Origin of the sequence: Streptomyces odontomachicola (genome assembly GCF_039605595.1) — a bacterium.
Classification (GTDB): Bacteria; Actinomycetota; Actinomycetes; order Streptomycetales; family Streptomycetaceae; genus Streptomyces.
On record NZ_JBCFOK010000019.1, the window covers coordinates 112848 to 169877 of the forward strand.

The 57030-nt window shown below is 73.1% G+C and carries 47 protein-coding genes and 1 pseudogene (2 of these 48 running past the window's edge); 15 read left to right on the forward strand and 33 right to left on the reverse strand.

The genetic code is table 11. From position 1 onward, the window contains the following. Both ABEE00_RS29900 and ABEE00_RS29905 read right to left on the reverse strand, forming a co-directional pair. Positions 1 to 278, reverse strand: partial view of an RDD family protein gene (locus ABEE00_RS29900; RefSeq protein ID WP_345748855.1) — the 5' portion only. Its footprint begins 418 nt before the window's first position; 278 of the gene's 696 nt are visible here — the first part of the coding sequence; its start codon is at positions 276 to 278; its stop codon lies beyond the left edge, outside the window. A 136-nt stretch (positions 279 to 414) separates the two neighbouring features. Further along, positions 415 to 1881, reverse strand: a complete 1467-nt coding sequence (locus ABEE00_RS29905) for an RDD family protein (protein WP_345748856.1) — start codon at positions 1879 to 1881, stop codon at positions 415 to 417. Between the two features lie 382 nt (positions 1882 to 2263). Between ABEE00_RS29905 and ABEE00_RS29910 the strand changes: the two genes are divergently transcribed. Both ABEE00_RS29910 and ABEE00_RS29915 read left to right on the forward strand, forming a co-directional pair. Further along, a complete protein-coding gene (locus ABEE00_RS29910) occupies positions 2264 to 2755 on the forward strand; it encodes an SsgA family sporulation/cell division regulator (protein ID WP_345748924.1) in 492 nt (163 codons plus the stop codon). Between the two features lie 33 nt (positions 2756 to 2788). Further along, on the forward strand, positions 2789 to 3271 hold the full coding sequence (locus ABEE00_RS29915) for a hypothetical protein (protein ID WP_345748857.1): 483 nt from the start codon (positions 2789 to 2791) through the stop codon (positions 3269 to 3271). Positions 3272 to 3302: 31 nt separating this feature from the next. Here ABEE00_RS29915 and ABEE00_RS29920 read toward each other — a convergent pair whose 3' ends face one another. Continuing rightward, the gene (locus tag ABEE00_RS29920; protein WP_345748858.1) at positions 3303 to 4670 is read right to left on the reverse strand and encodes an FAD-binding oxidoreductase; all 1368 of its coding nucleotides are present in this window, start codon (positions 4668 to 4670) and stop codon (positions 3303 to 3305) included. Positions 4671 to 4818: 148 nt separating this feature from the next. Here ABEE00_RS29920 and surE point away from each other — a divergent pair, with 148 nt between their 5' ends. After that, positions 4819 to 5859, forward strand: a complete 1041-nt coding sequence (gene surE, locus ABEE00_RS29925) for a 5'/3'-nucleotidase SurE (protein ID WP_345748859.1) — start codon at positions 4819 to 4821, stop codon at positions 5857 to 5859. 386 nt (positions 5860 to 6245) lie between these two features. On the opposite strand, the gene hppD is transcribed toward surE, so the two are convergent. After that, complete coding sequence (gene hppD / locus ABEE00_RS29930; RefSeq protein ID WP_345748860.1) at positions 6246 to 7388, reverse strand: 4-hydroxyphenylpyruvate dioxygenase; 1143 nt, start codon at positions 7386 to 7388, stop codon at positions 6246 to 6248. A gap of 134 nt (positions 7389 to 7522) precedes the next feature. Here hppD and ABEE00_RS29935 point away from each other — a divergent pair. The 5 genes and pseudogenes from ABEE00_RS29935 to ABEE00_RS29955 form a co-directional block, all read left to right on the forward strand. After that, positions 7523 to 7987 (forward strand): annotated as a pseudogene (locus ABEE00_RS29935) (Lrp/AsnC family transcriptional regulator); the annotation flags it as partial. Positions 7988 to 8205: 218 nt separating this feature from the next. Further along, complete coding sequence (locus tag ABEE00_RS29940; RefSeq protein WP_345748861.1) at positions 8206 to 8853, forward strand: ABC transporter permease; 648 nt, start codon at positions 8206 to 8208, stop codon at positions 8851 to 8853. Positions 8854 to 8977: 124 nt separating this feature from the next. Continuing rightward, positions 8978 to 10171, forward strand: coding sequence for a betaine/proline/choline family ABC transporter ATP-binding protein (locus ABEE00_RS29945; RefSeq protein ID WP_345748925.1), 1194 nt, complete (start codon positions 8978 to 8980; stop codon positions 10169 to 10171). Beyond that, complete coding sequence (locus ABEE00_RS29950; protein ID WP_451918694.1) at positions 10168 to 11061, forward strand: ABC transporter permease; 894 nt, start codon at positions 10168 to 10170, stop codon at positions 11059 to 11061. Before ABEE00_RS29945 ends, ABEE00_RS29950 begins: the two co-directional genes overlap by 4 nt. Further along, positions 11061 to 12095: a glycine betaine ABC transporter substrate-binding protein gene (locus ABEE00_RS29955; protein WP_451918695.1), complete on the forward strand. Its 1035-nt coding sequence runs from the start codon at positions 11061 to 11063 to the stop codon at positions 12093 to 12095. Before ABEE00_RS29950 ends, ABEE00_RS29955 begins: the two co-directional genes overlap by 1 nt. Before the next feature lie 36 nt (positions 12096 to 12131). On the opposite strand, the gene ABEE00_RS29960 is transcribed toward ABEE00_RS29955, so the two are convergent. The 6 genes from ABEE00_RS29960 to ABEE00_RS29985 form a co-directional block, all read right to left on the reverse strand. Continuing rightward, positions 12132 to 12929, reverse strand: coding sequence for a S16 family serine protease (locus ABEE00_RS29960; protein WP_345748927.1), 798 nt, complete (start codon positions 12927 to 12929; stop codon positions 12132 to 12134). Positions 12930 to 13023: 94 nt separating this feature from the next. Then, positions 13024 to 13668: an IclR family transcriptional regulator gene (locus tag ABEE00_RS29965; protein ID WP_345748863.1), complete on the reverse strand. Its 645-nt coding sequence runs from the start codon at positions 13666 to 13668 to the stop codon at positions 13024 to 13026. A gap of 370 nt (positions 13669 to 14038) precedes the next feature. Continuing rightward, positions 14039 to 15829, reverse strand: a complete 1791-nt coding sequence (locus ABEE00_RS29970; RefSeq protein WP_345748864.1) for a DEAD/DEAH box helicase — start codon at positions 15827 to 15829, stop codon at positions 14039 to 14041. 220 nt (positions 15830 to 16049) lie between these two features. Next, a complete protein-coding gene (locus ABEE00_RS29975; protein WP_345748865.1) occupies positions 16050 to 17234 on the reverse strand; it encodes a YeiH family protein in 1185 nt (394 codons plus the stop codon). Beyond that, positions 17234 to 17833 (reverse strand): cysteine dioxygenase family protein, encoded by a 600-nt coding sequence (locus tag ABEE00_RS29980; protein ID WP_345748866.1) that lies wholly within the window; start codon positions 17831 to 17833, stop codon positions 17234 to 17236. The genes ABEE00_RS29975 and ABEE00_RS29980 overlap by 1 nt, the downstream gene beginning before the upstream one ends. Before the next feature lie 149 nt (positions 17834 to 17982). Further along, on the reverse strand, positions 17983 to 18888 hold the full coding sequence (locus tag ABEE00_RS29985) for a LysR family transcriptional regulator (RefSeq protein WP_345748867.1): 906 nt from the start codon (positions 18886 to 18888) through the stop codon (positions 17983 to 17985). A 170-nt stretch (positions 18889 to 19058) separates the two neighbouring features. On the opposite strand from ABEE00_RS29985, the gene ABEE00_RS29990 reads away from it, so the two are divergent. Continuing rightward, positions 19059 to 20648, forward strand: a complete 1590-nt coding sequence (locus tag ABEE00_RS29990; RefSeq protein ID WP_451918697.1) for an FMN-binding glutamate synthase family protein — start codon at positions 19059 to 19061, stop codon at positions 20646 to 20648. 12 nt (positions 20649 to 20660) lie between these two features. On the opposite strand, the gene ABEE00_RS29995 is transcribed toward ABEE00_RS29990, so the two are convergent. Continuing rightward, the gene (locus ABEE00_RS29995) at positions 20661 to 22226 is read right to left on the reverse strand and encodes an MFS transporter (RefSeq protein WP_345748869.1); all 1566 of its coding nucleotides are present in this window, start codon (positions 22224 to 22226) and stop codon (positions 20661 to 20663) included. 159 nt (positions 22227 to 22385) lie between these two features. Between ABEE00_RS29995 and ABEE00_RS30000 the strand changes: the two genes are divergently transcribed. Then, complete coding sequence (locus ABEE00_RS30000; RefSeq protein WP_345748870.1) at positions 22386 to 23315, forward strand: alpha/beta fold hydrolase; 930 nt, start codon at positions 22386 to 22388, stop codon at positions 23313 to 23315. Positions 23316 to 23471: 156 nt separating this feature from the next. On the opposite strand, the gene ABEE00_RS30005 is transcribed toward ABEE00_RS30000, so the two are convergent. The 10 genes from ABEE00_RS30005 to ABEE00_RS30050 form a co-directional block, all read right to left on the reverse strand. Next, positions 23472 to 24167 (reverse strand): hypothetical protein, encoded by a 696-nt coding sequence (locus ABEE00_RS30005; protein WP_345748871.1) that lies wholly within the window; start codon positions 24165 to 24167, stop codon positions 23472 to 23474. Continuing rightward, the gene (locus tag ABEE00_RS30010) at positions 24151 to 24786 is read right to left on the reverse strand and encodes a hypothetical protein (protein WP_345748872.1); all 636 of its coding nucleotides are present in this window, start codon (positions 24784 to 24786) and stop codon (positions 24151 to 24153) included. Before ABEE00_RS30010 ends, ABEE00_RS30005 begins: the two co-directional genes overlap by 17 nt. A gap of 36 nt (positions 24787 to 24822) precedes the next feature. Beyond that, positions 24823 to 27156 (reverse strand): hypothetical protein, encoded by a 2334-nt coding sequence (locus tag ABEE00_RS30015; protein WP_345748873.1) that lies wholly within the window; start codon positions 27154 to 27156, stop codon positions 24823 to 24825. Further along, the gene (locus ABEE00_RS30020) at positions 27153 to 27611 is read right to left on the reverse strand and encodes a hypothetical protein (protein WP_345748874.1); all 459 of its coding nucleotides are present in this window, start codon (positions 27609 to 27611) and stop codon (positions 27153 to 27155) included. The genes ABEE00_RS30015 and ABEE00_RS30020 overlap by 4 nt, the downstream gene beginning before the upstream one ends. Before the next feature lie 446 nt (positions 27612 to 28057). After that, on the reverse strand, positions 28058 to 30400 hold the full coding sequence (locus ABEE00_RS30025) for a xanthine dehydrogenase family protein molybdopterin-binding subunit (RefSeq protein ID WP_345748875.1): 2343 nt from the start codon (positions 30398 to 30400) through the stop codon (positions 28058 to 28060). 139 nt (positions 30401 to 30539) lie between these two features. Then, the gene (locus ABEE00_RS30030) at positions 30540 to 33590 is read right to left on the reverse strand and encodes a 2Fe-2S iron-sulfur cluster-binding protein (protein WP_345748876.1); all 3051 of its coding nucleotides are present in this window, start codon (positions 33588 to 33590) and stop codon (positions 30540 to 30542) included. Next, entirely contained in the window at positions 33587 to 34447 is an 861-nt protein-coding gene (locus ABEE00_RS30035; protein WP_345748877.1) for an FAD binding domain-containing protein, read from the reverse strand. The genes ABEE00_RS30030 and ABEE00_RS30035 overlap by 4 nt, the downstream gene beginning before the upstream one ends. 327 nt (positions 34448 to 34774) lie before the next feature. After that, a complete protein-coding gene (locus tag ABEE00_RS30040; RefSeq protein ID WP_345748878.1) occupies positions 34775 to 36304 on the reverse strand; it encodes a beta-N-acetylhexosaminidase in 1530 nt (509 codons plus the stop codon). A 384-nt stretch (positions 36305 to 36688) separates the two neighbouring features. Beyond that, positions 36689 to 36991, reverse strand: a complete 303-nt coding sequence (locus ABEE00_RS30045) for a DUF3039 domain-containing protein (RefSeq protein ID WP_345748879.1) — start codon at positions 36989 to 36991, stop codon at positions 36689 to 36691. Positions 36992 to 37002: 11 nt separating this feature from the next. Continuing rightward, the gene (locus ABEE00_RS30050) at positions 37003 to 37797 is read right to left on the reverse strand and encodes a YqgE/AlgH family protein (RefSeq protein WP_345748880.1); all 795 of its coding nucleotides are present in this window, start codon (positions 37795 to 37797) and stop codon (positions 37003 to 37005) included. A 240-nt stretch (positions 37798 to 38037) separates the two neighbouring features. On the opposite strand from ABEE00_RS30050, the gene murA reads away from it, so the two are divergent. Then, positions 38038 to 39366 (forward strand): UDP-N-acetylglucosamine 1-carboxyvinyltransferase, encoded by a 1329-nt coding sequence (murA, locus tag ABEE00_RS30055; RefSeq protein WP_345748881.1) that lies wholly within the window; start codon positions 38038 to 38040, stop codon positions 39364 to 39366. A gap of 93 nt (positions 39367 to 39459) precedes the next feature. On the opposite strand, the gene ABEE00_RS30060 is transcribed toward murA, so the two are convergent. From ABEE00_RS30060 to ABEE00_RS30080, 5 genes are read right to left on the reverse strand one after another with little or no spacing between them, the layout of a single operon-like run. Further along, on the reverse strand, positions 39460 to 40491 hold the full coding sequence (locus ABEE00_RS30060; protein WP_345748882.1) for an endonuclease/exonuclease/phosphatase family protein: 1032 nt from the start codon (positions 40489 to 40491) through the stop codon (positions 39460 to 39462). 21 nt (positions 40492 to 40512) lie between these two features. After that, positions 40513 to 41646 carry an ABC transporter ATP-binding protein gene (locus ABEE00_RS30065; protein WP_345748883.1) on the reverse strand — a complete coding sequence of 378 codons (1134 nt, stop codon included), beginning with the start codon at positions 41644 to 41646 and terminating at the stop codon, positions 40513 to 40515. Continuing rightward, positions 41643 to 42593: an ABC transporter permease gene (locus ABEE00_RS30070; RefSeq protein WP_345748884.1), complete on the reverse strand. Its 951-nt coding sequence runs from the start codon at positions 42591 to 42593 to the stop codon at positions 41643 to 41645. Before ABEE00_RS30070 ends, ABEE00_RS30065 begins: the two co-directional genes overlap by 4 nt. Beyond that, positions 42581 to 43507, reverse strand: a complete 927-nt coding sequence (locus tag ABEE00_RS30075; RefSeq protein WP_345748885.1) for an ABC transporter permease — start codon at positions 43505 to 43507, stop codon at positions 42581 to 42583. The genes ABEE00_RS30070 and ABEE00_RS30075 overlap by 13 nt, the downstream gene beginning before the upstream one ends. 41 nt (positions 43508 to 43548) lie before the next feature. Then, on the reverse strand, positions 43549 to 44688 hold the full coding sequence (locus tag ABEE00_RS30080; RefSeq protein WP_345748886.1) for an ABC transporter substrate-binding protein: 1140 nt from the start codon (positions 44686 to 44688) through the stop codon (positions 43549 to 43551). A gap of 261 nt (positions 44689 to 44949) precedes the next feature. On the opposite strand from ABEE00_RS30080, the gene ABEE00_RS30085 reads away from it, so the two are divergent. Together ABEE00_RS30085 and ABEE00_RS30090 are read left to right on the forward strand one after the other, a co-directional pair. Continuing rightward, positions 44950 to 45687, forward strand: a complete 738-nt coding sequence (locus tag ABEE00_RS30085) for a GntR family transcriptional regulator (protein WP_345748887.1) — start codon at positions 44950 to 44952, stop codon at positions 45685 to 45687. Between the two features lie 68 nt (positions 45688 to 45755). Beyond that, on the forward strand, positions 45756 to 46412 hold the full coding sequence (locus tag ABEE00_RS30090) for an HAD family hydrolase (protein WP_345748888.1): 657 nt from the start codon (positions 45756 to 45758) through the stop codon (positions 46410 to 46412). A 154-nt stretch (positions 46413 to 46566) separates the two neighbouring features. On the opposite strand, the gene ABEE00_RS30095 is transcribed toward ABEE00_RS30090, so the two are convergent. Then, positions 46567 to 46848 (reverse strand): HU family DNA-binding protein, encoded by a 282-nt coding sequence (locus ABEE00_RS30095; protein WP_345748889.1) that lies wholly within the window; start codon positions 46846 to 46848, stop codon positions 46567 to 46569. Positions 46849 to 47331: 483 nt separating this feature from the next. After that, positions 47332 to 48774 carry an NAD-dependent malic enzyme gene (locus tag ABEE00_RS30100; RefSeq protein WP_345748890.1) on the reverse strand — a complete coding sequence of 481 codons (1443 nt, stop codon included), beginning with the start codon at positions 48772 to 48774 and terminating at the stop codon, positions 47332 to 47334. Positions 48775 to 49042: 268 nt separating this feature from the next. Between ABEE00_RS30100 and ABEE00_RS30105 the strand changes: the two genes are divergently transcribed. After that, entirely contained in the window at positions 49043 to 49249 is a 207-nt protein-coding gene (locus tag ABEE00_RS30105) for a cold-shock protein (protein ID WP_345748891.1), read from the forward strand. A gap of 386 nt (positions 49250 to 49635) precedes the next feature. Here the strand turns inward: ABEE00_RS30105 and ABEE00_RS30110 are convergent, their stop codons facing one another. The 3 genes from ABEE00_RS30110 to ABEE00_RS30120 form a co-directional block, all read right to left on the reverse strand. Continuing rightward, the gene (locus ABEE00_RS30110; protein ID WP_345748892.1) at positions 49636 to 51957 is read right to left on the reverse strand and encodes a HelD family protein; all 2322 of its coding nucleotides are present in this window, start codon (positions 51955 to 51957) and stop codon (positions 49636 to 49638) included. 129 nt (positions 51958 to 52086) lie between these two features. Continuing rightward, positions 52087 to 52827 carry an anti-sigma factor family protein gene (locus tag ABEE00_RS30115; protein WP_345748893.1) on the reverse strand — a complete coding sequence of 247 codons (741 nt, stop codon included), beginning with the start codon at positions 52825 to 52827 and terminating at the stop codon, positions 52087 to 52089. Further along, on the reverse strand, positions 52824 to 53366 hold the full coding sequence (locus tag ABEE00_RS30120) for a sigma-70 family RNA polymerase sigma factor (RefSeq protein ID WP_345748894.1): 543 nt from the start codon (positions 53364 to 53366) through the stop codon (positions 52824 to 52826). Before ABEE00_RS30120 ends, ABEE00_RS30115 begins: the two co-directional genes overlap by 4 nt. Positions 53367 to 53602: 236 nt before the next feature. Here ABEE00_RS30120 and ABEE00_RS30125 point away from each other — a divergent pair, with 236 nt between their 5' ends. Next, complete coding sequence (locus ABEE00_RS30125) at positions 53603 to 54649, forward strand: CHRD domain-containing protein (protein ID WP_345748895.1); 1047 nt, start codon at positions 53603 to 53605, stop codon at positions 54647 to 54649. A gap of 50 nt (positions 54650 to 54699) precedes the next feature. Here ABEE00_RS30125 and ABEE00_RS30130 read toward each other — a convergent pair whose 3' ends face one another. Both ABEE00_RS30130 and ABEE00_RS30135 read right to left on the reverse strand, forming a co-directional pair. Then, positions 54700 to 55878, reverse strand: a complete 1179-nt coding sequence (locus ABEE00_RS30130) for a uroporphyrinogen-III synthase (RefSeq protein ID WP_345748896.1) — start codon at positions 55876 to 55878, stop codon at positions 54700 to 54702. 163 nt (positions 55879 to 56041) lie between these two features. After that, a protein-coding gene (locus ABEE00_RS30135) for a nitrate/nitrite transporter (protein WP_345748897.1) crosses the window boundary here: on the reverse strand, positions 56042 to 57030 show its 3' portion. Its footprint extends 373 nt past the window's final position; only the last 989 of its 1362 coding nucleotides appear in the window; its start codon lies off the right edge, out of view — the gene reads right to left on this strand; its stop codon occupies positions 56042 to 56044.

A 57030-nucleotide genomic window follows, 5' to 3' on the forward strand; every position in this document is an offset into this window, starting at 1 on the left:
GAGGCGAGCGGCGGCATCCCGGCCAGCGGGTCCGGCTCCCCGTAGGGGCTGCCCGCCCCCTGGGGATGCCCCGCCCCGTAGGGGTCGCCGGAGCCGTAAGGGCCGCCCGCCGCGTAGGGGTTGCCGCCCGCGTACGGGTCGTTCCCCGAGCCCCCGTACGGGCCCTGCCCGGGCGGCGGGGGCGGAGGAGAGGAACCGCCGGAGTCCTGCTCGGGCTCCCCCTGAGGGGAGCTCTCCTGCTTCCTGAAGGGGTCGTTGCCGGGCTGCTCCGTAGTCATGGCCCGAGTGGAACGCGGCCCCCGGCGGCGCGCATCCGGCGAAGGGCGTTGGGGGGATGCGCGGTGCCCCGTACGGGCCAGGAGACAACGGGCCGAGCGCGCCTACGCCACCCGTAGACACCTCAGGGGCGGAGGCTCACAACCGGAGCGCCCCCGAGGAGGACCCCGAGCCCTCGGCGACGAAGGTGCGGGCCGCCTTGTCGTGCCAGCACTGGCGCCAGGGCCGGTCGAAGAGGCACCACAGGACGTTGACCACGCCGACGGCGAGGAGCCCGAGCACCCCGTACACCAGCCAGCGGCGCAGCGCGGCGCCGAACTCGGGCGTGTTCTGGCCCTCCACGTCGAGCACCGAGAGGCCGAGCAGCTTCTTGCCGAGGGTGCGGCCCCAACGGGCCGTCGGCAGCACCTCGTAGAGCAGTCCGAAGACCAGCAGGACGCCGAGCACCACGGCCAGATAGCCGCCCGTGGTGCCGTCGATCAGCCACACCCGCTCGGTCCTGCCCGCCAGCTCCACCGCGTCGATCTTCTGCTGTACGTGGGCGACCGCGCTGCTCATGAAGGGAACGGCGACCGCAGCGCCCACCGCGCCGGTGAGCACCGCGTCGATCAGCCGGGCCGCGAAGCGCTTGCCGAGCGGCGCCGGGCGCGACTGCTCCTGCGCCGCGCGCAGGAACGGGTCGTCGGCCGGCGGCCGCCACGGCGTGACCTGCTCGGGACCCGCGCTCTGCGGCGGGGCGCCCTGCGCGGGACCCGGCACGGCGTGCCCGCTCGCGGCGGCGTGCGCGGGGCCGCTGGCCGGGGCGCCGACGGGGGCGCCGGCCGGCGCGTTCGGGCTCGCGGGGGCCGAGGAGTGCGCCGCGAGGTCGTGCACCTGCTGCGCCCAGTGCTGCGGGGCCTGCTGAGGCTGCTGGGGCGGGGCCTGCTGCGCCTGTACGGGCTGCTGCGCGGGCTGTTGGGCGGGGGCTGACTGCTGAGCGGAGGCGGGCTGCTGCGCGGACCGCTGCTGGGGCGCCTGCTGCGGCGCCGGGGTCTGGGGCGCGGGCGCCGGTGCCGACTGCTCGGGGACGGCGGGCGGCGTGGTGGCCGAACTCTGCGCCGTACCAGCGGACTTGGTGACCTCGGAGCGGCGCAGGCCCACGGTGTGCTCGGGGGCCTGGGCCGCCTGCCTCGTGGGGCGGCGCATCTGGAAGGTGCCGTTGTCGCCGGAGGCGGGCTGCGCCGACTCCGGTGCGGGCTCGCCGTCCTGGCCCCAGGAGACCTTCGCCTCGCTGCGCCCGGCGAAGCCGTCCTGGCGCGCCGCGTCGGCCTGCCACGCGGAGGCGGCGGGCTCGGGCCCGGCCGTCGCACCGGCGTCCTCGTCCAGGAAGACCGGGCCCGTCTCCTCGGCCGGCGCGGGCTCGGACGGGGTGGGCGGGGTGGCCGCCTGGGAGGCGGCGGCCGAGGGCGGCGGGGGCAGCGGCTCGCCCTCCTGCGGCGCCGGGCGGCTGGTGCCGGGCACCCAGGCGGAACCGTTCCAGTAGCGGACGTATCCGGGGATGGACGGGTCCGGGTAGTAACCGGCGCTGGGGCTGCCGCTGGCGAATCCTGAGGGAGGCGCGCTCATGATGTCCGGGTCCCGTATCTGTTCGACTCTGGTGTCGGTATGTGGCGTAGCCGCCGCTCCCGCGCCGTGCCCACGGCACGACCGCGCGGCGCAGGGTCCACACTTACCAGACCCGTACGACGCCTTGCCCGCCCGAATACCCGCGTCAGCCTTCCGGGAAGCGGCCGCACAGAAGCTCCCCCGCGCCCCGTCGCAGAACCCCCTCGGCTTCCCCTCGTACCGCCCGCACGGCGCCTGCGTACCGGCCCGGAAAAAGAATCCGCGAAGTTGTGTAAGGAACCGGCTCCCGCCCTCTCTCCCCAGTGCACGCCGCCGACCGGCGGCACCGGAAGTGAAGGGGACGATCGTGAACGAGCACGAGGGCGCGCGGCGCGGGCGGCGCATGCACACGCACACGGTGGTCGAACGCGAACTGGAGCTGCGGCTGGTGCTGTCGCCGGAGCGCAGCATCGCGGTTCCGGCCAAGCTGAGCTACGGGACCGACGATCCGTACGCGGTGCACATCGCCTTCCACACGGGTTCGGCGAACCCGGTGCACTGGACCTTCGCGCGCGAGCTGCTGGTCGAGGGCGTGTTCAGGCCGTGCGGTCAGGGCGATGTGCGGGTGTGGCCGACCAAGGTGGACGACCGCAGCGTCATCTGCATGGCGCTGACCTCCCCCGACGGCGACGCGCTGCTGGAGGCGCCGACCACGGCGGTCTCGGCGTGGCTGGAGCGCACGCTGCGGGTGGTGGCCCCGGGCCAGGAGTCGGAGGTGCTGGGAATGGACGAGGCGCTGGAGCATCTGCTGACCCCGACGCCCGGCGCCGACGACCTCTATCTGTGCGACCCGTGGCCCTCGGACGAATCGGGCCCGGACGAGGCGGGATCCTGACCAATGCGGGGGTACTGGCCCGTAACCTGGCGGGTGGCGGAGGACAATATCCGAATTCCGGCCCGCGGCGATGCAGAATCCGTCACCATTCCGGGCATGCCACAAGAGAAAGACGGGGCAGGAACGGCCATGGAGGCGGAGGCGGTGCGGAAACTTGTGGCGCCGGAGGCGGAGGCGCACACGGGGGTGCAGGACAGTGCCGAGGACGCGGCGCGACTGCGTGTCTGGGAACACCTGGCGGACCTTGCGGAGCGCCTGGACCCGGACTCGTTCGCGCTGTTCCTGAAGGTGCTGAGCGGGGTCAACGCGGCGTTCGCGCGGCGCAACGACCGGGTCGAGCTCGCGCTCACCCCCGAAGAACAACGGCTCTATACGCCGCAGTTGGAGCGGGAAGTGGCGAATCTTCTGGAAAAGGCCAGTTTCCCTTCCAACCGCATCGTCGCCGACATCGTCCCCGTCAATGCCAGTGGCGAAGAGGACGATGCCGCGGCCCGCGCTCACGAGCGAGAGGCGTGAGCGCGGGCACCCCGCTCCGGTGAGCGGTGCCTCAGAAGAGCTTTCCCGGGTTGAGCAGTCCGAGCGGGTCGAAGACCTGCTTGATGCCGCGCTGCATCTCGACCCCTACGGGTCCGAGTTCGCGCGCCAGCCACTCCTTCTTCAGTACGCCGACGCCGTGTTCCCCGGTGATGGTGCCGCCCAGCTCCAGGCCGAGCCCCATGATCTCGTCGAACGAGGCGCGCGCACGCCGTGATTCGTCCTCGTCCTGGGGGTCGAAGCAGACGGTGGGGTGGGTGTTGCCGTCTCCCGCGTGCGCGCAGACGCCGATGGTCAGCCCGTGCTTCTCGGCGATCGCCGCCGTGCCCTCCAGCAGCTCGGCGAGGCGTGTACGGGGCACGCACACGTCGTCGATCATCGTGGTGCCCGTGACCGCCTCCAGGGCGACGAGCGCCTGGCGGCGCGCCTCCAGGAGCATCTCCGACTCGGCGTGGTTCTCGGCCGGCACGACCTCGGTTGCCCCCGCCGCAGAGCACAGCTCGCCGACGGCCGCCAGGTCCACGGAGGGGTCGGGGGTGTCGAAGGCGCAGAGCAGCAGCGCCTCGGTGGACTCCGGGAGCCCCATCTTGGTGAGGTCGTTGACCGCGCGCACGGTCGTGCGGTCCATGAGCTCCAGCAGCGAGGGCGCGTGGCCGCGCTCCATGATCTGGCACACCGCGTCGCAGGCGGCGGCGGCCGAGGGGAACTCGGCGGCCAGCGCGTACTGCCGCAGCGGCTCGGGCTTCAGCGCCAGCGTGGCCTTCACGACGATGCCGAGGCTGCCCTCGGAGCCGACGAAGAGCCGGGTCAGGTCGTACCCGGCGACGCCCTTGGCTGTGCGGCGCCCGGTCGACATCAGCCGTCCGTCGGCGAGCACGACGTCGAGGCCGAGCACGTACTCGGCGGTCACCCCGTACTTCACGCAGCACAGGCCGCCGGAGGCCGTGCCGATGTTGCCGCCGATCGTGCACATCTCCCAACTGGAGGGGTCCGGCGGGTAGTAGAGGCCGTGCTCGTTGACCGCGCGGGAGAGCGTGGCGTTGATGACGCCCGGCTCGACGACCGCGACCCGGTCCACCGGGTCGATCTCCAGGATCCGGTCCATGCGTGTCAGGGACAGCAGAATGCAGCCGTCGCTCGCGTTCGCCGCCCCCGAGAGCCCCGTACGGGCACCCTGAGGCACGACCGGTGTGCGGAACTCGGTGGCGGTGCGCATCACGTGCTGCACCTCTTCGGTACCGCGCGGCAGCACCACGGCCGCCGGTGCGCCCGCCTCGCAGAAGCTGGCCATGTCGTGGGAGTAGGAGCGGACCACGTCGGGGTCGGTGACCACCGCGTCCTCCGGAAGACCGTCCCGCAGCCGGCTGAGAAGATCACTCATGCCCTCAGCCTGGCACCCGCGCGGCGGGCCGGGAAGAGCGGTGCGGTCCGGCCGTTCCGCGCCTGTGCACGCGCATGCCTTCCTTTGACGGGCCGTCAGCTCTACAGTGCGCCCGTTTCCGCGCCATGGCCCTCTGAGGGGAGACCTGATGCGCTTCAACGGATGCTCGTACGCCGTACGGAGAGGTGCCGTACGGAGAGCTGTCGTACGGAGACCGGGCGCGCGGCCCGTGCGCAGGGGTGCCGCGCTGGCCGCCGGTACGGCGGTGCTGGCGCTGCTCGCGGGGTCGGCGGTCGCGGACTCGCCCTCCGCCGCCGGCCGTCCTTCCTCGCGGGAGGGACACGGGCACGCGAAGCTGCGGATCCTCGTGTCGAACGACGACGGATACCGGCACCCGTACATCCGGCAGCTCCGCGACGCGCTGCGGCGGTACGGGCACGAGGTGGTGATCGTCGCGCCGGAGACGGATCAGTCGGGGCGCGGTACGGGGCTCAACTTCGAGCGCGGGGCGACGGTGCGGGCCTCGGAGGCCGAGCCGGGGGTGTGGTCGGTGGCGGGGTCGCCGGGGGACGCGGTGGGGTTCGGGGCGCAGTACGCGTTCGGCGGGCGCTCCCCTGACCTTGTGGTGTCCGGGGTCAACGCGGGGCCCAACTCCGGTTCCCTCGTGAACCATTCGGGGACGGTGGGGGCCACGGTCGCTGCGGGTGACCTGGACATTCCGGCGGTGGCCGTGAGCGCGGGGATGGATCTCGGGAATCCGAAGGATCCGTTTCCCTCGGCGCAGCGGGCGGCGTCGTTCGCGGCGCGGGCGGTGGAGCGGTTGGCGGACACGGCGCGGGGCGGGCCGCTGCTGCCGCGGGGGACCTCGCTGAACATCAATCTGCCGGCGCGGCCCGATGGGGGTGTGGCGTTCACGAATGTGGGGCGGGCGGCGGAGGTGACGCGGCGGTTCGTGCGGGAGCCGGGGGGCTGCGCGAGCTGCTACAAGGTGGAGTTGGGGGTTGCGCCCTCGGCCCCCGAGAGGGTGCCGTCCGCTGACACGGTGGCTTTGCGCCGGGGTGATGCGGCGCTTTCGCTTTTGAGCGCGGATTGGGGTGTGCGGGGGTGGGCGCCCCGTGACCCGGCCCCGGCCCCGTCCCCGGGGGAGGCCCAAAAGGTGCGGGCTCGCCTCTTGGGGCTGCATCCCTGAGTTTCGGGGCTGCGCCCCGGGCCCCGTCGGGTGCGGGGGCGCTGGCGCTGGGGGCTGCGGTCCGCTGTGCCCACCCTCCCCCAAGCTCTCCGACTTCGCTCCGAGCAGGGAGGTACCCCCTCGCCCCAGCGGAACGATTGCCCACAGCTCAAACGGGGAGGCGGGCAGCAAGAAGCGACTGCTCGTACGCGACCCTTCGGGGACGCCGCAGGCCGGCGGAGGCTCGGCCGGAGGCGCGGAGCGTCGTAGGGCGGGCCGTCACTCACAAAGTCGGGCGCAACCACCCACCCGAATCCCGCCGCGGCGGGACGTGACAAGAAGCGCGGGTGGTCGGCGGTGGGTGGGGCAATCAGGACCCACCGCCGACCACGTTCATGGGCCGCGGGTTACAGGTTGCCGCGGCGCTCCTGCTCCCTCTCGATCGCCTCGAAGAGGGCCTTGAAGTTGCCCTTTCCGAAGCCCATCGAGCCGTGCCGCTCGATGAGTTCGAAGAAGACGGTCGGGCGGTCCTGGACCGGCTTGGTGAAGATCTGCAGCAGGTAGCCGTCCTCGTCGCGGTCGGCGAGGATCTTCAGCTCGCGCAGCTCGTCGAGCGGCACACGGGTCTCGCCGACCCACTCACCGAGCTTGTCGTAGTAGGAGTCCGGCACGTCCAGGAACCGGACACCGGCCTCCCGCATCCCCCGCACCGTGGCGACGATGTCGTTGGTGGCCAGCGCGATGTGCTGGACGCCGGGGCCGCCGTAGAACTCCAGGTACTCGTCGATCTGGGACTTCTTCTTGCCCACGGCGGGCTCGTTGAGCGGGAACTTCACCTTGCGGGTGCCGTCCGCCACGACCTTCGACATCAGCGCGCTGTACTCGGTCGCGATGTCGTCGCCCACGAACTCCTTCATGTTCGTGAAGCCCATGACGCGGTTGTAGAAGCCGACCCACTCGTCCATCTTGCCGAGCTCGACATTGCCGACGCAGTGGTCGATCGCCTGGAAGCGGCGGTCCCCGGGGGTGACCAGCGGCTCGGCCTTCACGTAACCGGGCAGGTAGGGCCCGTCGTAGCCGGAGCGCTCCACCAGCGTGTGCCGGGTCTGGCCGTACGTGGCGATGGAGGCCAGCGCCACCGTGCCGTTCTCGTCCTTCCGCTCGTACGGCTCCTCCAGGCCCTGCGCGCCGTGCTCCAGCGCGTAGGCGTACGCGGCGCGCACGTCGGGGACCTCGACGGACAGGTCGATCACGCCGTCGCCGTGCTCGGCGACGTGCGAGGAGAGGAAGCGGCCCCAGTCGGTCGAGGGTTTGATCACCGAGGTGAGCACGAAGCGGGCGGAGCCGGATTCCAGGACGTAACTGGCCGTCTCGCGGCTGCCGTTCTCCGGGCCCGCGTAGGCGACCAGGCGCATGCCGAAGGCCGTGGAGTAGTAGTGCGCCGCCTGCTTGGCGTTGCCGACGGCGAAGACGACCGCGTCCATCCCCTTGACCGGGAAGGGATCGGCCTGCCGGGCGTTCTGGGGGGTTGCGTGGGAGGTCTCAGTCATGGCGGCAGGCTCCCGCCGTTCCGCAAGGTGCGCAATACTTCGCGAATTCATTGAGCAGGTTGCCCAGTAAGAGGACAGAAACACTGGGCTGCCTGTGCAGCCTGCCCAACGGGAAGGTTACGGAGGGGAAACCCATGGGTATAGATCGGCTCGATGGACGACTGCTCGAACTGCTCGCGGAGGAGCCCCGCATCGGGGTGCTGGAGGCGTCCCGCCGCCTCGGGGTCGCGCGCGGGACCGTCCAGGCGCGGCTGGACCGTCTCAGGGACGCCGGCGTAATCCGCGGCTTCGGTCCCGACGTGGACCCCGCCGCGATCGGCTATCCGGTGACCGCCTTCGCGACCCTGGAGATCCGCCAGGGCCAGGGCACGGACGTGCGGGCGCATCTGGCGACCGTCCCCGAGGTGCTGGAGCTGCACACCACGACCGGGCACGGGGACATGCTGTGCCGCCTGGTCGCGCGCTCCAACGCCGATCTCCAGCGGGTGATCGACCGGGTCGTGGGGTTCGATGGGATCGTGCGCGCCTCGACGGCCATCGTGATGGAGAACCCCGTCCCGTTCAGGATCGTCCCGCTGGTCCGCCAGGCCGCGGGAGACCGGGACCCGGAGGGCGTACGGGATGCCGCGCGGGACCCCGTACGCGATCCCGTACGGGACCCCGTAAGGGAACCCCTGCGGGACGCCGTACGCGAGGCCGGCCGGGAAACGGCCGGGGACTGACGTGACAACGAGCGGATAACAACTCCGGGTAAGGCTCCGGGAAATGGGCAGGTGACCGCCCCGGCGCACGCGCGAACGCGAGGGAGAGAGGCCGAGTGAACTTCTGGGAGTACGTCGGCAACCGGCATGCCCAGCTCCTGTCGGACTCGCTCCAGCACGCGAGCGCCGTCTTCCAGTGCATGGTGGCCGCCACGGTCATCGGCGTACTGATCGGGGTGCTGACCTACCGCAGCGAGTGGGCGGGCAATCTGGCGACCGCCACCACCGCCTCCATCCTCACCGTGCCCTCGCTGGCCCTGATCGGCCTGCTGATCCCGGTGGTCGGGCTCGGCGTGCTGCCCACGGTGATCGCGCTGACCCTGTACGGGCTGCTGCCCGTCGTGCGCAACGCGATCGTCGGGCTGCGCGGGGTGGACCCGGCGCTGGTGGACGCCGCGAAGGGCATCGGGATGTCCCGCGTGATGCGGCTGCTCAAGGTGGAACTGCCGCTCGCCTGGCCACCGATCCTCACCGGCATCCGGGTCGCCACGCAGATGCTGATGGGCATCGCCGCGATCGCCGCCTTCGCCTCGGGTCCGGGGCTCGGCAACCTGATCTTCCGCGGCGTGGTCTCGCTCGGCAGCGCCAACGCCCTGAACCAAGTCCTCGCGGGCACGCTCGGCATCGTCGTGCTGGCCCTGCTCTTCGACGCCGCGTACGTCCTCATCGGGCGTCTGACCATTCCGAGGGGTATCCGTGCCTGACCCGACGCCGACACAGCCGACGCAGCAGCAGACCGGGCGGCAGGACGTGCCCGGCCGTACGGAGAGCCGCGCGGAGTCCCGTACGGAGAGCCGTACGGAGAGCCGTACGGCGACCGGCGCGACCATCCGGCTCGAAGGGCTCACCAAGCGCTATCCGGGGTCCTCGGCGCCCGCCGTCGACGACGTCAGCATGGAGATCAAGGCCGGCGAGCTCGTGGTCTTCGTCGGGCCCTCGGGGTGCGGCAAGTCCACCACGCTCAAGATGATCAACCGGCTCATCGAGCCCACCTCGGGCCGCATCCGGATCAACGACGAGGACGTCACCGGCATGGACGCGGTGAAGCTGCGCCGCAAGGTCGGGTACGCCATCCAGTCCTCGGGCCTCTTCCCGCACATGACCGTCGCGCAGAACATCGCGCAGGTGCCGAAGATGACGGGCTGGTCCAAGGCGCGCGTCAAGGCGCGGGTCGAGGAGATGCTCGACCTCGTGGGCCTGGACCCCGCCGAATTCCGCGGCCGCTACCCGCGCCAGCTCTCCGGGGGCCAGCAGCAGCGCGTGGGGGTGGCCCGCGCGCTCGCCGCCGACCCGCCGGTGCTGCTGATGGACGAGCCCTTCGGCGCGGTCGACCCGATCACCCGGGACCACCTCCAGGACGAGCTGATCAGGCTCCAGCACGAGCTGCGCAAGACCATCGTGTTCGTCACCCACGACTTCGACGAGGCGATCAAGCTGGGCGACCGGATCGCGGTGCTGCGGGAGCAGTCGCACATCGCGCAGTTCGACACTCCGGAGGCGATCCTCACCAACCCGGCGGACGACTTCGTCTCCGGCTTCGTCGGCGCGGGCGCGGCCCTCAAGCGGCTCAACCTCACCCGCGTACGGGACGTCGGCGTCGTGGACTTCCCCACCGCGAGCATGGACGAGCCGCTCCAGACGATCTTCGACCAGCTCAGGGACGGCCCCTTCAACGAGGTGCTGCTGCTGGACAGGCACCGGCGCCCCTTCAAGTGGCTGCGGCGCGGGGACATCATGCGGGCCAAGGGCTCGCTGGCGCGCGCGGGTTCGCCGGTGAACGACACGGTGACCAGGGACGCCACGCTGCGGGACGCGCTGGAGGCGGTGCTCACCGACAACGCGGGGCGGGTCGCGGTGACCGGGCGGCGGGGCGAGTACACCGGCGTCGTGGACATGGAGACGCTGATGAACTCGGTGCACGAGCTCCTGGACGCCGACCGCATGGAGGCCACCGAGCACCAGCACCGGCTGGAGGAGCAGCAGGCCCGCAAGACCCGCGCGGCCCAGGAGGGCCTGGCGTGAGCGGGGACGAGCGGAGGGACGGAGAGCCGAGGGGCGGAGAACTCCGGGAGCAGGACGGCGGAGTACAGGCCCCGGAGGAGGCGCCCACGCTGGAGGAGCGGGCCCCCGACGAGCAGGCCCCCGGCGACGCGCTGCGCGGCGAGCGCCGGCTGGAGCGGCTGACCTGGCGCAGGCTGACCCTGCTGCCGGCGTTCGTCGCCACAGCGCTGCTGATCACCTGGCTGTGGTTCCGCGGCGCGGACCTGGACTCCATCGCGCGGAACGCGCTGGCCGGCGGCAATGTCGGGGTACGGCTGCGGCAGCACATCGAACTCACCGCGCTCTCCACGTTCTTCGTGCTGGTCATCGCCATTCCGCTGGGCATCGCGCTGACCCGGCGCTCGCTCCGGAAGGCGACGCCCTTCGCCGTGGCCGTGGCCAACCTCGGCCAGGCCATCCCGTCCCTCGGCCTGCTCGTGGTGCTGGTCTTCTCGCTCGGCATCGGCCCCGGCACGGCGGTCGTCGGCATGGTCGTCTACGCGGTGCTGCCGGTGCTGGCCAACACCATCGCGGGGCTGCGGGCCATCGACCCGGGGCTGGTCGAGGCGGCCAAGGGCATCGGCATGTCGCCGCTGGGCGTGCTCGGCAAGGTCGAACTGCCGCTCGCCGTGCCGCTGATCCTCGCCGGGGTGCGGAACGCGCTGGTGCTCAACGTCGGCACCGCGACCCTCGCCACCTTCATCGGCGGCGGCGGGCTCGGCGACCTCATCGCCGCGGGCATCACCACCCAGCGGATGCCGGTGCTGGTGCTCGGCTCGCTGCTGACCGTGGCGCTGGCCCTGATCGTCGACTGGCTGGCCTCGCTGGCCGAACTGCTGCTGCGCCCGCGCGGCCTGGAGGGGACGTCCTGATGGTGCGAAGGGGTGCGGCACGAGTGGGTACGGCTCGGACGCGTACGGCACGGATCCGTACGGCGGCGAAGGCGGCAGGTGCAGCGGCGCTCTCTCTCGCGCTGGCCGGGACGCTGGGCGGCTGCGGGCTGGTCAGCGGCAGCCCGATGACCGACGACGTGCACCCGGGCAGCGTCGGCGCCGGCAAGCCGCTCAAGGGCGCCGAACTGACCGTCACCTCCAAGGAGTTCACCGAGAGCATCGTGCTCGGCCAGCTCATGGGCCTGGTGTTCCGCGCCGCCGGCGCCGACGTGGTGGACCGCACCAGCATCCAGGGCTCGGTCGGCGCGCGGGAGGCGGTCAGGACGGGCGCGGCCGACGCGATGTACGAGTACACGGGCACGAGCTGGATCACGTACCTCGGCCACGCCAAGCCGATCGCGGACAGCCGGAAGCAGTACGAGGCGGTGCGCAAGGAGGACGCGGGGCAGGGCCTGTCCTGGCTGCCGCCGTCCACCCTGAACAACACCTACGCGATCGCCGTGAACGACCGTACGCAGAAGAAGTACGGGCTCAAGACGCTCTCCGACGTGGCCGAGCTGTCGAAGAAGGATCCGAAGGCGGTGACGCTCTGCCTGGACAACGAGTTCGCGTCCAGGGACGACGGGCTCAACGGGATGACGAAGGCGTACGGGATGAGGATCCCCGCCTCCCAGGTGCAGAAGATGAGCAGCGGCGTGGTCTACACCCAGGTCGCCAAGGGCGCGCCGTGCAGCATGGGCATCGTCTACACCACCGACGGCCGCATCCCCGCGATGAAGCTGAACGTGCTCACCGACGACCGGCACTTCTTCCCCAACTACGACGCCGCGCCGGAGATCAACAGCGCGACGCTCAAGAAGCACCCGCAGATCGCGAAGGTCCTGAACCCCGTGACCGAGGCCCTCGACAATCACGAGGCCCAGAAGATGAACGCGAAGGTCGACGTGGACGGCCAGGACCCGCACCAGGTGGCCAAGGACTGGCTGGTGGAGAAGGGCTTCATCAAGCCCTGAGCCCCGGCCTCCGAACTCCCTCGCCCCGCAAGGGAGTTACGGGCAGCTCGGGACCTTCCCGCCCTTCTGCAGCGCCTTGAGGCTGTCCACCGCTCCGTTCAGCGTGCTCACCGGGACCAGCCGAAGCCCCTTCGGCAGGCCGGACTTGGCGTCCTGGCACTCCGCCCTGGGCACCAGGAAGACCGAGGCGCCGTCGCGCTTGGCGGCGCGGGTCTTGAGCGGTACGCCGCCGACCGCGCCGACCTTGCCGTCCTTGTCGATGGTGCCGGTCCCGGCGATCGTGCGGCCGCCGCTGAGGCTGCCGCCGCTGCCGTCGCCGTCCAGCTTGTCCACGATGCCGAGGGAGAAGAGCAGTCCTGCGCTGGGTCCGCCGACGTCGGCGAGGCGGAGCTGCACCTTCACGTCGTCGGCCGACCTGTGCAGCTGGTTCATCGCGGCCTTGACCGCGACGTCCTGGGACTTCCTCATCTCGGACTTCTGATACTTGTCGGCCTCCGCCGTGCTGTCGCCCACGGGGTAGACCGCGTCGCGCGGCATCACGGCACGGTCGTCCCTGAACCAGTTCCGTACGACGTCGGGCAGCCGCACCGTGGCGTCCGGCGGGGTCGCGGCGATGGTGGTCATCCGCAGCTGGCCCCCGCCGCCCTTCGCGGCGCGCTCCTTCGCGCCCTCGCCGGAGATCGTGATCACCGGCTTGCCCTTGTTGTCGCCCAGCACGTCGGCGGTGAGCCCCGGCTGCGCGAGTGAGAACGGAAGCGGCGCGGCAGCCACCACCACGAACAGCGCCACCACCGGTACGGCGCAGATCGCGAGCGTGCGGCGGCGCGGGGTCATGCGGAAGCGGGGGGCGGTGCGTTCGGTCACCCCTGCAATCTAGACGACGGGCCGGGCGGTCACGCCGCCCGGCCCTTCCCCGCGCCCCGCACGCTCAGCGCAGCGCGTCGGCTACCTCCTGCGCGGCGTGCACCACGCGCTCGCCGACCTGCGGCGGGACGGACTCGGCCAGCATCACGACGCCGACGCTGCCCTCTATGCCGGTCACGCCGAGCACCGGGGAGGCCGCGCCGCTGGCCCCGGCCTCCAGCTCGCCGTGGGTGGCGACGTACCGCTCGGTGCGCTGCTGGTCCGGCATCCGGCCCGCGAGGATCGCGCGGCCCGCCGCTCCGCGGTCCAGCGGGTGGCGGAAGCCGGTGCGGTACGCGACGTGGTAGTCGGTCCAGCTCGGCTCCACCACGGCGACGGCCAGCGCCTCGGTGCCGTCCACCAGCGTGAGGTGGGCGGTCGCGCCGACGTCCTCGGCCAGCGCGCGCAGCGCGGGGAGCGCCGCCTCGCGCACCAGCGGGTGCACCTGGCGGCCGAGCCGCAGCACGCCGAGTCCGACCCGTGCGCGGCCGCCCAGGTCGCGGCGTACCAACGCGTGCTGCTCCAGGGTGGCGAGCAGGCGGTAGACGACGGTGCGGTTGACGCCGAGCTTGTTGGACAGCTCGGTGACGGTCAGGCCGTGGTCCGTGTCGGCCAGCAGTTTGAGGACCCGCAGTCCCCTGTCGAGCGTCTGAGAGGTCTCCGCGGTCACGACGCTCCCCCCTCCTCGGGTGAGTACCGGCGGAGTGGCGCGAGGGTCGTGCGCTGCGTGTCCCGTTACGGCAGCGCGCGCCAGCGACCGCCGGTCGCGGTGGCGGCGCCCCGCGGCGACGTTGCCACGGCGCGTGTGTGACCGGCAACTTAGCGAGAGTCTCCGCTCCCCGGAAGCCTCTGTCCAGAATCCGGTCACACGGGGCCGAGCGTGAGACCCTGCTCCCCCTTCACGGGGGACGGACATGTTCCCTGCCGCAGCGGATCTTGCGCCTGGCGGCGGGCGTCGGCGGTCTCAGCGCGAGCCGCGCTGTCACCGCCGGAACGCGCCGCTGTGAGCGACTCCCGCTGCGGCGGACAGAGGGTTATGCCTACTTCATGCGGGTCGCCCACTCCCGCACCTTCGCGATGCGGGACTCCAGTTGGCCCGCCGTCGCCTCGGCAGCCGGGGGGCCGCCACACGTGCGGCGCAGCTCGTTGTGGATGACGCCGTGGGGCTTGCCGCTCTGGTGGACGTACGCGCCGACCAGGTTGTTCAACTGCTTGCGCAGCTCCAGGAGTTCCTTGTGGGTGACCACGGGGCGCCGCTCGGCCGGGAGCTCCACGAGGTCGGCCTCGCTGTCCGGCTTCTTCTTGCTGTGCGAGATCTGCCGCGCCTGCCGCTTCTGGAGCAGCATCTGCACCTGGTCCGGCTCCAGGAGCCCGGGGATGCCGAGGTAGTCCTGCTCCTCCTCGGAGCCGGGGTGCGCCTGCATCCCGAACTCGGCGCCGTCGTACATCACCCGGTCGAAGACCGCGTCGGACTCGAGGGCCTCGAAGGGCAGTTGGTCCTGCTCCCCCGTGTCCTCGTCCTGCTCCTGCTCGGCCTCCTTGAGGAGGTCGGCCTCCTCCGCGTACGGGTCCTCGTCCTGCTCCTTCTTCGGCTTGTCCAGTACGTGGTCCCGCTCGGCCTCCATCTCGTTCGCGAAGGTCAGGAGGGAGGGCACGGTCGGGAGGAAGACCGAGGCCGTCTCGCCGCGGCGCCGGGAACGGACGAAGCGGCCCACGGCCTGCGCGAAGAACAGGGGGGTGGAGACCGTCGTCGCGTACACCCCGACCGCGAGGCGCGGCACGTCGACGCCCTCCGAGACCATCCGCACCGCGACCAGCCAGCGGCCCTCGGACTGCCGGAAGTCCTCGATGCCCTGCGAGGCGCCCGTGTCGTCGGACAGCACGACCGTGGGCTTCTCACCGGTGATCTCGCGCAGCAGCTTCGCGTACGCGCGCGCCTTCTCCTGGTCGGCGGCGATGACGAGGCCGCCGGCGTCGGGAATCGCCTTGCGCACCTCGGACAGCCGGCCGTCGGCGGCGCGCAGCACCGCGGGCATCCACTCGCCCTTCGGGTCGAGCGCGGTGCGCCACGCCTGGGAGACCGCGTCCTTGGTCATCGGCTCGCCTAGCCGCGCCTCGATCTCGTCGCCCGCCTTGGTGCGCCAGCGCATGTTGCCGCTGTACGAGAGGAATATGACCGGCCGCACGACGCCGTCGGCGAGCGCGTCGCCGTACCCGTACGTGTAGTCCGCGCTGGAGCGGCGCACGCCCTCCGCGTCCTCCACGTACTCCACGAACGGGATCGGGTTGGTGTCGGAGCGGAACGGCGTACCGGTCAGCGCGAGGCGGCGGGTGGCCGGTTCGAAGGCCTCCTGGCACGCCTCGCCCCAGCTCCGGCTGTCACCGGCGTGGTGGATCTCGTCGAGGATCACCAGCGTCTTGCGCTGCTCGACGCGGTTGCGGTGCAGCATGGGCCGCACGCCGACGCCCGCGTAGGTGACCGCGACGCCGTGGTACTCCTTGCCGAGCGGGCCCGCGCTGTAGTCCGGGTCCAGCTTGATGCCCAGCCGCGCGGCGGCGTCCGACCACTGCTGCTTCAGGTGCTCCGTCGGCGCGACCACCGTCACCTGCTGGATGAAGTGGTGGTGCAGCAGCCACGACGCCAGGGTCAGCGCGAACGTGGTCTTGCCGGCGCCGGGCGTCGCGACCGCGAGGAAGTCGCGGGGCTGCTGCTCCAGATACGCGTCCATCGCCGCCTGCTGCCATGCGCGCAGCTTGTTCGCCGTGCCCCACGGGGCGCGGCCGGGGAAGGCGGGCGAGAGGTGGGTGTTGGAGGTCGGGGTGGTAGTCACGGTCTCCGCTGGGGTCGGGGCTCGCGGTCGAGGCAGCAACGGGTCGAAGTAACCGCGTCAGCCTACCCAAGCCCCCTCCCCCTCTTCGGGGTGACGTCCGGGGGTGGCGCGCGGATGGGACTCAGCTCACACCCGCGGCCGCCGCCTCCCGTGGGACCCCGGCGCCCCCGCGGACTACGTCGTGACCTCGCCTTTCGTCACGTCGTGGCCGCATCTCTCGTCACGTCGTGACGAGCACACCCGCGTACGACACCCCCGCGATCACCACCCACGCGCACAGCCCGAGCGCGGCCACCCGCGCACCTGTGCGGGCCAGCGTCGGGAGGTGTACCGCGCTGCCGAGGCCGAAGAGCGCGGCGGCGAGCAGGAGTTCCTGCGCCTGCTGCGCGCCGTCGAGCAGCGCGCCGGGCAGCGGGAGGAACGTGCGCAGCAGCACCATCGCGAGGAAGCCGAGCACGAAGAGCGGGACGAGGGGCGGGCGCTTCCCGCCGGTGTCCTCCTGCGTGGCACCCGACGCCTGTGCGGCCGCGCGACGCCTCCGTACCGAGAAGGCCACCGCGGCGACCAGCGGCGCCAGCAGCGCCACGCGCATGAGCTTGACCAGCACGGCCTGGCCGAGCGCCCCGGCGCCCGCGGTCTGCGCGGTGGCCACGACCTGCCCGACGTCGTGCACCCCCGCGCCCACCCAGCGCCCGAACTGCGCGTCGTCCAGGCCCAGCGGGTGGTGCAGCAGCGGCAGTACGGCGATGGCGAGGGTGCCGCACAGCGTGACCAGCGCGACGGAGGTCGCGGTGTCCCGCTCGTCGCTGTCCCGCACCTCGCCGACGGCGCCGATCGCGGAGGCCCCGCAGATCGCGTACCCGGTCGCGATCAGCAGCGGCTGGTCGCCCGGCAGCCCGAGCCTGCGGCCCAGCCACCACGTGCCGGCCAGCGTCGCGGACACCACGACCAGCACCATGCCGACGGTCGCCCAGCCGATGCCCAGCACGTCGCCGACGCTCAGCTTGAGGCCGAGCAGCACGATGCCGATCCGCATCAGCCGCTTGCCGGCCAGCGTGAGCCCGGGCCGCGCGACACCGCCCACCAAGCCGCGTACGCAGGGGAGGTGGGCGGCGACGATGCCGAGGACCACCGCTGCGGTCAGCATCGGCACGGCGGGCACCAGCAGATGCACGCCGGAGGCCGCGGCCACGCCGAGCGCGGCGAGGGCGAGCCCCGGGAGCTTGCTCCGGGATGCGGAACGGGGCGCGGAACGGGGTTGCGGGCGGGCGTCCGTGCGGGTGTCCGCGCCCTGTGCCGCTCCGGTGCCGCCCTGTTCCGCGCCGCTCTGCTCCTGCGTCTCCGTGTGGCTCTGCTCTGTCCGGCTGTGTCTCCGTACCCCCGCGCGCTCCCCCAGGAGTGCCATCAGCGGTCGGCCGGGAGGTCGTAGATCCGGCGGACGCTGGTGCCGAGGCGGGATATGTCGGCGCCGTATATGTGCAGCGAGATGGCCGTCTCCTCGCAGCCGTTCCACACCCGGTGGATGTCGCCGGGCGGAGCGAAGCCGCACACCGCGCCCTGCGGGTTGACCACGTCCTCGGTCGCGACGAGCCGGGCCGTCCCCTCGGCTGCGGCCGCGGGCAGCAGCCGGTAGCGGCGCTCGTGCTCCTCGCCGGTGTGCACGCCGGTCACGCACCAGGAGACGTGGTCGTGCACGGGCGTGCACTGTCCCGGCAGCCACACCAGCGCGACGAGCGAGAAGCTGCCGTCGGTCTCGGCGTGCAGCAGGTGCTGGCGGTAGGTGTCCGGGTCGGGCTCGCACTGCTCGGGGGTGAGCAGGTCGCCCGCCCCCAGGTGCGGGGAGAGCTTCTCGCCCACCAGGTACGCCGTCAGGTCCGGCGCGAGCCCGCGGTCCACGGCCTCGCGCACCTCCTCCACGAGCCGCCCGAGGCGGTCCGTGCGCGGGCCCGTACGGGGCGCCGTCGTGGTGCCGGAGGCCGAACCGGAGTGCGTATGTGTGCTCATACGGCGAGGCTCCCGCCGCCGATCCATTACGTCTAACGACGGTTTCTTGGACGGGCCCTCACGAAGGCTTATGGATCGGCGCAACCTTTTCCCCGCCGCAGCGGGACAGCGGAACGCAGCCGGATCGCGCGGCAGACCGCCGAGCGGCCTCAGCAGCCCACGCGCTTCTCCGCGACCGCCCGCAGCTCGTCGAGCACGAGGGCGGTGGCGGGGATCTCCAGGTGTTCGCGGAGTACGTAGGCCGAGACCTGGCGGCGGGAGGCGGGGTCCAGGGCGCGCCCCGTGACCTTCTCGTGCACCAGGAAGGAGAGGACCAGGCCCGGCATCATCGCGATGCCCAGCTCCTCGGACACCAGGCTCTGCACCACCAGGATGTCGTCGGTGGTGAAGGCGATGTCCGGCGCGAAGCCCAACTCGGCGCACTCGTGCAGGAAGTTGGCCCTGCACCGCAGGCACCCCGCGATCCAGCGCTCGTCGGCCAGCTCGCCGAGGCGCACCGCGCGGCGCCTGGCCATCGGGTGGCCGCTGGGCATCAGCACCGTGAGCTGGTCCTCCAGCAGCGGGATCTCCACCAGTTCCTCGGGCACCTGCTCCTGGAGCCCCGGGTAGGTGAAGGCCAGCGAGATGTCGCACTCGCCGCGCACCACGCGGTCCAGCGACTCGGGAGGCTCCTCCTCCTGGAGCTCCACCCGCACCCCGGGGTGCCCTGCGGCGAGCCGCGCCAGCGTCTCGGGCACCAGGGTCACGCCGGCGCTGGGGAACGCGCACACCCGTACCCGCCCAGCCCGCAGCCTGGTGATCGCGGACATCTGCTGCTGGGCCGTGGCCATGCTGTCCAGGATCACCGTGGCGTGCCGGGCCAGCGCCTCGCCCGCCTCGGTCAGCCGCATGCCGCGCCCGGCCCGGATGAACAGCGGGGTGCCCACGTCGCGCTCCAGCGCCTTCATCTGCTGGGTGATCGCGGGCTGGGTGTAGCCGAGTGCGCGCGCCGCGGCGGAGTACGACCCGGCGCGCACGACTTCGTGGAAGGTCCGTATGTGCCGCGAGTCGAACATGACCGCACCATAAGCGGAATTTGGGTGCGGGGCGCAATCCCGGCGGCGCTGCTTCTGGGTTGTGACCGCGCTCCGTGATGGGGTACCCGGCGTGGAGTGATCGCCGGGTGTACGTCTCCGGACGCATGGCGAAGCGAGGAGGTACCGAAGTGTCGTTCCCCCACCGCCGGTTGGCCACGGTCGCGCTGGTGGGAGCGGTGGCGCTGGTCGCGGCCTGCGCCGTGTGGGCCGCCGTGGCCGCCTCCCCCTGGTGGTGGTGCGCGGCGGGCCCGCTGCTGCTCTGCTCCGCCGTCGGCGCGTACGACGTGGCCCAGCGGCGGCATTCGGTGCTGCGCAACTACCCGGTGCTGGGCCATATGCGCTATCTGCTGGAGGTGATCCGCCCCGAGCTCCAGCAGTACTTCATCGAGCGCGACTTCGACGGCAGGCCCTTCGACCGTGACACCCGCTCCACGGTGTACGAGCGCGCCAAGGGCGTCACCGACCAGGACCCGTTCGGCACCGAGCGCGACGTCTACCGGCCCGGCTACGAGTTCTTCGTGCACACCGTGATGCCCCGGCCCACCCCCGAGAAGCCCTTCCGCGTGCGGGTGGGCGGGCCGCACTGCGCCGTCCCGTACGAGATGGCGCTGCTCAACGTGTCGGCGATGAGCTTCGGTTCGCTCTCCTCCAACGCGATCCAGGCGCTCAACCGGGGCGCGGCCGAGGGCGGCTTCGCGCAGGACACAGGAGAGGGCGGGATCTCCGACCACCACCTGCGGTACGGCGGCGACCTGGTGTGGGAGCTCGGGACCGGCTACTTCGGCTGCCGTACCCCCGAAGGGGACTTCGATCCGGAGGAGTTCGCGCGCAAGGCGGCCTGGGACACCGTGCGCGCCGTCTCCCTCAAGCTCTCCCAGGGCGCCAAGCCGGGAGTCGGCGGTGTGCTGCCCGGCAGCAAGGTCAGCGCGGAGATCGCCAGGGTGCGCGAGGTCCCGCAGGGCGAGACGGTCGTCTCGCCCTCCTACCACCGGGTGTTCTCCACCCCGCGCGAGCTGGTCCGCTTCATCGGGCGCATGCGGGAGCTGGCGGGCGGCAAGCCGGTCGGCTTCAAGCTGTGCGTGGGGCGGCGGCGCGATGTGCTGGCGGTCTGCAAGGCGATGCTCGCGGAGGACCTCACCCCCGACTTCATCACCGTGGACGGCGCCGAGGGCGGCACCGGCGCGGCGCCGCTGGAGTTCGTGGACCACATCGGGGTGCCACTCACCGAGGGCCTGAACACCGTGCACAACGCGCTGGTCGGCACGGGCCTGCGTGACCGCGTCGCGATCGGCGCCAGCGGCAAGGTGGCGACGGGATCCGACCTGGTCAAGCGGCTCGTGCAGGGCGCGGACTTCACCAACGCGGCGCGGGCCATGATGTTCGCGGTGGGCTGCATCCAGTCGCAGCGCTGCCACGCCAACACCTGCCCGGTGGGGGTCGCCACCCAGGACCCGCGCCGTACGCGGGCGCTGGACGTGGCCGACAAGTACCGGCGCGTGCAGCGCTACCAGCAGGCCACCGTGCACAGCGCGCTGGAGATCATCGCCTCGCTCGGCGCCGACTCGCCCGCGCAGCTCGGCCCGCACATGCTCTACCGCCGCACCGCGCCGCACAGGGTCGCCTCGTACGCCGACCTCTTCGACTGGCTGTCGCCTGGACAGCTCCTGACCGGCGAGGACGTGCCCTCGCCCTGGGCGCGCGACTGGGAGGACGCGGACCCGGACGCGTTCACCGCGTGAGGCCCGCCCGGTTCACGGCGTGCGGGACCGCCCGGCGCCCGAAGGCTCCCGCAGCCGCCCCGCCACGAACACGCCCAGCGCCGCGACCGCAGCGGAGATCGCGTACACGGCGACGAAGGCGAGCGGCTGGCCGCCGGACGCGTGTGCCGACGGGCCGGCGGCGTGGGTGGCCGCTCCCGCCGAGCCGCCGCCGAGCGCGGCGAAGGCGGCGCCCGTGAGGGCGAGGACCAGGACGTTGGAGAGGCTGTCGGACATCTGGAGCGAGGAGGAGTTCTTGCCGGTCTCCTCGGGTGCCGAGAGCTCCAGCAGCAGCACGCTCGTGGAGGAGACCACGAGCCCCATCCCGAAGCACCCGACGGCCATGCCGAGCGCGAGCGTCCACACCGGGACCTGCGGCACCAGCACCACCGGCACGTACACGATGGACAGCGTCACCAGCGCCATGCCGCCCTGCGCGAGCCGCGGCCTGTGCGGGCTCATCCGGGGCCGCGACTGTACGAAGGAGCCCAGGGCCCAACTCGCCCCGCCCGCCGCGAGGGTGAGCCCGGCCAGGGTCACCGACAGGCCTCGCTGGGTGACGAGCATCAGCGGGACGAAGCTCTCGGTCACGATGTACGCGCCGGTCGCCACCCCGCGCAGGAGCACCACGGCCGGCAGCCCGTGCGCGGCGCGGTAGGTCCCGCGCGGCATCACCGCCAGCACAGCGGGCACCAGCAGCACGGCGCCGGCCAGCGCCACGGGGAGCCCGGTCAGGTCCAGCGCCTGCGCCCCGTACTGGAGCATCCCGGCGCCGACGGCCACCGCGACCGCCATCCGTATCCGGCGCCGGTCGACCGGGCCCTGCTCCCCGGCGCCGGGCGGCGGCCCGGAGGCGGCCCGGCGCAGCGCGGGCAGCATGATCGCGAGGGGCAGCAGCACCAGTACCGGGATGCCGAGGAACACCCAGCGCCAGCCCAGGTGCTGTGTCACCGTCCCGGCGATCAGCGGGCCCACCGCCGAGGGCACCACCCACGCCGCGGCGAAGGAGGCCAGCACCGTCGGGCGGAGGTGCTCCGGGTAGGCGCGGCTCACCGTCACGTACAGCGAGACGATCACCAGCCCGCCGCCGACGCCCTGGGTGGCGCGGCCCAGCACGAAGACCCACATCGCCACGGCCGTACCGGACAGCAGCAGCCCGGCGGCGAAGGCGGCGATGCCGAGGGAGAGCGCGGGCAGCGGTCCGCGCCGGTCGCACCACTGCCCCGAGACGACCATGCCCAGCAGGCTGGTGGTGAAGAAGGCGGAGAACGCGAAGGCGTAGGCGGAGACCCCGTTGAGCTCGGCCGCCGCGGCCGGCATCGCGGTGCCCACCGCCGTCGCCTCGAAGGCGATGAGCAGCACGACGGAGACGATGCCGAGGGTGAGCGCGCGGTAGGCGCGGGAGAGCACGGAGCGCGCGTGCTCCGCCGGGGGTCCGGCCGCGGGGCGCTCGGCCGGGGGTTCGGCCGCGGGGCGCCCGGCCGCGGGGTCCGCCGGGGGCTCGGCCGTCATCTTGCCGGGTATGCGTCCATCCGCCGCCGTCCGTTCCTCAGCACTCATGCCGTCCAAGGTAAGTGCCGTTCGGCAGAGTGACCCCTGTCCAGAGAAGGGGATGCCCCTACGCCGCCGGACCTACTCCGTGCTGCGGCGACGGGGCGAACTCCCTGATGGACAGCGTTACTACGGGATACAAGGCCGTTTTGCGGCAACCTGGACCCCATGCCCCTCTACGCCTCCTACGACGGTGCCGAGCTCGCGTACACGATCATCGACCGCCAGCCCAACCACAGCGTGACCGAGCCCCCTCCCCCGCTGGTCTGCCTCGCCGGAGGACCCGCCAGGGACGCCGCGTACCTCGGCGACCTCGGCGGACTGAGCGCGCACCGCCGCCTGATCGTCCCCGACACCCGCGGCACCGGCGGCTCGCCGCCCGCAGCCGACCCCGCCGCCTACGCCTTCCCCCGGCTCGCCGAGGACGTCGAGGCGCTGCGCGCGCACCTCGGCCTCCCCCGCTTCGCGCTGCTCGCGCACGACGCGGCGGCGGCCACGGCGCAGGCGTACGCGGCCGCGCACCCGGACAGGCTCAGCCACCTCGTCCTGCTCAACCCGGGCTCCAGGCTCCAGGGCGAACTCCCCGACGACGCCCGGGAGATCTTCGAGTCGCGGGCGGCCGACGAGGACTGGTGGGAGGAGGCGTACGTCGCCGTGCAGATGCTCCAGCAGGCCGACGACCTGGACGAGATCAGGGGGCTGCTGCTGCGCGCCGCGCCGATGGCGTACGGCCGCTGGGAGCACCCGCAGCAGCTGCACGCGGCGGCCGAGGGCGAGCAGCTCAACCCCGTGCCGCGGGCCGCCTTCTGGCAGGGCGTGGACGAAGCGGAGCAGCGCGCGGTCCTGGAGGGACTGCGCGAGGTGACGGCGCCGGTCCTGGTCGTCACCGGCGAACTGGACGCGGTCACCGGGCTGCGCGCGGGCGACGCGGTGGCCGAATCCTTTCCCGACGCGCGGGTGCGCCCGCTGCCCGGGGTCGGCCACTACCCCTGGGTCGACGAGCCCGCCGCGCTGACCCGCCTGATCGAGACCTTCCTCGGCGGGGGCGGCGACACCGGGAACCGGGGCGGAACGGAAGGGGCCCGAGGCCGTCCATGACGACCCCGGGCCCTCCGAGAATGGGCGGCACGGCCGCGAGATGATCCCGCTGCGCGACCGCGCCGCGCCCCCATTTCTACACGTGTTTCGACACCGACGCCAGGAGTGCAGCGCAGGGCCCCGGACGCATCGCCCACCCCCGAACGACCCACCCCATCAGGCACATCCGGCACGTACCTCGGCGTTCTCCACGGCTTGCCTGACCAGCGCCGTGAGGTCCGCGCGGTGGTCGCTTCCGGGGGTACGGGCGCCCGGCTCGACCACGGCCGTGACCCCGACCGCCGTGCCCGCCGGCGCCTTCTTCGCCCCTGCGCCCTTTCCGGAACAGCGCTGATAGGCGCCCGCTGCCGAGCGGCTGGAGAATCCGCCGTCGGCCAGCGCCGCGTCCTTGCCGCCCGGCGTCCCGCGCAGCGCCCTCTCCTGCTCGCGCCACGCGTCGAGGGACAGCCGCCGGGGCTCGTCCACCCGGACCGACAGCACCTTCGCGCCGTCGGCCGAGACCGTGCAGCTCCCGGAGTAGCCGCTCCCCCAGGCACCCTCGTACGCGTCGACCCGGAACGCGCGCGCCTCCGGGAGGATGCCGCCGAGGTCGGCGCGGCCGCCGGACGGCGCCGCCACCGCGCAGACGTCCTCCTTCGCCTCGTCGCCATCCGTCTCGCCGTTCTTCGCCCCGCTGCCGTGCGCCCCGTTGAACTGCCGCGGGCCGGTGTCCGTCGCGCCGCGCAGGCCCGCGTAGTAGCCGCCGCCGAGCGCCGCGGCGACGAGCACCACCACCGCCGCCACCAGCGCGGCGCGGCGGGCGCCGCCGGTGCGCCGCTCCTCCGGCACGTCGTCCTCAGGCGTTGCTGTCACAGATCTCACCGACCTCGGCACCGTTCCCCGCGGCCTCCTCGGCGAGCGCGACCACGTCCCGGCGGTGGTCTTCGCTCCCGCCGTCACCGCCTCCGTCGCCGTCTCCGCCTGCGGCGATGCGCACCGCGACGGTCACCGCCTTCCCCTGCGCGCCGGGGCACTTCACATACACGCCGGCCGACGTGCGGGTGGAGTAGCCGCCGTCCGCCGCGTCCAGCGGCCGGCGCTCCGGCCGGCCCACGCCGCGGTCCTGGCTCGAAGCCCACTGCCCGAAGCCCAGCGGGGAGAACTGCGTCCGTACGGAGAGCGCCAGGCCGCCGTCCGCGTAGATCCGGCACTCGCGGGATCCCGCGCCCAGCCGCCCGCGCGGCGCGTACACGCCGAAGACGTGCGCGGCCGGCACGGCCCTGCGCAGCGCGGCGCGGTGCTTCGCGGGCGTGATGCCGCCGCACTCGGCGCCGTCACCGCCCCGCACCGTGAACGCGCGCGCCCCGGCCTGCGCGCCGCGCTGCTCCCCGGCCCAGTGGCCGAGGCCCAGCGCGGCCCCGCACACCACGACGACCAGCCCCAGGACCAGGGCGGTACGCCCCCGCCCACGGCCCGTCCCGGCGGTGGTCACCCGGCACTTCCCTTCTCCGCCCGTCAGGGGGCGGGGCTAGAACTTCGAGGCGGACTCGATCTCCGGTGCCCTGCGGGCCACGTTCGCCTGCGCGTCGTTGAAGCCGTCCTTGGAGGAGTCCACGGCCCAGGAGTCGAACCTGTCCTCCTGCGGCAGGTCGTAGGCGTCCGCGAGCCGCTGCATGTTCGTACGGCTCGCGTTCGCGTCCACGGACTGCGCGTTGGACCAGATGTCGCCGGCCGCGCGCATCTTCTCGTGGTCCGCGTTCTGATCCAGCGCGTCCTGGCTCAGCTCGGCGCCCGCGAGCAGGCCCGCTCCGTTGATGACCCCCGCGACGGCCGCGCCGCCCGCCGGTGTGGCGATGAACGAGGTGCCGACGCCGACCCCGATGCCGAGGGCGCCGACCGCGCCGCTGCGCCAGGTGTCCACGGAGTCCTTGAACTTCTGCGCGTCCTCGGCCGCCGGACCCAGCGTCGCCTCCTGGAGCCCGATGGCCGTGGTGCCCGCCATCTCGCCCGAGGTGCGGCTGACCGCGCGGATCATGTCCTCGGCGTTGCCCTTGAAGCGCTCGTCCTCGGGCAGCTTCGCCTGCACCTCCGGGTTCAGATGGTGGTCGATCAGGTCGGCGGCGTACCGCTTGTGACCGCCCACGAGCTCCGCGTACCCGCCGTTCGGATCCTGCGAGACCGTGGCCATGAACGCGGTCGCGTCCGTGGGGCTGATGTCGGCCTTCGCACCGACCACGGGGAACAGCGCGTCGGTGTCGCTGGAGGTGCCGCCCAGCTTGGTGTCGTCGTTGCGCATCGCCTGGTAGAACTCGGGCATGTACTCGGCCCCCATGCGGCCGAAGTTGTCGCCCATGCTCATGTGGTCCTTGAGCAGCTCCGGCTTCTCCGAGACGGCGTGCACCACATCGCCCATGAGCTTGGCCTGTCCCGGAGTGTGCGGCGGCGAATCGGCCGTGGCCCGCTCCCCTGTCGGATGTCCGGTGGCACCGGCCTCCAGGGCGCGCGCCATGTCCTCGTGCCCCGTGACGGTGTTGCCGTCGATGTCGCGCGACTCGGGCCAGTCGCGCTCCTTGAAGAAGTAGTCGAAATTCGAGAGCGCGCGCTTGTTGCCGTCGCCGTCCTCGAAGCCGTGGTCCTCGTCCTTCGTGACGAACGAGTCGTTGAAGAAGTCCGTCGCCGCGTCCGGACTGCGCGAAAGCCCGCTCATGAATCCGGACACCGGGTCCTGCCCGTCGTCCTTCCCCGCGGGATTCAGGTCCGTGGGCATTCCCTGCCCCATGCGGAGCCAGGCGTTGTGCGACACATCGCCGTTGTGCGTCATCTTCTTCTCGGTGGCGACGAGTTCCTTCCCGTACGCCCCGAGGAACCGGTCGTCGTAGTCCCCGTACCGCATCAGGCTGCTCATCACCTGGAATCCGTACGGGGCCGAGGCGCGGGTCCTGATCTGGTCGCCGCCGGCCTGGATGACGTCGCTCTGCCAGCGCGTCATCGCCGGGCTGTCCGACTGCGTGGCGTTGGCCAGCGTCATGCCGAGGTTCTTCTGCAGCTCGCCGAACTGGTCCTTGCGCGCCTGCGCCAGATCCGGATTGTCGGTGGGCTCCATCAGGTCGGCCCACGTCTCCAGGGTCTTGCGCCCGCCCAGATCGGTGGCGAACTTCTCCGCGAACAGGTCGTCCTTGTTCTTGTCCTTCAGCAGCCTGTTCAGCTCGTCGAATTCCTGCGGCGACATGTCGTCGCCCTTCTTCGCCAGATCCGCCGCGCGCCTGCCGTCCCGCATCGCGTCGGCCGCCGCGTTCCGGTCCGCGTACGCGCCGTCGGCGAAGCCCACGGGCGAGGACTCCACATAGGCGCGCAGCGCCTCGGCCGCCGACCTGTCGGAGTTGCCGGCGTCCCTGAGGATCTGGTCGATGTCGTTCCGCATCGCGGTCTGCTCGGGCGTGAGCACCAGCGGCGGCGTCCCGGGCGGCGGCTGGGCCGCCGGGGGCTGGACGAGGTTCCGCTGCTCGACCGTGTAGGTGCCGTTCCTGTTGTCGACGACGTAGAGGTTGTCCTTCTTGCCCGCCTCGATGCGGTCGTTCAACTTGCCCTTGTAGTGGACGAGTTCGTCGTGGGTGTCCTTCAGGATGTTGCGCAGGGAGGTGGCCTGCGTGACGGCGTCGTCGAATTCACCGGCCGTCTTGTCGATGAACTGGCGGGTGACGGTCGCGTTCACCCCCTTCCAGCTCGCCTTCTTGGCCTTTCCCGAGAGTTCTTCCCTGGCGTCCTTCGCCAGCCGCTCGAGGTCCGTGACCAGATCCGTCCACTTCTCGACGGCGGTGTTCAGCTTCGAGAAGTCCCCGTGCCGGAGCGCGTCCAGTTTCATTTGCCCTGCGTTCCCTCGTCGAAGCCGTCGCCCAGCTGCTGGATGCTGAATGTGGTGGCGATGTAGTGCTCGTCGCCCGCGTGCGCGTTGCGCGTGTAGTCGAGGTGATTGGAGATGTGCGCGCACGCCTGACGGAGCGTGTCCACCTGCGATGTCCACTTGCCGGCCACCACGCCCAGCGCGCTGCCGATTTCGAAGTCCTCTTCGAGGTCCCTGCCCGCGGTCTTCGTCGGCTCCGCTGCGTCGTCGCCGTGCTTGCCGAGCCCGTCCCACAGGCGGAAGGCGGCGTCGCCGACCGCGGCGAGGTCCTTGTCGTCGACCTCCAACTGACCCTGGCCCTCACCGGTCTGGGGATCGCCGCTGTGCTGATCGCCCACCTGGTTGAGCCGGGTCGCCGTCGAACTCCCGCCGGCGTTGTCCGCCTTGATCTGCTTCCATTCCTGCTCGAATGACACGCCTATCACTGCCCCCGTACGTCGCATGCCGGTTCGCCGAGCCACCCGAGGTGCTGCGCAGCAGGCAGGAAGAGTAAGCGGAGGGGCGCGTCCCGCGCAGTAACTCGCGGCAACGGTCACAGAGTTCACACGCCCCCGTAGCGGCACCCACCCCTACGCGTGAGTAGCCCCCAGGGCGCTCTGAGTCGGAGCACTCAGGTGCTCGGGGCAACGGTCGAAGCAGGCTGCTGCCATGACTCTTCGACCCGCACTCGACCAGGGAACAGGAACAGCACGCCACAGCGCCGCGGCCCGTCCCACCAGGGACGACCGGCACACGACATGAGCAGCGGCCACGCCACGGGGAACGGCCGCACGAGCAGCCGCGAAAACGACACAGCGCACGGCCGCCGCACAAGCAACCGCAAGCACAGGCTCCCCGCACCCGCAGGCCCCGCAGGGCCCCCTCACTGCCCCGGCGGCTCCGTCATCGCCGACTGGGGGCGGATGGGGAGGCGGTTGACCGGGCGGCCCGTGGCCTGGCGCACGGCGGAGGCGATGGCCGCGGGGGACGCCACCACCGGCACCCCGGAGGCCGCCTTCGCGCCGAAGGGGGCGACCACGTCGCGCTCCTCCACCAGCTTCACGATGCGGATGTCCGGCGCGTCCAGCGCGGTCGGCAGCGCGTAACCGGTGAAGTCCGCGTGCCGCACCACGCCCCTGGACACCCGCAGGTGCTCGGTCAGCGCGGCGCCGATGCCCTGCGTGACCCCCGCCTCGATGCGCGCGCGCAACTGGCGGGGGTTGAGCACCCGGCCCACGTCCTGCGCGATGGACATCTCCACCACGCGTACGGAGCCGAGCTCGACGTCCACGTCCACCACGGCGCGCACGGCCGCGAAGGCCAGGCCCACGAAGGCGTCGCCCTGGCCCGTCTCGTCCAGCGGCTCGGTCGGGTGCGGGCGGCACTGCGCGGTGGCCCACAGCTCCTTGCCCTCCAGCGCCTCGGCGACGGTCGTGGACAGCACGCCGTCGTACGAGGTGATCTTGCCGTCGGCGATGGAGAGCAGCTCGGTGGACATCCCGAACTTGGCTGCCAGCGGCTGGAGCAACTGCGTGCGGACCATCCGCGCCGCGCGTTCCACCGCGCCGCCCGACACCCACGTGTGGCGGCCGCGCGCGCCGGGCCCCGACGGCGGCTGGTCGGTGTCGACGGAGGCCACGTGGACCTCGTCCACGCCCAGCACCTCCTGCACGATCTGCCGCGCGAGCGTCGTGAAGCCCTGGCCGGTCTCGACCGCCGCGCACATGACCGTCGCCACGGGCCCGTCGACCTTGACCGTCGCCGTGGAGACCTCGTCGGTGCCCTCGGCGCCCAGCATGTGCACCATGCCGAGCGCGTAGCCCACGCCGCGGCGCACGGCGCCCGGTTCGCCCGCGCCCTCGGGCCCGCCGGGCAGCAGCCACTCGCTCTCCGGGAGCTCCTTGGGCAGCGGGGGCAGGGGTGCCTCCCGTACGGCGCGCAGGAGTTCGGCGACGGGCGCCGGGCAGGTCACGGTCTGGCCGGTCGGCAGGAGGTCGCCGGTGGCCATGACGTTCCGCATCCGCAGATCAGCCGGCTCCATGCCCAGCCGCGCCGCGAGCTTGTCCATCTGGCCCTCGTACGCGGCGCACACCTGCATCGCGCCCTCGCCCCGCACATGCCCCGACGGCGGGTTGTTGGTGCGCACGGCCCAGCCGTCGATCACCGCGTGCGGGACCACGTAAGGACCGGCCGCGAAGGAGACGGCGGCGGCGAGCGCGTCGGCCGAGGTGTCCGCGTACGCGCCCGCGTCCAGCAGGATCTGCGCCTCGACCTTGAGCAGCTTGCCCTCGGCGTCGGCGTGGTGGCGGTAGCGGAGCAGCGTGGGGTGCCGGTGCGCGTGCCCGAGGAAGGACTCCTCGCGGGACGCCGCGATCTTGACCGGGCAGCCGGTGCGCATCGCGAGCAGGCCCAGCGGGACGGTGATGCCGGTGTCCTCGCGGTCGCCTGTCGCCCCTGGCACACCGGTGACGACCACCTTGACCTGCTCCGGAGGCAGTCCGAAGCAGGCGGCGGCCAGGTCGCGGTCGGTGTGCGGGTCGGTGGAGGCGGTGTAGATCTCCACGCCGCCGTCGGCGCGCGGCACGGCGAGCCCGGCCTCGGCGCCGATCGGCGCGGGGTCCTGGCGGCCGATGCGGTACAGCCCCTCGACCACGACCTCGCCGGTGACGTCCGGGTCGCCGTAGCGCAGCGGGATGTGCCGGATCACGTTGCCGTCCGGGTGCAGCGGCTCCGACTCGAAGGACTTCTCCGGGTCGGTGACCGGGTCCAGCACCTCGTACTCGACGGCGATCGCCGCGGCCGCCAGCCGCGCCGTGTCCGGGTGGTCGGCGGCGACGGCGGCGATCGGCTCGCCGTAGTAGCGCACGAGGTCGCGTACGAAGGCGGGCTGGTCGGCGACCCTGCGGCCGTGCGCGGCGTCGCCCGGCACGTCGCGGTGGGTGACCACGGCGTGCACGCCCGGCATCGCCTCGGCCTGCGCGGTGTCCAGCGAACGGATGCGCGCGTGCGGATGCGGGGCGCGCAGCACGGCGGCCCACAGCAGCCCCTCGGCCCACAGGTCGGCGGCGTACGGGAAGACGCCCTCGGCCTTGGCCGCCGCGTCGTCCGGGCGCACCGATGTGCCCAGGCCGTGCGGCGGGCCCTCGGCCAGCGCCCCGGCCGGAACCGCGGTGCCCTCGGGGGGAGTTGCTGTGACGGCGCCGGAGCCGTCGGCGGTGCCGGTCATGCCGCTGCTGCCTTTCCGTTTCCGCGTCGTCCGTGAACGCTGCGTGCGGTGCCGGTGCCGGCGCTGATGCCGGCCGCGATGCCGGTGCCGGTGCCGCGGGGGCGCACCGGGTGCCGTACGGGGGCGGCTCCGCACACGGTCATGCGCCGCCTCCCGGGTACTGCACGCCGCCCGTGCCCGGGCCGCCCTGGTGCGGAATGCGCGCGGTGTCCTCGGGCGAAGGCGCGGGCCCGGGCGCCGGCACGTCGTCGAACCCCGGTGCGGGCGCGGGGACTCCGGCGCCGTAGCCGTCCCCGTGGCCCTGCTGCGCGTGCTGCTCGCCGTACGCCTGGTGCTGTCCGTACGCCTGCTGCGCGGGGAAGTACCCCTCGCCGCCCTCGGCCCCGGGCTCCTGCGCCGGCCGGCCCTCGGTCTCCTCCGACTCGCGCGCGGCCCGCGCCCTGCGCTCGTCCACGACGGTGCGCACGGCGTCGAGCACGCCGCTGTAGCCGGAGCAGCGGCAGAGGTTGCCGCAGATGGCCTTGCGGGTCTCCAGCTCGCTGGGCGCGTGGTTGCCCTCGAGGAGGTCGTGCACCGTCATCGCCAGCCCCGGTACGCAGAATCCGCACTGCACCGCGCCGCTGTCGGCGAGCGCGCGCTGCACGTCGGAGGGCGTGCCGTCGGCGGCGAGGCCCTCGACGGTACGGATCTCCGTACCGGCCGAGGTCGCGGCGGGCACCAGGCACGAGGCGACCAGCCGGCCGTCCACCTGCACGGAGCAGGCGCCGCACTCGCCCTGCGAGCAGCCGTCCTTGGCCCCGGCGAGGCCCAGCCGCTCGCGCAGCACGTAGAGCAGGGACTCGCCGATCCAGGCGTCGGTGACGGGACGGTCGGCGCCGTTGACGTGCAGGACGTACGAGGTGTGCGGGTGCTCGTCCCCCACGGGGGCGGGCCCCGGCACCTCCTCCTGCTCCTGAACCGCTTGCTCGGGCAAAGCGCCCACGGCTTCGCCTGTTCCCCCGATCTCGGAAGGCGCCTCGGAGGGCACCTCGGCGGGTTCGACGGTGGCCGCGGCCTGCTCCGGGGCCTGGCCCGGATCCGTGTGCGGTTCCTCGGCGGCTGCCGGATCGTTCAACTCCGGCTGAGCTGCGGGTTCCTGGGCCCCGGAGTCGTGGGGCGCGGGGGCCGCTTCGGCGTGGTCCGCGGCCTCGGGCCGCGGTTCCGACTCGTGCTCGGGCTGCGGCTCGGGATCCGTACCGGCCTCAGCGTCCGGCGCAGCTTCCGCGCCCGTCGCTTCCGCGCCCGTCGCCGACTCCGGCTCCGACGCCGGTTCCGGCGACGCCTCCGACGACGGGGATTCGGGCCCGGGAGCGGAATCGGCTGCGGGCTCGGGCTCGGGCTCGGGAGCCTGCGGGGGCAGCGGCCACTCCTCGCCCTGTACGGGGTGTGCGGCCTGCTCGGGCTGCTCGGCCGCCACGGCCTGCTCCGGCTGCGCGTGCCGCTCGGGCTCCTCCGGCTGCGCGCCCTGCCCGGGCTCCTGCCCCTGCTCCTCGAACTGCCCGTTCTGCTCGGCCCGTTCGGCCTCCGCGGGCTCGGGCTCCTCGGCGGGCGGCGCCGTCGCGTGCTGCTCAGCGGGCGCCTCGTTCTCGCCGGGCAGCGGCCACGACTCCCCCTGCTGGGGCTGCGCGCGCTCCGGCACGGACGGCGTCCACGGGATCGCGGAGCCCCCCGACGTGCCCGAAGGCGGCGGTACGTGCGCACCGCCCTCCTCCACACCCGGCTGCGGCCGCGGCATCTCGGGCAGCGCCTCAGGCGTGTCCCAACTCCCCTGCGCGCTCGGCGCGGTGGGCGTACCCGGCACGCTCGGCACGGTGGGAATGCCCGAGACCGAACGCTCGGGCTCAGGGGCGGTCGCCGCGGAACCCGCGGCACCCTCACCGTCCGCCGCGCCGGCCGCCGGACCCGCCACCTGGCCCGCGTCAGCCGACGCGGGCTCGGCACCCGGGACACCCGAAGCACCCGGCACCTCGGCGGAGGCGGCACCACCGGACTCGACCCCGGCATCCGCACCGGAGCCGAAACCCGATCCGGCGCCGACACCAGTACCGGCACCGACACCCGCATCGGGCGCCCCCGCCTCGAACGGCACCTGACGCCGCGCATGTGCGTCAGCAAAGAACTCCTGCGCCTCCGCCGAGGGGGGCGCGGACTCCGGTAGGGGCCCGGGAGGCTGCGCGTGCACGCCGTGCTCCTCGGGCACCGGCCCGTGCGACGCCGACACCTCGTGCGACGGCGACGACGACTGCGGATCGGGCTGATACTCCGGCTGCCCCTGCGGCTGATGCCCGGACCGGGGCTGCGGCTGCGCCTCGAACGCGTCGGGCGGCAGCACCCCCTTGCCTCCGCCTTCACCGAGCGGCCTGCGCCGGGTCTGCCCCGCGGGGCCGCCGTGCTGCCGCGCCTCGTGCGAACCGGCGAGCGCGGCGGCCGCGCCCTGCCCCATCGCCGCGGCGATGCCCGACTCCCCTGCGCCCAGGCCCTGTTCGGGCGCGCCGGGCATGCCGTGAGCGCCCGGGGCACCGGCGCCGGGCAGGCCGCCGCCGTGGCTCTCGTAGTTCCCGTACCCCTCGTGGGGCTCGTGGTGCGCGGGCGCCCCCGGCATCCCCGCACCGTCCGTACCCGTACCCGCGCCCTCGGGCTGCTGGTACGGCAGCGTCCAATGGCCGGTCGCCGCCGGGTCGGTGGTCGCACCCGGGGTCAGCGGGCCGCCCGCGCCGGACTGGGTGACCTCTATGGGCGGCGGCGTGTAGCCGCCCTGCCCCGTGCCCGGCGCCGCGAGGGGACCGGCGAGCGGGTCGCCGTACGCCTCCGCGTACGCCTCGCCCTCGCCCGCTCCCGTACCGGCCTGCATGCCGCCGAAGGCCGCCGGCCAGCCGCCCGCCGGGAGCTGCACGAACGCCGTCGCGTCCGCGTCGTATTCGCCGGCCCAGCCGTCCTGGACCGCGCCCTGCGCGGGGTCGCCCTCGCCGAAGCCGTGGCCGTACCCGTAGCCCTGCCCGTAGTCGTAGCCGTACGCGTACCCGTAGTCCGCGCCCTGCCCGTAGCCGTGCTCGGGGTGTGCGGCGGGTGCGTGGCCGGGGTCCTGCGCCTGGCCCTCGCCATACCCGTAGGGGTAACCCTCGCCGCTGCCATAGGTGTTGTCGTTGCTCATGCGAGCGCCCTCCCGAGTCCGCGGCGGGCCAGTGTGGACACCGTACGCCGCAGGTGCAGCGCCGCGGGCGGAAGCGGCTGAGCCTCCGCGCCGTCCTCGCCCGGGGGCGGGTCGGGGATGCAGGCCATCGCCACGTAGTCGCCGAACGCCTGGAGCGCCTCGGGCGCGAGCGCGCGCTGCGCGTCCCAGTCGATCAGCGAGGCGATCCAGCGCTCCGCCTCCAGCGGGCGCAGCGGCATCGGTGCGACGGCGCCCACCGCGCACCGCACCCCGCGCCGCGCGGGGTCGAGCACCACGGCGACCGAGGCGATGGCGCGCCCGGGCCCCGTACGCCCCGTGGCCTTGAGGAAGGTCTGCGGCGCGTGCAGCAGGGGCACCCGCACGAAGGCGACGATCTCCGCCGGGCGCAGCATCTCGACTCCGGCGAGGAGATGGCTGACCGGGATCTCGCGGCGCTCCCCCTCGGGGCCCGCGATGATGACGGTGGCCTCCAGCGCGGCCAGCACGGGGAGGGTGTCGCCCGTGGGCGCCGCGCTCACGATGTTGCCGCCGAGCGTCCCGGCGTTGCGGATCTGCGGCGGCCCGGCGGCGCGCGCGCCGAGCGCGAGCGCGGGGATGAGCGCCGCGAAGTCGGGGCGCCCCATGCGCGCGAGGGTCAGTCCCGCGCCGAGCATGGCGTGGCCGTCGAGGTACTGCCAGCCGCGGATCTCGCTGATGCGGTTCAGGCCGACCAGCGCCGAGGGGCGCAGCAGGCCGGAGTTGACACCGGTCATCAGGTCGGTGCCCCCGGCGACGGGGACGGCCGCCGGCACGGCGGAGAGCGCGGACACGGCCTCGTCCAGCGTCGTCGGCAGCATGACGGACGGCTGCACAGCCGGTGGTGCATGTCGTTCATGCTGTGCGTGCGTGCTCAAACCCGCTGCCCCTTCCCCGGTTTTCCCGGCTGCCGTGCCCGTACGGTACGTGCTCACAGCCCGGACGTGGCAACTCTGGCACATCCTGCCGGTCCGTCGGTGCGAGGGTCCGGGAAGGGGGTGTACGCCGGAGACGTACGTTCTCGTCCCGTACCGGTCAACATAGGCCGGGTAACGGCGTTCTTGGGGCGGCTTGTGTGTTCTGTCCCCTCGGTCACGGTGGTCACGCTCCCAGGGGCGGCACCGCCGGTGCCGCCCCTCGGGGTCCCCTCACACGATCGGGGGCGGTCCGTCGATCGGACGTCCGGCGATGCCGGGCTGCCGCTGCCAGGGGCGCGGCCCTCCCGGCGGGCGGTAGGCGACGCCGAGCGCGTCCAGCCGCGCGTAGTGCGCGCTCTCCATGCGGCGCTCGAAGTCCGCGAAGTCCCGCCGCTCCGGCGGCGGCAGGGCCGACCAGGCGACCTCGGCGAGCGCGCACAGGCGGGGGAAGACCTGGTAGTCGACGCGCTGCTGGCTCTCCGCGCACTCGGTCCACATGTTGGCCTGGGTGCCGAGGATGTGCTGCTCGTAGGCGGTGCCCGCGAGTTGGGGCGGCACGGGGTCGAAGGCGTACACATCGCGCAGCGTGCGCACATAGCCGATCGGCACAGGCTCCTCGGGACCGCCGTCCTGCCGGTAGTTGAGGTAGACCTGCTGCTCGGGGCACATCACCACGTCATGTCCCGCCTCGGCCGCGGCGATTCCGCCCGCGTAGCCGCGCCAGGAGGAGACGGCGGCGCCCTCGGCGAGGCCGCCCTCCAGGATCTCGTCCCAGCCGACGAGGCGCCGCCCGCGCTCCGCGAACCAGCGGTCGAAGTGCCGGATGAACCAGGACTGCAGTTCGTCCTCGTCCCGCAGCCCCTCCTCGCGGATGCGCTTCTGCGCGGTGGGCGAGGCGCGCCACTGGTCCTTGGGGCACTCGTCGCCGCCGATGTGGACGTACGGGGAGGGGAAGATCTCCAGCAGTTCCTCCCAGACGCCCTCGTAGAAGCGGAGCACCTCGTCGGTCGGCGCGAGCACGTTGGGGTCGACGCCCCAGTCGTCCCAGACGCCGAGCGAAGCGGTGTCCACCACATCGGAGTTGCCCAGCTCCGGGTAGGCGGTGATGGCCGCGCGCGAGTGCCCCGGGATGTCGATCTCGGGGACGACGGTGATGTGCCGCTCGGCCGCGTAGGCGACGATCTCGCGCAGGTCGTCCTGGGTGTAGAAGCCGCCGTGCGGGCGCTCGTCCCACACCTCGGAGGCGCGGTGCCCCACCCGGGTGCGGTGCCGCCAGGCCCCGGCCTCGACGAGTCGCGGATAGCGCCGGATCTCCGGGCGCCACCCCTGGTCGTCGGTCAAGTGGAAGTGCAGCACGTTGAGTTTGTGCGCCGCGAGCAGGTCGAGGTAGCGCAGCACCCCCTCCTTGGGCATGAAGTGCCGTGCCACGTCCAGCATCATGCCGCGCCACCTGAACCGCGGCGCGTCCTCGACCACCCCGTACGGCAGCGTGCGGGCGGCGCCGGGCGCGATCGGCGCCCGTCTGAACTCCCCCGGCCCCAGCAGCTGCTTGAGGGTCTGCCTCCCCCAGAAGACGCCCGCCGCGTCGCCGCCGGCGATCTCCACGCCGCCGGGCCCGACGGTGAGCCGGTACGCCTCGGGGCCCAGGGAGGCGTCGGTGCGGGTACGGACCTCGTCCGGCGCGCCCGTGTACGGAAATCCGCCGTCGTCCGCGAAGTCGACGTGCCGCGGGGCTGGCAGCAGTGCTGGAGTGTCCGGCATCCCGGCCTCTCTCTCGGTCCCGGCGGCACCGCACGGACCTGCGCCGCGCGGCCTGCACGGGAGCATTGCGGAGAGCGCAACGCGGGTTCCGCGTCGCACAACTTCCGCTGGAGGCTAGGCGGGTGGGACGGCCGCGGCAACAGGTATCGACCAATCGGCACGCCGGCCATCGGCACACCACGTCGGCCCAGCGGCACGCCGCCCGCCAGCACGCGACGGCGGCCCCTCAGCGCGCCACCGCACCCCGCTCCACGGCAGAGCAGCGCGCCCCGTCCCGCCCGTGCGGTGCGGGCGGGACGGGGCGCGGTGGGAGCCTTTTACGGGACCGGCGGTCCGGGAGCGGCCGCGGCGCCGGGTCGGGGGACGCCGGGCCGCGGACGGGCGTTACTTCTTGTCGCCGCCCTTGCCGTTGCCGTCCTTGCCGTTCTTGTCGCCGCCGGCGCCCATGGTCTCGTAGATCTCCTTGCACATGGGGCAGACCGGATACTTCTTGGGGTCGCGCCCCGGCACCCAGACCTTGCCGCAGAGCGCGACGACGGGAGTCCCCTCCATCGCGCTCGCCATGATCTTGTCCTTCTGGACATAGTGGGCGAACCGCTCGTGATCGCCGTCACCGTGCGACGTCTCGGGGGTCGGGTCGACGAGAGTGCCGGTGCCGGTCCCGCGCTCAGGCTCAACAGTGCTCATACGGACCAAGCCTAATTCAGCGACGGGTCGTCCGGGTATGTGGCCACGAGGGCCAGTTCACTGCGTTGACGGCGCAGCACGGACCGCCACAGGCCCTCGGGCGAGGTGGAGGAGACGTCACCGGGCTCGGCGTCGACCACGTACCAGGCGCCCTCGGACAGCTCGCTCTCCAGCTGCCCGGGACCCCAGCCCGCGTACCCGGCGAAGATGCGCAGCGAGCCCAGCTCGGCGGCGAGCAGCTCGGGCGGCGCCTCCAGGTCGACCAGGCCGATGGCGCCGTGCACCCGGCGCCAGCCGAGAGGTCCGTCACCCGCGCTCTCCTCGCCGCGCGGGGCGTCGTCGTCCAGGGCGTCGGGATCCAGGGCGTCGCCGTCCGGCGCACCGTCCTCGCCCCGCACGCCGTCGTCCGGCGCGCCGTCCTCTCGTACGCCGTCTTCCGGAGCGGTGCCTTCCGGCGGGTCGTCCGCCGCGGCGTGCTCCCGGGTGGCGGCGGACACGGCGCCGTCCGCGCCGGCGCCATCGCGCCCTCCGTCCCCGCCGTCCACGGTGGGCACGACGGCCACGCCCAGCGCCGCGTCCAGGGAGACGGGGCCGCCCTGGAAGACGACTCCGGGCTCACCGGCGAGCGACGCCCAGTTCTCCAGGATGTCGCCGACGCCGACGGGGGTCGGGCGGTTGAGTATCACGCCCAGTGAGCCCTCCTCGTCGTGGTCGAGGAGCAGCACCACCGCGCGGTCGAAATTCGGGTCGGCCAGCACCGGGGTGGCCACGAGCAGCCGCCCGGCGAGCGAAGACGCCTCGGTCATGGAGCAATGATCCCGCACCGCGCCCCGCCGCGGGGACCCAACGGCCATTTCCTCCGCGGCCTCCCGCGGGCGCCCGGGTGCGCGCGGGGTGCCCGACACCCGCCGGACGGCCCGTACGGGCACGCGGCGTCGCCCCCGCACCGCGCACAGTCACTGCGCCTCCACGGGCTTACCCAACCGCCTCCGCGGGCCATTACAGTTGCCATTTGTCCCAACCCGTCTCCAGGAACGCGGAGATCCATGACCGTCCCGACCGACGACGTCCTGCTTGTCCACGGCGGTACCCCGCTGGACGGCGAGATCCGTGTCCGCGGCGCGAAGAACCTCGTGCCGAAGGCCATGGTCGCCGCGCTGCTCGGCAGTGAGCCGAGCCGGCTGCGCAATGTGCCGGACATCCGTGATGTGCGGGTCGTGCGCGGCCTGCTCCAGCTGCACGGCGCGACCGTCCACACCGGCGACGAGCACGGCGAGCTGGTGATCGATCCCTCCCATGTGGAGAGCGCCAACGTCGCCGACATCGACGCACACGCGGGCTCGTCCCGCATCCCGATCCTGTTCTGCGGCCCGCTGCTGCACCGCCTCGGCCACGCCTTCATCCCGGGCCTGGGCGGCTGCGACATCGGCGGGCGCCCGGTGGACTTCCACTTCGACGTGCTGCGGCAGTTCGGCGCGACCATCGAGAAGCGCGCCGACGGCCAGTACATCGAGGCGCCGCAGCGGCTGCGCGGCACCAAGATCCGGCTGCCGTACCCGTCGGTCGGCTCCACCGAGCAGGTGCTGCTGACCGCGGTGCTGGCCGACGGTGTGACGGAGCTCTCGAACGCGGCCGTCGAGCCGGAGATCGAGGACCTGATCTGCGTGCTCCAGAAGATGGGCGCGATCATCTCGGTCGACACCGACAGGACCATCCGGATCACCGGCGTGGACAAGCTCGGCGGCTACACCCACCGCGCGATCCCGGACCGCCTGGAGGCGGCCTCCTGGGCGAGCGCCGCGCTGGCCACCGAGGGCCGGGTCTTCGTGCACGGCGCGCAGCAGAAGCCGATGATGACCTTCCTCAACACCTTCAGGAAGGTCGGCGGCGCCTTCGAGGTGCTGGACGAGGGCATCCGCTTCTGGCACCCGGGCGGCCCGCTGAAGTCCATCGCGCTGGAGACCGACGTCCACCCCGGCTTCCAGACCGACTGGCAGCAGCCGCTGGTGGTCGCCCTCACGCAGGCGACCGGCCTGTCGATCGTGCACGAGACGGTGTACGAGTCCCGGCTCGGCTTCACCTCCGCGCTGAACCAGATGGGCGCGCACATCCAGCTCTACCGCGAGTGCCTGGGCGGCTCCGCGTGCCGCTTCGGGCAGCGCAACTTCCTGCACTCGGCGGTGGTTTCGGGCCCGAACAAACTTCAGGGCGCCGACCTCGTGATCCCCGACCTGCGCGGCGGCTTCTCGTACCTGATCGCGGCGCTGGCGGCGCAGGGCACCTCGCGGGTGCACGGCATCGACCTGATCAACCGCGGCTACGAGAACTTCATGGAGAAGCTCACGGCCCTGGGCGCCAACTGCGAGCGCCCGTAAGGGAGTTCACGCACGGAAGCACGGAAAGGGGAGGGCGCACCCGCGCGGGGTGCGCCCTCCCCTTCTGCGTACGGCCTCAGACCGCGTACGGCCTCAGCTCACGCCGAACTCGGTGAGCACCGCCTTGTGGTCGGAGGGCCAGACGTTGTTCCTGTGGTGCGGGCGCGCCTTGGGGTGCCCCACCACCACGGTGCGCGAGTGGAGCACGCGCATGTTGCCCGCGTAGGTGATGTAGTCGGTGCGGTTCTGCGGCTCGCGCCTGCCGGTGCTGCCGTTGTGCCGGGGGTAGACCGGCGACCAGGTGTTGCCGGGCTGGTTGCCCGGGTCGGGGTGCTTGACCCGGAAGGAGTCCCGCAGCCCCGCGCCCGCGATGGCCTTGGTGACCGGCCAGTTGAAGGGCCCGTAGCCGCAGTGGCGCTTGCGCGTCGCGGCGGTCCAGTCCAGGTGCGAGGGCGAGTTGAAGTCGCCGACGAGGATCAGCGGGGTGTCCGTCGCCCCCGCGGTCATCGCCTTCACCCGCAGCTTGCCGGCCAGCTCCTTCGCCTGCCCGGTCCGGCCCGAGCGCGCCTCGCGCCCCAGGATCCGCTTCCCCGACATGCGCCCGTAGCAGGCGTCGTACGCGCCGTACGGGCGGTAGGCCATGTGCGAGGTCCACACCTCGGCCTTCTTGCCGCCGGGCATCCTGATGCGCACGCCGGCACCGGCCGAGGTCACGCCGGTGACCTGCTCGATGGGGTAGCGGCTCACCACGCCCAGGTCATTGCGTGACTGCCGGTAGTGCCAGCCCAGCCGCTTGGCGAGATCCCGCGCGGCGTGGCCGCGGGTCTCCTGCATGCCGATGACGTCGGGCCGGAACTTCCTGACCACGGAGACCTGCTTGCCCAGCGCGTTCCTGACCCAGCTCCCGCCGACCCAGGCGTTGAAGGTCATCACCCGGAGCCTGCCCCCGGCGCGGGCCGACTCGGGGCCGCTCTGCTGCTCTGCGCCCTGAGCCTGCCGGTGTGACGGTCGCGGCGCCGGCTGGTGGACCTGGTGCTGCGGCGCGACGGCGGTGACCGCCACGGCGGCGACCACGGCGCAGCCCGTCGACAGGCCGGCGGCGCCGAGTCGTCTCGTTCCTCTCATGCGGGGTGCTCCCCTTCCGGACTAGGTGAGACCGATTTGTTCCACTAGTACCGGATTGTCATGCGGGGTGACGGTGCACCGTGCACCGGGTGTCAGCCCCTCCGCCTCCCAACTGGGCACGTCAGCGCTGCATTCGGCCCCGGCGCCGGTGACCGCATGGATGCGGGTCGTGGCACCCAGGAAGGTGACGACACGCACCGTGGCCCCCACCCCCGAGGCCTCCCCCGAGCGCTCCCCCGCCTCCCCCGCGCCCTCACCCAGGGTCAGCCTCAGGCCCTCGGGGCGGAGCAGCACCTCGACCTCCGTACCCTCCCCCGGGACAGCGCCGTGCACCGGCAGCCGCCTGCCGAACAGCTCCACGGTGCCGCCGGCGCGCACGGTGCCGGGCAGCCTGTTCATGGTGCCGACGAACTCGGCGACGAAGGGCGTGGCCGGGCGCGCGTACAACTCGGCGGGCGGCGCGCACTGTTCCAGCCGCCCGCCCCGCATCACGGCGACCCGGTCCGCCATGGACAGGGCCTCCTCCTGGTCGTGCGTGACGAACACGGTGGTGATGCCCAGCTCCAGCTGGATGCGTCGGATCTCCTCGCGGAGCTGGAGCCGCACCTTGGCGTCCAGCGCCGACAGCGGCTCGTCCAGCAGCAGCACCCGGGGGCGCACCGCCAGCGCGCGGGCCAGCGCCACCCGCTGCTGCTGCCCTCCGGAGAGCTCGTGCGGACCGTGACCGCCGCGGCCGGAGAGCCCGACCAGCTCCAGCAGCTCGCCGGCGCGCCGGGCGCGCTCGGCCCGGCCCGTGCCGCGCACCCGGAGGCCGTACGCGACGTTCTCGGCGGCGGTCATGTTCGGGAAGAGGCTGTAGGACTGGAAGACCATGCCGATGTCGCGCCGGTGCGCCGGCACGCCGGTCACGTCCTCGCCGTCCATCAGCAGCTCGCCCGCGTCGGCGGTCTCGAAGCCCGCCACGATCCGCAGCGCGGTGGTCTTCCCGCACCCCGAGGGCCCGAGCAGGGCGATCAGTTCGCCGGGCGCGATGTCCAGGTCCAGCCCGTCCAGCGCGGTGGTCCCGCCGAAGCTGCGGCGCAGCCCGGACATCCGTACGGGCACTCCGGCACCCGTCCCCTGCGCTGAGGTCGTCTCGGTCGCGAGCGCGGTCATGCGGTGGTCCTCCGGTCGGTACGGGAGTCGGCGCGGGTCTCGGTACGGGTCTCGGCACGGGCATCGGCACGGGAGCCGGCACGGGCATCGGTACGGCGGCGTGCCCGGCGTGGCCGCGCCCCCGCGAGGGTGGTGAGCAGGAGCAGCAGCCCCCAGGTGAGGATCAGGCTCAGCATGGCGGCGGCGACCGACAGTTGGGCCTCGGTCTCGCCGGTGTGCACCATCCACACGGCGAACGGCTCGTACCCCAGCACCGAGGCCACGGTGAACTCCCCGAGCACCATGGCGAGGCTGAGCACCGCGCCGCCGGTCACCGCGGCGCGCAGGTTGGGCAGCACGACACGGAACAGGGTGGCCGTGCGCGAGGCGCCCAGGCTGCGTGAGGCCTCCACCAGGGTCCTCAGGTCCACGCCGCGCAGCCCCGCGTCGAGCGAGCGGTGCAGGAAGGGCAGCGACATGACGGTGTAGACGAGCACCAGGACCAGCGGGAAGGCGTCGTTCTGCAGCACCTGGAAGGTCTTCCAGAACGGGGTGTCGGCGAGCTCCTGCTGCCAGGAGAGCACCGTGCTCACCCCGGCCACCAGCGCGATCGGCGGCACCATCAGAGGCGCCATGCACAGCACCTCCACGGTCCTGCGCAGCCGCGGCACGCGCAGCGCGACGGCGACCATGGTGGGCACCATGACGATCAGGCCCAAGGCGACGGTGGCGAGCCCGAGTTCGACCGAGAGCAGCAGGCTGCCGCTCATCCCCTCCGAGGTCAGGCCCTCGGTGTAGGGGGACAGATCGGGTACGGGGCCGCCCGGTGTGTCCACCGTGAACCAGAGCGAGGCGCCCACCGGCACCAGGAAGTACAGCGCCGCGCACAGCAGCACCAGCACGCTCCCGTACGGACGCCGCCCGAGACGGCCCGCGCCGCTCCGCGGGATCGCGTTCAGCCCAGCCATCGTGCACTCCGTCGCTGCAAGGGGACCTGGATGGCGATGACCAGCAGCGCGACCACGACCATGTTGAGGCTCATGGCGAGGGCCAGGTTCTCCTGGCCCGCGAGGACGTTGCCGGACAGCGCGTTGGCGATCTGGATGGTGACCAGCGGCACCGAACTCCCGGTCAGCACCGCCGCGGTGGCGTGCGAGGCGAAGGCCGTGCCGAACATCAGCACCGCGCCGCCCGCCAGCGAGGGCGCCAGCACCGGCAGCCCCACGTGCCGCCAGAACTGCGCGCGGGTGGCACCGCAGGAAGCGGCCGCCTCCCGCCACTGGCGCCTGAGCCCGTCCAGCGCGGGCAGCACGGTGACCGCCATCAGCGGCACCATGAAGTACAGGTACGCCAGTGCGAGCCCGGCGAAGGTGTACAGGCTGAACCCGGTGCGCTCCAGGCCCAGCACCCTGGTCAGGGTGCCCGTGCTGCCCAGCGTCGCGATGAAGGCGAAGGCCAGCGGTGCCCCGCTGAAGTTCGCGAACACGCCGCAGGCCGCGACGGTCAGCCTGCGCAGCGCCGGGCTCTTCGCGTTGATCAGCGCCTGTGCGAGTACAGCGCCGAGCACGGTCGCCAGCACGGCGGTGAGCAGCGCGAGTTCGAGGCTGCCGAGCAGCCCGGTGGCGTACACGCCGGACAGCGCGCTCTCCACGTTGGCCGTGCTGTGGTGCGTGGCGCCGCTCACGGGATCGACGACGGTGAACGCGTTGTACGCCATCGTCCCCGCGGGCAGCCCGAAGCACAGCGCGAGGAAGGCGAAGAACGGCACGACGGCGGCCCAGCGGGGCATCCGCCACGGCCTCCGTACGGGCCCTCGGACGGGCGCCGTCCGCGCACTGGCCGGGGCTTCCGCGACCGGTGGCGCGGTGAGTTGCTCTGTCATGGACTCTCCAGCGGGAGTTCTCCGAAGGGGCGGGGGCTCTCTCAGCTGACGGCGGCTCCCCATCCCTCGCTCACGGCCTTCTGCGCCTCGGTCTGCTGGTCGGCCGTGGGAAACCTCGGCGGCCCAGCGACCTCCGGCAGCCGCTTCACGGCGCGCGCGTCGGCCGTGCCGTCCCGCCGCATCGGGTCCAGCAGCGCGGGCCGCGAGAAGCCGCGCAGCCAGATGTTCTGGCCCTCCTCGCTGTAGAGGAACTCCATCCACAGCCGGGCCGCGGCGGGGTGCGGTGCGAAGGCGTTGACGCCCTGGTTGTAGAACTCCGAGTACGCGCCGTCCGAGGGCACCGCGACCTTCCAGTCCACGCCCTTGGAGCGCAGCTCCTCCGCGTACCCGAGGTTGAGGTAGTCCCAGTCGATCGAAATGGGCGTCTCGCCCTTCTGCACGGTCGCCTTGGTCGACTCCACGGGCAGGAAGTTCCCGCGCTGCTTGAGCTCCTTGAAGAACTCCAGGCCGGGGCGTACGTCGTCGAAGCCGCCCCCGTTGGCGAGGGCCGCGGCGATCACCGCGCCGAAGGCCGAGGTGGACTCGTTCGGGTTGCCGTTCAGCGCGACCTTGTTGCGGTATGCGGGGCGCAGCAGCTCCCTGAACGTCGTCGGGCACCGCTTCACGGCCTTCGCGTCGCAGCCGATCGACACATAGCCGCCGTAGTTGCTCTGGTACGAGCCGTCCCGCTGCCTCATCCGCGCCGGGATCCGCCTCCAGTCCCTGACCTTGTACGGGGCGAGCACCCGCTTGCCCTTCGCGGCGCGCATGAAGGAGCCGCCGAGGTCCATCGCGTCCACGGCGCGGGTCTGGCCCTGCCGCTTCACGGCCGCGTTGAGCACGCCCTGGCTGCTGCCGCCGGGGTCCTCGTTGTGCACCTCGATGCCGTACTTCTTCTCGAAGGTGTCGATCATCGTGCGGTAGTTGGCCCAGGTCGGCGCGAGGGCGTAGACGTTCAGCGAGCCTTCCTTCTTCGCCGCCCGCACCAGCCCGTCCATCCCGCCGAAGTCGTCAGCCGAACGGGCCTCGGCCGCGCGGCTGTTGACGCTCCGCGCGGGCGCGGCGCCGCAGCCGCCCGCCGTCACCGCGGCCGCCAGGACGGCGGCCGCCACCGCGCACGTACGGCGCCGTGCTTCCTTCACGCTCTGCTCCCCGTGGTCGGTCAGCGAAGTCACCTGTATGAACAGGTGACCCGAACAAGCCAGGGAAAACTAACAGCGCAACCCGTCTCCCACAAACCTCCCAGCTCAGAAAACATGCAGGTCACAGCTTTACGAGCGGAGAGGTTTAGCCCTCGCCTAAGCGGTTATAAGCATCCGGCCACCCTTGCGAGGATGCGCACCACTGCGCACAGGTGACATCATCGTGCCCTCCGCACCGCACGCCCCGCACCGAGGAGCCCCGTGACCCGACGCCACGAGCAGATCGCCGACGCGCTGCGCCGCGCCATCGCCGAGGGCAGCCACCCCGTCGGCTCCACGCTGCCCTCCGAGTCCGAACTCGCCGCCGCGCACGGCGCGTCACGCGGCACCGTCAGGCAGGCCGTCGCCGCGCTGCTCGCCGAGGGCCTGATCGGCTCGCGCCAGGGCGCGCGCAGCGTGGTGCTCTCCACCGCGCCCCGCCAGACCTTCGCCGAGCTGCGCAGCTTCGCGCAGTGGGCGCAGGCCGGCGGCCACACCGCGGGCGGCCGGGTGCTGGAGTCCGCCTGGGAGGCCGCGCGCCCCGAGGACGCCGCGCTGCTCCAGCTCGCGCCCGGGGAGCGGGTGCTGAGGGTGCTCAGGCTGCGCACCCTGGACGGCGAGCCGGTGCTGCTGGAGCGGACCGTGTACGCGGGCTGGATCGGCGAGGCCGTGGAACGCCTCCCGGCCGACTGCGAGTCGGTGACCCAGGCGCTCAACGACCAGGAGGGACTGGTCTTCGCGCACGGCGAGCACCACATCGACGCCACGGCAGCCGGCACCGTCGAGGCGCGGCACCTCCAAGTGCGCCGCGGCAGCCCCCTGTTGCGGGTGCGCCGCACCACCACCACGGCCGAGGGCCGCCCCGTGGAGACCTCCGACGACCGCTACCGCCCGGGCTCCGTCGTCTTCACCGTGCGCAATTCCACCCACACCAACCCCCTGGCCCGCACGACCGGCTGAGAGCCCGAGCACCCGCCCGTACGACCGCATCCGCCCGTACGACCGCACCCACCGAACAGCGAGCCCGCATGCCCTCCCCGGCCCCCGGCCCCCTCGCCGCCCTGCTCTGCGACATGGACGGCACCCTCGTCGACACCGAACGCGACTGGCTGGCCGCCGTCGCCGCACGACTCGGCACCCGTACGGACGACCCCGCCGTCCTCCCGTTCGCCGGGCTCACCCTCGCGGACGGCGCGCGCATGCTCGCCCCGCACCTCCCCGGGCTCACCGAGGAGCGCGCAGCGGAGCTCCTGGGCGAGGACTTCTCCGCGCGTGTCGCGGCCGGCGTGACCGTGCAGCCGGGCGCGCTGCGGCTGCTGGAGGACGCGAAGGCGCTGGGCGTCCCTGTGGCGCTGGTCACCGCCTCCGAGCGGCCCGTCGCCGACCTGGTGCTGGACCGCCTCGGCCGGGACCGCTTCGCCTTCTCGGTGGCCGCGGGGGAGGCGGGCCGCGACAAGCCGCACCCCGACCCGTACCTGCGCGCCGCCCGCGAGCTCGGCGTCTCCCCCGGCGACTGCCTGGCCGTCGAGGACACCCCGACCGGCGCCGAGGCGGCGCTCGCCGCGGGCTGCCGGCTGCTGGCCGTGCCCACCGTGCCCGGGATCGCGGCGGGCCCGCGCACGCTGCTGGCCTCCTCGCTGGAGCACGTGGACCTAGCCGGACTCACCTCGGCCGACGCCCCGTGAGGCCGCGTGAGGCGCCGTGAGACGCCGTGAGGGGGCGCTGAGCGGCCGCCGGGCGGTCTCCGGGCGGCCTCCGGGCCCCTGGACAGCACGAAGGGCGGCCACCCTGCCGGGTGGCCGCCCTTCGCCTGTCGCGCTTTCCGAACGCGCCGGGGGCTCAGTTGCCCTTGGCGGCGTCCTTGAGCTTGGAGCCCGCGGAAACCTTGACGCTGTACCCGGCAGGGATCTGGATCGGGTCGCCGGTCTGCGGGTTGCGGGCGGTCCGAGCGGCACGGTGGGTGCGCTCGAAGGTGAGGAAGCCGGGGATGGTGACCTTCTCGTCGCCCTTGGCGACGACCTCGCCGACGGTGTCGGCGAGGGCGGCCAGAACGGCGTCCGCGTCCTTACGGGTCACCTCGGCGCGCTCGGACAGAGCGGCCACCAGCTCACTGCGGTTCATAACTCGTTTACTCCCGTGTTCTTCTTGCCGATGAGGCGTGAGATCGAAGCCGATGCTGCCAGGGCCCTCGGACAGTCCCCGGACCCGGGTCTGCTTTCAGACCCTCCCGCCCGGTGACGCATCCTGCCCCCACCAGCGGCGGGAAAGCCAATCCGGCACCCAGCGGGCCAGCTACGGAGTCACACGAAGAGCGCCAGCGGCTCGGGGTGGTGACTTTCCATAGGCTTTGTCTGCCCGCAACCCTAAGGGGCCCGTCCGTGGGCCCGCCCGGCGACGCGCCGCGCACACGCCGCGCTCACAAGGGCGATCGGCCCGCGCCGAGGGCCCGGGACACGTACGGGACACGTGCGGAACGCGTACAGAACACGCGCGGAACAGGCTCAGGGCATGACGAAGCCGGGCCGGGCGGCATCCCGCCACCCGGCCCGGACCTGCGCGGATATGCCCCGCGGCGGCCTCAGTTGGCCCGCTCGGCCGGCCGGTTCAGTTGGCTTGTGCGGCCGGCGCGGGGGCCATGGCCTCGCCGGCGGCGCGCGCGGCGTCGCGCACCGCGCCGGCGACGGCACCGGAGACCTTCTCGTTGAAGACGCTCGGGATGATGTAGTTCGGGTTGAGCTCGTCCTCCAGCACGACGTCGGCCAGGGCGCGCGCCGCGGCCAGCATCATGTCGTCGTTGACCGTGCGGGACTGCGCGTCCAGCAGACCGCGGAAGACGCCGGGGAAGACCAGCACGTTGTTGATCTGGTTCGGGAAGTCGGAGCGGCCCGTGGCCACCACGGAGGCCGTCTCGCGCGCGACCGCGGGGTCCACCTCCGGGTCGGGATTGGCGAGCGCGAAGACGATGGCGCCCTCAGCCATCCGCGAAACGTCCTCGCCGCCCAGCACGTTGGGGGCCGAGACGCCGATGAAGACATCCGCGCCGACCACGGCCTCCTTGAGGGTGCCGGTGATGCCCTCGGGGTTGGTGTTGTCCGCGATCCAGCGCAGCGCTGTGCCCTCCTCGGCACCGGCCAGGTCCTCGCGCCCGGAGTGCACCACGCCGTGGATGTCGGCGACCACCGCGTGCTTGACGCCCGCGGCGAGCAGGAGCTTGAGGATCGCCGTACCGGCGGCGCCGGCGCCCGACATCACCACGCGGATGTCCTCGATCCGCTTGTCCACCACGCGCAGCGCGTTGAACAGCGAGGCCAGCACCACGATCGCGGTGCCGTGCTGGTCGTCGTGGAAGACCGGGATGTCCACGGCCTCGCGCAGCCTGGCCTCGATCTCGAAGCAGCGGGGCGCGGAGATGTCCTCCAGGTTGATCCCGGCGAAGCCGGGCGCCAGGGCGCGGACGATCTCCACGATGGCGTCGGTGTCCTGGGTGTCCAGGCAGATCGGCCAGGCGTCGATGCCGGCGAAGCGCTTGAAGAGTGCCGCCTTGCCCTCCATCACGGGCAGCGCGGCCTTCGGGCCGATGTTGCCCAGGCCGAGCACGGCGGAGCCGTCGGTGACGACCGCCACGCTGTTGCGCTTGATGGTCAGGCGGCGGGCGTCCTCCGGGTTCTCCGCGATCTGGGTGCAGACGCGCGCGACGCCCGGCGTGTAGACCATGGACAGGTCGTCGCGGTTGCGAATCGGATGCTTCGAGGACATCTCGATCTTGCCGCCGAGGTGCATCAGGAACGTACGGTCCGAGACCTTGCCGAGGGCGACGCCCTCGATCTCCCGGAGCGCGGCCACGATCTCGTCGGCGTGCGCGGTGGAGGAGGCCGCGACGGTGACGTCGATCCGCAGCCGCTCATGGCCCGATGCGGTGACATCGAGGCCGGTCACCGAACCGCCCGACGACTCCACGACCGTGGTGATCTGACTGACCGCGGTCCCGCCCGCGGGGACCTCGAGGCGGACAGTCATCGAGTACGAGACGCTTGGCGCCGAGCTCATTGCCGACTTCCCTCTGCTTTCCCTGTGTGCATGTGTCCCGCCCGGCCGTGCGGGGCCGGGCGCGTCTTCAGATCGTCCCACCTACCGATAGGTACGTGGTAACGACCCCCTCCCTGCGGAAACGAGTTTCCACGATACGGGAGAGGGTCAGCCGGAGGGAACCCCCCACTCCTTCGTGGCAAAAGCGACTCAACTACCCGCAAATCGCCACGTACCGACCTAGGCTCGCCCCTGCAACACCCACCCCCTCACGAAAGATCTGAGAGACATGGCTCAGGGCACGGTCAAGTGGTTCAACGCCGAGAAGGGCTACGGATTCATCGCGCAGGAGGGCGGAGGACCCGACGTCTTCGTGCACTACAGCTCGATCGACGGGGAGGGCTTCCGGACCCTGGAGGACACCCAGCGCGTCGAGTTCGAGATCGCCGAGGGCCGGAAGGGTCCGCAGGCCGAGGGGGTCCGCGTCATCGGCTGAGGCTCTGACCGCCGCAGGCCCGGCGGCGCAATGTGAGAGCCCCGTCACCCGAGTTGGGGTGACGGGGCTCTCAACTGCCGTTTCAGTGACACCGACCCGCCAGCTCGCCTCGCGGCAAGTGGTCGCTCGTAGCGACTATGGTTGGGCCCGGGGGCATGGATCGGGCCGGTGCCACATCCAGGCTAACACCGGTGTTCCGACACGCATTCCGCGCGGCGGCGCGGCCCGGAAGTGACGCGGGACCGCTCCGGAAACCGCGGGTGACACCCCATCAGGACCGCCCGGCGCACAGCTCCGGGACCACCCCCGCGCACGACCCGCAGCGCTCCGAACGCAGCCCGAGGACCGCCCCGCAGCGCCCCGCAGCGCCCCGCGGCAGCCCCCGCTCAGTCCCGCAGCAGGTCGGGCACCCCCGCCTCGTCCGGCAGGTCGCGCTCGCCCGCCAGGACCGAGAGCCGCTGGGTGGCGCGGGTCAGCGCCACGTACAGCACCCGCAGTCCGGCGGGGGACTCATCCGCGATCTCCGCCGGGGACACCACCACCGTCGCGTCGTACTCCAGACCCTTGGCCTCCAGGCTGCCCAGCGGGACGACGCGGTCGCCCAGCTCCGCCAGCCATGCGCGGGCCTCGGCGCGGCGGGCCATCGGGACCACGACGCCGACCGTGCCGCCCGCCTCGCCCAGGCTCTCCAGCGCGAGCCGCGCCTCATCCCGTACGGCGTCGGCGAGTTCGGGCCCGGTGACCACGAAGCGCGGCTCCAGGCCCGTGGCGCGCACCGCCTTCGGGGGCGCGGTGCCCGGCATGGCCAGGGCCAGCACGCGGTCGGCGAGCTCGGCGATCTCCGCGGGGTTGCGGTAGTTGACGGTGAGCTCGAAGCGCCGGCGCGGGCGCGTGCCCAGGGCCTCGGAACGGGCCTCGGCCGCCTCGTCCGGGTCGGTCCAGGAGCTCTGCGCGGGGTCGCCGACCACGGTCCAGGTGGCCTGGCGGCCGCGGCGGCCCACCATGCGCCACTGCATCGGGGTCAGGTCCTGCGCCTCGTCGACGATGACGTGCGCGTAGTCCCTGCGCTCCTCGGGCGTCCTGGCGTCCCGCTCCCGGCGTGGCTCGCGGTCGGCCGCCGTCGTCAACTCCTCCAGACCCGTGAGCTGTTCGAGGGGATCGAGCTCGCGCTTCTGCGGCTTCGCGGGGGCGCCGAGGAGCGTGTGCAGCTCGTCCAGCAGCGCGATGTCGTGTACGGAGAGCGGACCGTCCCCCGCGCCGTCCAGCCGCCCGAAAGACTGCGCCAGCAGCCGTACCTCCTCGGGGCGCAGCACCCGGCGCGCCCAGTGCCCCAGGTTCTTCTGGTCCGCCATCACGGCGAGCACGCGGCGCGGTGTCAGCTCGGGCCACCACGCGGCGAGGAAGTCCTGGAAGGAGTCCTCGGTCGAGACGTCCTCGTCGAACGCCTCGCGGGCCTCGGCCTCCAGCTCCGGGTCCGACCAGTGCCTGCGCGCGCCGGCCTTCTGCCACAGCGCGTCCAGCAGCAGCTTGCGGGCGCGCGGGCGCATGAGGTTCACCGGCGCGGTGCCGCCGAGCACCTGGCGGCGCACCGCGCGCAGCTCCTCCGCGTCCAGCTCGACGCGTGCTCCGTTGGCCACCACGCGCAGCCGCTCGGGGAGTTCACCCAGGTCGAGGGCGCCGCGTGCGGCCTTGCGGAGCAGCTTGAGCATGCGGGCCGAGCCCTTGATCCGGGCGACCGGCTGCTCGTCGTACGTGTCGGCCTCGGCGCCCTCCACGAGCGAGCCCAGCGCGCGGATCACGACCTGGCCCTCCTCGCCGAGCGAGGGCAGCACGCCCTCGGTGTAGGAGACCAGCAGCGGGGTCGGGCTGACGATCAGGATGCCGCCCGCGTAGCGCCGCCTGTCCTGGTAGAGCAGATACGCGGCGCGGTGCAGCGCGACCGCGGTCTTGCCTGTGCCGGGACCGCCCTCGACCTCGGTGACCGAGGCGGCGGGTGCGCGGATCACCTCGTCCTGCTCGGCCTGGATGGAGGCCACGATGTCCCGCATCGAGTGGCTGCGTGCCCGGCCCAGCGCCGCCATCAGCGCGCCGTCGCCGACGGCCGGCAGCTCCTCGCCGTCCAGGTACGCGGTGATCTCCGGGCGCAGCAGGTCGTCCTCCACGCCGAGCACCTGGCGGCCCTTGGAGCGGATGACACGGCGGCGTACGACGCGGCCCGGCTGGACCGGCGTGGCCCGGTAGAAGGGCGCGGCCGCGGGCGCCCGCCAGTCGATGACCAGCGGCGAGTAGTCGGCGTCGAGCACGCCCAGGCGGCCGATGTGCAGGGTCTCGGCGATGTCGGCGGTGCGGTCCTCGCGCACGGTGCCCTCGGCGGGCTCGACCGAGGTGTACGCGCCGTCGGGGCCCTTCTTGCCGTCCTTGCCCAGCAGCAGGTCGATGCGGCCGAAGAGGAAGTCCTCGAACTCGCTGTTGAGGCGGTTGAGGTGCACACCGGCGCGGAAGACCTGCGCGTCGCGCTCGGCGAGCGCGCCGGGGGTGCCCACCTGGGCGCGCTTGGAGGCGTCGTCCATCAGGAACTCCGCCTCGTGGATCTTCTCCTCCAGGCGCCGGTACACCTCGTCCAGGTGCGCCTGCTCCGCGCGGACCTCGCGGTCCCTGACCGTGTCGTGAACGGTGCCCGGACGGCCACCCTCGTGCTGCGCTCCCAACGCCGCGGCCCCCTTCTGCTTGCTTAGGGCAGCCGTCCACCGTACGCGAAGCGGCGTACGCGGTGCATCTGAGCGCCCCGCGGCGGTGCGGCGCGGCGCCGGGGGCCGCGGCGTCCGGGAGCGCCGGGGTCATACGCGTACGGTCGCCAGCTTCCTGCCGTCCAGGGTCCGCACCACGAATGCGCTGATCTGGCTGCGGTCGAAGCCGGCGCCGCCGTGCGCGTACAGCGTGCTGCCCGCCCACGCGTCTCCCCCGCCCTGCGTCCCGTACCCGCCCCTGGGCACCGTCCAGGTGGTCACGGTCTGCTCGGACCCGCGCGGTCCGACGGCCACCAACTCGCAGGTCAGCGGGCCGCGTACGCCGCCGAGCTTGAGGCCGACGTGGGTGCCCCAGGGCTGCCGCAGCATCGAGACGGTGGCGCTGACGCCCGTGCTCGCGTCGGTGGTGCCGTGCTTCTCGCCGTGGTCCCACATCTGCTGCGCCGTGTTCACGGTGCCGGGCCGCGGCGCCTCGTCGCCGGTGGCCGCCAGGGTGGCGACCGGGCCGCCCACGATCAGCGCGAAGGCCGCGGCGACCAGCCACATCCTGCGGGTCCTGCGGGTGCGCCGCTCGGCCGCCGCCTCGCCCAGCAGGCGGCCCAGCAGCGCGGGCGGCGGCGGTTCGGGGACGCCGCGCTCCCGCTCCTCGGCGAGCAGCGGGGTCAGCGCGGTCAGCTCCTCCAGCTCGGCCGCGCAGCGCGGGCAGCCGGCCAGGTGCTCCTCGAAACGTTCCGCTTCGGCGGGGCCGAGCACGCCCAGCGCGTACGCACCGACGTCGGTGTGCTCGGGGCCGTCCGGCGCGCGCGTGGGCCCGCCCGTGTCGTGCGTCATGACGTCACCCCCCTTTCCTCCAGCGAGAGCCGCAGGGCGCGCAGCGCGTAGTAGACGCGCGAACGCACCGTTCCTGGAGGTATACGCAGCGCTTCGGCCGCCTCGTTCACCGTGCGGCCCTTGAAGTAGGTCTCGATCAGCGCCTCGCGGTGTGCGGGTGTGAGGTCGGACAGCGCCTCGGAGATCGTCATCATGCGCAGCGCGCGGTCGATCTCGTCGGCCGCGGGCAGCGCCTCCAGCGGCGCGGGGTCCACTTCCTGGGGGCGGGCGCTGCGGCTGCGGTGCCCGTCGATCACTATCCGGCGCGCGACGGTCACCAGCCAGGGCCGCACGGAGCCGTGCGCGGCCCGCAGTTGGGGCGCGTGCCGCCAGGCGCGCAGCAGGGTCTCCTGCACGACGTCCTCCGCGCGGTGCCGGTCCCCCGCCACCAGGCGGAGGACGAAGGCGTGCAGGGGGCCCGCGTGTTCGTCGTACAGGGCCTTCATGAGGACATCGTCCGACGATGTCCTGTCGGCGGTCACGACGGAATCCTCGCGCACGGGGGACCTCCGGTCGAGAGGCGTGATGGGACGGCGGCGCGGACGTGCGGAGTGCGCTCGGGCCGCAGCGCCCGGACGGCGGTTCGTGCGCGGGTACGGCCCCGAGGGCTCCCGTGTTCAACGGACCGGTGTGATGCCGGCCGCACCGCACGGGCCGGGCCGAAGCGCGGCCTCCGCCGTACGGTCCGTGTACGCCGGTGCGGGGGCACCGGCCCGCTCAAGGGGAGGGGACAGCCATGAACCGACGTACCAAGCGCCGTGCGGCGCTGGCCCTTTCGGCGGCCGCGCTGGCGGCCGCGACGGGGGTCACAGCGGCCGGAAGCGCCTCGGGCGCGGACGCTCAGGGCGCGGACGCTCAAGGGAAGAGCGCACGAGCGGAAGGCACTCGGGGGGCCGGTGCCCAGGAGGCCAGTGCTCAGGGGGCCGGTGCCCAAGGGGCCAGTGCTCGAGGTGCCAATGCTCAAGGGGCCGGTGCTCAGGACGAGAGCGCCTTCGCGGGCAGTCTGGACGGCGCCGACGAGGTGCCGGTGCCGGGCGGCCCCGCGGTCGGCGACAAGGACGGGAAGGCGCTCGCGGTGATGCGGGTGCAGGGGGACCGGGTGTCCTTCCGGTTCACCTTCCGCGGGATCGCGGCGCCGACGGCCGGGCACGTGCACGAGGGCGCGAAGGGGCAGAACGGCCCCGTCAGGATCGCGTTCTTCACCAAGGAGCAGCCGGGCGGCGGCCACTCGGTGTCCGGAACGGTGCGGGTCACGGACGGCGCGCTGCTGGAGCGGCTGCGGACGGAACCGCGGAACTTCTACTTCAACCTGCACACGGCGGAGTTCCCCGGCGGCGCGGTGCGCGGCCAGGTGCAGGGGCTCGCGGCGCCGCACAGCGCGGCCGGTCTCGACCGGAGCTTCCAGTCCTCCGTGGTGCGCGGCGCGCAGGTCTACAAGTGCGTGAACGGCGCCTTCGTGCAGGACAACGTGCGGGCCGTGCTGGACAGGGGCATCGCGCACTTCTTCGCGAAGGCGGGGCCGCAGGGGCCGCCGGCGTGGCTGGCGGCGGACCGTTCGGCGGTGACGGGCAAGGCCGTCGCGCGCTTCCCGAACGGCGAGCGGAACATCCCCGAACTGGACCTGCTGGCCACCCGCGCCGGCAGGGACCGCGGGCTGCTGTCCCGCACGAACGAGATACTCCGGCTCAACACGGCGGGCGGCGTCGCACCGTCCGGCGCCTGCGAGGAGGGCAGGCGGGCCGCGGTGCCCTACCGCGCGGACTACGTGTTCCTGGGCAGGTGAACACGGGCCTCACCACGAGGGGTTGAGGGCTCCCGCGCCGTCGGGCGCCCTCACGCCCCCTCGTACTTCGAGGACTCGCTCGCCGGGTCCAGCGCCAGCCGGTACCCCCGCTTGACCACCGTCTGGATCACCCGGGGCGCGCCCAGCGCGGTGCGCACCCGGGCCATGGCCGTCTCCACGGCGTGCTCGTCGCGCCCCGCGCCGGGCAGCGCGCGCAGCAGTTCGGCGCGGGAGACCACCCAGCCGGGGCGCCGGGCCAGCGCGCGCAGCAGGGCCATCCCGGCGGGCGGCACGGGGCGCAGCTCGCCGTCCAGCAGCACGGCGTGCCCGCGGATCTCCAGGCGGTGCCCGGCGACCGGCAACGGCCGCGCGCGCCCGGGGAGTTCGGTGCACAGGAGCTGGACCAGCGGGCCGAGCCGGAAGCGCTCCGGCTGGACCGTCGGCACCTCCAGGCCCTCCAGCGGCAGCGCCGTCACGGGCCCGACGCACGCGGCCAGCACATCGCCGCGCAGTGCTTCCAGCAGCTCGTCCCGTACGCCCCGTTCCTCCGCGCGGCGCAGCAGCGAGGAGGCGGCGGGCGCGCTGGTGAAGGTGAGCGCGTCGACGCCGCGCGCCAGCACCGCGTCGATCAGCCGGTCCACCGGGCCGATGTCCTCGGGCGGCATCCAGCGGTAGACGGGTACGCCGACGACCTCGGCGCCCCCGGCGCGCAGCGACTCCACGAAGCCCGGCAGCGGTTCGCCGTGGAGCTGGATCACGATGCGGCGCCCCTGCACGCCCTCCTCCAGCAGCCGCTCCAGCACCTCGGCCATCGACTCCGAGGCCGGCGACCAGCGCTCGGTCAGCCCGGCCGCGCGGATCGCGCCGCGCACCTTGGGCCCGCGCGCGAGGAGTTCGGTCTCACCGAGGCGCTCCAGCAGACCGGCGCCCAGGCCCCAGCCCTCTGCCGCCTCGACCCAGCCGCGGAAGCCGATCGCCGTGGTGGCGATCACCACGTCGGGCGCGTGGCGGATCAACTCCTTGGTGGCGTCGAGCAGTTCGCCGTCGTCGGCGAGCGGCACGATGCGCAGCGCGGGCGCGTGCTGCACCTCGGCGCCGCGCCGCTGGAGCAGGGTGCCCAGCTCCTCGGCCCGGCGCGCCGCGGTCACCCCGACGGTGAAGCCCTCCAGGGGCCGCGCCGCGCGGGCCGCCGCGGCCCCGCCCTGTGCACTCGTCTGCTCTGGCTGCATCCGCCTCGTCGCTCCGCCCTTGCTGGTCGACCCCGTACCGGTCAACAGGGCTCCGAGCCTGCCGCGCCGCCGTGACGGGCCCGGTTCCCCGGGATTTCCCCGACGTTACAAGGGGCTCCTCCCGTGCCTTCCAGGGTGCGGCACCCGAGCGGCGCCGGCCTGCTCACACCTCGGCGTACGCGGGCTCCCGCCGCGGCTCCGCGCCGCTCTCCGCGTCCTCGGCCACCGCGGCCACCGGGCGGCGGCGGAGGTATACGGCCCAGGTGACGGCGGCGCAGAGCGCGTAGCAGGCCAGGAAGGCGAGGAAGGCTTCGGTGCCGCTGCCGGAGGTCTGGAAGGACTGCCGGAAGGCGAGGTTGATGCCCAGCCCGCCGAGCGCGCCGACCGCCCCGATCAGGCCCATCGCGGCGCCGGACAGCCGCCGCCCGTACGCGGCCGCCTCGTCCTCGGCCAGCCCCGCTGCCAGCCCCTTGGCGTGGAAGATGCCCGGGATCATCTTGTACGTGGACCCGTTGCCGGCCCCGCTGAGCACGAACAGCGCGGTGAACCCGGCGAGGAACAGCGGCAGCGACTCCCGCACCGAGGCCGCGATCACCACGGCCGTGGCCGCGCCCATCGCCGCGAAGGTCCACAGCGTGATCCGCGCGCCGCCGTACCGGTCGGCCAGCCGCCCGCCCACGGGCCGGATCAGCGAGCCGAGCAGCGGGCCGAGGAAGGTGAACGAGGCGGCCTGCAAGGGAGTGCGCCCGAACTGGGTCTGGAGCACGAGCCCGAACGCGAAGCTGTAGCCGATGAACGAGCCGAACGTGCCGATGTAGAGCAGCGACATGATCCAGGTGTGCCGGTCGCGCACGGCCTCCCTCGCCGCGCCGGTGTCGTTCCGTACGCAGGTCAGGTTGTCCATCCACAGCGCGGAGCAGAGCGCGGCGAGCACGATCAGCGGGATGTAGATCCCGAGCAGCACGCGCGGGTGCCCGGCCCCCGCCAGGGCGATCACGGCGAGCGCGACGAGCTGCACGACCGAGACGCCGATGTTGCCGCCGCCCGCGTTGAGGCCCAGCGCCCAGCCCTTCCTGCGCAGCGGGAAGAAGGAGTTGATGTTGGTCATCGAGGAGGCGAAGTTGCCGCCGCCGACTCCGGTCAGCACCGCGA

What these genes read in the sequence shown, in the direction of transcription:
- ABEE00_RS29980 (WP_345748866.1), bottom strand. Translation starts at nt 17,833, where the DNA reads ATGAGCACACATACGCACTCCGGTTCGGCCTCCGGCACCACGACGGCG.
- ABEE00_RS30000 (WP_345748870.1), top strand. Translation starts at nt 22,386, where the DNA reads ATGCCCCTCTACGCCTCCTACGACGGTGCCGAGCTCGCGTACACGATC.
- ABEE00_RS30130 (WP_345748896.1), bottom strand. Translation starts at nt 55,878, where the DNA reads ATGCAGCCAGAGCAGACGAGTGCACAGGGCGGGGCCGCGGCGGCCCGC.
- murA (WP_345748881.1), top strand. Translation starts at nt 38,038, where the DNA reads ATGACCGTCCCGACCGACGACGTCCTGCTTGTCCACGGCGGTACCCCG.
- ABEE00_RS30030 (WP_345748876.1), bottom strand. Translation starts at nt 33,590, where the DNA reads ATGAGCAACGACAACACCTATGGCAGCGGCGAGGGTTACCCCTACGGG.
- ABEE00_RS30075 (WP_345748885.1), bottom strand. Translation starts at nt 43,507, where the DNA reads ATGACAGAGCAACTCACCGCGCCACCGGTCGCGGAAGCCCCGGCCAGT.
- ABEE00_RS30125 (WP_345748895.1), top strand. Translation starts at nt 53,603, where the DNA reads ATGAACCGACGTACCAAGCGCCGTGCGGCGCTGGCCCTTTCGGCGGCC.
- ABEE00_RS30015 (WP_345748873.1), bottom strand. Translation starts at nt 27,156, where the DNA reads ATGAAACTGGACGCGCTCCGGCACGGGGACTTCTCGAAGCTGAACACC.
- ABEE00_RS30050 (WP_345748880.1), bottom strand. Translation starts at nt 37,797, where the DNA reads ATGACCGAGGCGTCTTCGCTCGCCGGGCGGCTGCTCGTGGCCACCCCG.
- ABEE00_RS30025 (WP_345748875.1), bottom strand. Translation starts at nt 30,400, where the DNA reads ATGACCGGCACCGCCGACGGCTCCGGCGCCGTCACAGCAACTCCCCCC.
- ABEE00_RS30095 (WP_345748889.1), bottom strand. Translation starts at nt 46,848, where the DNA reads ATGAACCGCAGTGAGCTGGTGGCCGCTCTGTCCGAGCGCGCCGAGGTG.
- ABEE00_RS29910 (WP_345748924.1), top strand. Translation starts at nt 2,264, where the DNA reads ATGCACACGCACACGGTGGTCGAACGCGAACTGGAGCTGCGGCTGGTG.
- ABEE00_RS30060 (WP_345748882.1), bottom strand. Translation starts at nt 40,491, where the DNA reads ATGAGAGGAACGAGACGACTCGGCGCCGCCGGCCTGTCGACGGGCTGC.
- ABEE00_RS29905 (WP_345748856.1), bottom strand. Translation starts at nt 1,881, where the DNA reads ATGAGCGCGCCTCCCTCAGGATTCGCCAGCGGCAGCCCCAGCGCCGGT.
- ABEE00_RS30065 (WP_345748883.1), bottom strand. Translation starts at nt 41,646, where the DNA reads ATGACCGCGCTCGCGACCGAGACGACCTCAGCGCAGGGGACGGGTGCC.
- surE (WP_345748859.1), top strand. Translation starts at nt 4,819, where the DNA reads ATGCGCTTCAACGGATGCTCGTACGCCGTACGGAGAGGTGCCGTACGG.
- ABEE00_RS30070 (WP_345748884.1), bottom strand. Translation starts at nt 42,593, where the DNA reads ATGGCTGGGCTGAACGCGATCCCGCGGAGCGGCGCGGGCCGTCTCGGG.
- ABEE00_RS30100 (WP_345748890.1), bottom strand. Translation starts at nt 48,774, where the DNA reads ATGAGCTCGGCGCCAAGCGTCTCGTACTCGATGACTGTCCGCCTCGAG.
- ABEE00_RS29975 (WP_345748865.1), bottom strand. Translation starts at nt 17,234, where the DNA reads ATGGCACTCCTGGGGGAGCGCGCGGGGGTACGGAGACACAGCCGGACA.
- ABEE00_RS30090 (WP_345748888.1), top strand. Translation starts at nt 45,756, where the DNA reads ATGCCCTCCCCGGCCCCCGGCCCCCTCGCCGCCCTGCTCTGCGACATG.
- ABEE00_RS29985 (WP_345748867.1), bottom strand. Translation starts at nt 18,888, where the DNA reads ATGTTCGACTCGCGGCACATACGGACCTTCCACGAAGTCGTGCGCGCC.
- hppD (WP_345748860.1), bottom strand. Translation starts at nt 7,388, where the DNA reads ATGACTGAGACCTCCCACGCAACCCCCCAGAACGCCCGGCAGGCCGAT.
- ABEE00_RS30040 (WP_345748878.1), bottom strand. Translation starts at nt 36,304, where the DNA reads ATGCCGGACACTCCAGCACTGCTGCCAGCCCCGCGGCACGTCGACTTC.
- ABEE00_RS30045 (WP_345748879.1), bottom strand. Translation starts at nt 36,991, where the DNA reads ATGAGCACTGTTGAGCCTGAGCGCGGGACCGGCACCGGCACTCTCGTC.
- ABEE00_RS30105 (WP_345748891.1), top strand. Translation starts at nt 49,043, where the DNA reads ATGGCTCAGGGCACGGTCAAGTGGTTCAACGCCGAGAAGGGCTACGGA.
- ABEE00_RS29920 (WP_345748858.1), bottom strand. Translation starts at nt 4,670, where the DNA reads ATGAGTGATCTTCTCAGCCGGCTGCGGGACGGTCTTCCGGAGGACGCG.
- ABEE00_RS29955 (WP_451918695.1), top strand. Translation starts at nt 11,061, where the DNA reads ATGGTGCGAAGGGGTGCGGCACGAGTGGGTACGGCTCGGACGCGTACG.
- ABEE00_RS29960 (WP_345748927.1), bottom strand. Translation starts at nt 12,929, where the DNA reads ATGACCCCGCGCCGCCGCACGCTCGCGATCTGCGCCGTACCGGTGGTG.
- ABEE00_RS30035 (WP_345748877.1), bottom strand. Translation starts at nt 34,447, where the DNA reads ATGCTGCCGACGACGCTGGACGAGGCCGTGTCCGCGCTCTCCGCCGTG.
- ABEE00_RS29995 (WP_345748869.1), bottom strand. Translation starts at nt 22,226, where the DNA reads ATGAGTGCTGAGGAACGGACGGCGGCGGATGGACGCATACCCGGCAAG.
- ABEE00_RS30115 (WP_345748893.1), bottom strand. Translation starts at nt 52,827, where the DNA reads ATGACGCACGACACGGGCGGGCCCACGCGCGCGCCGGACGGCCCCGAG.